Here is a 56,125-nt window from a genome sequence, read left to right as displayed (position 1 = left end):
GGAGAGGTAGGGCAGGACCGTGTAGGAGGTGACCCCGAAGGTCATCGCGCCGACGGTCAGCGCGCTCGCGCCCTGGCTGATGCCGATGATGTCGGGGCTGGCGAGGGGGTTGCGGGCGACGGTCTGGATGAGCCCGCCCGCCACGCCGAACGCGGCACCCACGAGCAGCCCGACGACCATGCGGGGTTCGCGCAGCGTGCCCACCACCAGCTCGTCGGCGGACGGCTGCCCGAAGACGACCTTCAGGGCCTCGACGGGGTGGACGTACGACTCACCGATACAGAGGTACGCCAGACAGCTCGCGGCGAGCAGGACGCCGAGGCCGAGCGCGACGACGGCGGCCCGCCGGTGCACGAGGAAGGCCGCCTTGCCCAGCCGTGCGACGCCGTATCCGGCGGGCCTGATCCGCGGGGACGCGATGCTCATGCCGCCACCGCCTTCCTGCGCACCAACGTCACAAGGAACGGCACCCCGATGAGCGCGGTCATCACCCCGGCGGGCACCTCACTCGGCGGGAACACGATCCGCCCCGCCGTGTCGGAGACGAGCAGCATCACGGGGCCGAGGACCGCCGCCGTCGGCAGCAGCCAGCGGTGATCGCTGCCCACGAGCGCGCGGGCGATGTGCGGGACGGCCAGGCCGATGAAGGCGATGGGACCGGCGGCGGCGACTCCCGCGCCGGTGAGGACCGTCGCGCCGAGCCCGCCGACGATCCGTACGGTCGCCACGTTCTGGCCGAGGCCCTTCGCCACGTCCTCGCCGAGCGCGAGCGCGTCGAGGCCCCGCGCGACCGCGAGGACGAGCACCACACCGACGAGGAGGAACGGCCAGATCTGGCCGACGATCTCGGCGTCGCGCCCGGAGAGCGACCCCACCTGCCAGAACCGGAACTCGTCGAGCGCCGAGGCCCTGGTGGTGAGGACCGCCGTGGTCAGCGAGACCAGCAGGGCGTTGATGGCGGCGCCGCCGAGCGCCAGCTTCACGGGCGTCGCCCCGCCCCGCCCGCCGGCCGCGATCGCGTAGACGGCGACCGACGCGAGGCCGGCGCCGCGAACGCGTACCAGACGTAGCCGGTCAGCGTGTGGACGCCGGCGAAGGCGATGGCGAGGACCACGCCCACCGAGGCGCCCTGGCTGATGCCGAGGATGCCGGGGTCGGCGATGGGGTTGCGGGTGATGCCCTGGAGCACCGTCCCGGCCAGCGCGAGCGCCGCCCCGACCAGCAGGCCGATGACGGTGCGCGGCACCCGCATCTCGCGGACCACTTCGGCGGAGTCGCTGTGTCCGCCGTGCAGCAGCGCGTCGAACACCGCGGTGGGTGCGATGGCGCGGGCGCCGACGGCGAGGCTGAGCAGGACGGCGAGCAGCAGGGCCACGACCGCCGCCGTCAGGACGGCGGCACGTCGGACGGGCACACGCATCGGCTGGGCTCGTTTCGGAGTGCGGAAACGGGATGTCGATCAGGCTGGGTAAGCCTTGGTAAGGCTTGGCTGAGTCTAAGGGTGGGGTGAGGGCCGCCCGGCAGAATGGGCCCATGACCTCACATGCGCCGACCGTCGGCTTCGACCTCGACATGACCCTGATCGACTCCCGGCCCGGCATCAAGGCCGCGTTCCAGGCGCTCTCCGCGGAGACGGGGACGTACATCGACGCGGACCTGGCCATCACGCGGCTCGGGCCGCCGCTGGAGCAGGAGCTGCGGCACTGGTTCCCCGAGGAAGGGATCCGGGAAGTGGCCGACCGCTACCGTGAGATCTATCCCACATACGCCATAGCGCCGACCCTCGCGATGCCCGGCGCCCGCGAGGCGGTGGCCGCGGTCCGCGCGCACGGCGGCCGGGCGATCGTGGTGACGGCCAAGTACGAGCCCAACGCGAAGCTGCACCTGGCGCACCTCGGCATCGAGGCCGACGCCGTCATCGGCTCGCTCTGGGCGGAGGCGAAGGCCGTGGCGCTGCGCGAGCACGAGGCGTCCGTGTACGTCGGCGACCACACCGGCGATGTACGCGGCGCGCGTACGGCGGGCGCGCTGTCCGTCGCGGTGGCGACCGGGCCGTGTGACGCAGCGGAACTGCGCGCGGCGGGCGCGGACGTGGTCCTCGGCGAGCTGACGGAGTTCGGGGCCTGGCTCGACGCGTACACCGCGCGGGAGCGCGGTTAGCCGGCCGCCGACCTGGCCTGGCGCCGCTGCACGGCGATGCCGCGCAGCACGCCCGCGGCCGCGATGAGGAAGCCGACGCCCATCAGCATGCACACCGCGTAGGCGAGGGGCGGGAAGGGGTCGGTGCCGAGGAACAGCGGGGCCACCGTGACCAGTGTGGCCACGGCGCCGACGAAGAAGACGATCGCTCCGATCCGGACCATCCCGTCGCCGGGCCCGGACGAATTCGCTTGGGTTTTGTCACGCACCCCACCAGGGTAGTTCCCAGCGCGAAGGAGGAACCCGAAGGAAGAGATCGGGGACGTCTTGTCACCGGCTCCCGGACCAATAGTCTTGGTCCCGGCGGGTCGGGCGACCCGCTGTAGTGCTATCCAGAGCCGTTTTCGCCCTGTCATCTCCGGTGGGGCGGACCGGCATAGACGAGTACGACGAGTACGAGGACGAGGACTTCACGTGCCTACCGGCAAGGTCAAGTGGTTCAACAGTGAGAAGGGCTTCGGCTTTCTCTCCCGCGACGACGGCGGCGACGTCTTCGTGCACTCCTCCGTACTGCCCGCCGGCGTCGACACACTCAAGCCCGGCCAGCGCGTGGAATTCGGTGTGGTCGCGGGGCAGCGAGGCGACCAGGCACTCTCCGTCACGATTCTCGACCCGACCCCGTCGGTCGCGGCCGCGCAGCGCCGCAAGCCGGACGAACTGGCGTCGATCGTCCAGGACTTGACGACGCTCCTGGAGAACATCACCCCGATGCTGGAGAAGGGCCGCTACCCCGACAAGGCCTCGGGCGCGAAGATCGCGGGTCTGCTGCGGGCGGTCGCCGACCAGTTGGACGTATAGCCGCACACCTGTGTGCCGGGTAGCCGCACCACTCCGCGCCGGGCGGGCTCTCGGCCCGCCCGGCGTTCGGCGTTCAGGGAAACGCCAGTGCGTCCCCGTTCAGGGAAACGCCAGCGCGTCCGGCCGCAGGGGCGGTACGAGTCCCTCGGCCGCCGCCCGCGTGAGCAGACCGCGCACGGCCGCGTAGCCGTCCTCGCCCAGGTCCGCGGTGAACTCGTTGACGTACAGCCCGATGTGCTGGTCCGCGACCGTCGGGTCCATCTCCTGGGCGTGCTCCAGGACGTAGGGGCGGGACGCCTCCGGGTCGTCCCACGCCATGCGGACCGACGCGCGAGCCGCCTCGGCGAGCCGCTCCAGCGTCGCCGCGCCGAGGCTCCGCCTGGCGATGATCGCGCCCAGCGGGATCGGCAGACCCGTCGTCGCCTCCCAGTGCTCACCCATGTCGGCGAGGCGGTGCAGGCCGTAGTTCCGGTAGGTGAAGCGGGCCTCGTGGATGACCAGGCCCGCGTCGACCTTGCCGTCCCGCACCGCGGGCATGATCTGGTCGAACGGCAGGACGACGATCTCGCCGACCCCGGCGCCGTCGAGGGTGTCCGCCGCCCACAGCCGGAAGAGCAGATACGCCGTCGACTTCTCGCTCGGCACGGCGACCGTCTTGCCCGTCAGGTCCACCCCGGGCTCACGGGTCAGGACGAGAGGCCCGCAGCCCCGGCCGAGCGCGCCGCCGCAGGGCAGCAGCGCGTACGTGTCGAGAACGTAGGGCAGGACGGCGTACGAGACCTTCAGGACGTCCAGGTCCGCGTCGGAGGCGGCCGGCGCCGAGGTCGCGGCGCGCTCGGCGATGCCGTTCGTGATGTCGATGTCCGCGAACGTCACGTCCAGCGCGGGGGCGCCCGGCACCCGGCCGTGCGCCCACGCGTCGAAGACGAACGTGTCGTTGGGGCAGGGCGAGTACGCGATGCGCAGCGGCGACTCAGTCGTGGGTGTCATGCCTGTCGTCATGCGTGTGGTCATGCGTGTTCCACCTCTCCAGTACCGGCGCGATCTTCCCGAACGCGTCGCTCAGCGCGGCCAGCGCGTCGCCGATCCGCCAGGCCGCGCGGTCCCGCGGGCCCACGGAGTTGGAGACCGCGCGGACCTCCAGGACGGGCAGGCCGTGCAGGACGGCCGCCTCGGCGACACCGAAACCCTCCATCGCCTCGGCGAGGGCACGCGGGTGGCGCAGCCGCAGCTCGGCGGCGCGCTCGGCGTTGCCGGTGACGGTGGAGACGGTCAGGACGGTGCCGGTCGCGGCACCGCAGGCGTCGGCGGTCTCTCGTACGAGGGAACGCGGCGGGAGATGGGTGACGGTGCCGAAGCCGAGTTCGGTGACGGGCGCGAAGCCGTCCGGGGTGTGCGCGCCCAGGTCGGCGACGGTGATCGCGTCGGCGACCACGAGGGAGCCCACGGGGGCCTCGGGCGGGAAGCCGCCACCGATGCCCGCCGAGACGACCAGGCGGTAGGGCCGCCCCTCGGCGGCGGCACGGGCGAGCGCGGTCGCCGTGCCCGCCGCGGCGGCCGCGGGGCCCACGCCCACGGCCAGCGTGTCGACGCCCGCGGGGGCGGACAGCGCGCGGGCCACCGCGTCCCGTTCGGCGGGGACGGCGGTGGCCACGAGGACGCGCGGGTGAGGCACCGGACCGGGGGTCAGGAGTCCTTCTCGAACTTGAACGTCCACAGGCCCGTGGCCTTCTGCGTGCCGCCGTTGCCGCCTTCGAGGATGCTGATGGTCGCCTTGTCGCCGCCGCCCAGCTGCTGGCTGAAGAAGATGTTGCCGGGGACGACCAGGTACGTCTTCTTGCTGGGCTCGCCCAGCGGCCGGCCGTTCGCCAGCAGCGTCCAGCCCTTGTCGGCGACCTCCGGGTCGACGCCGAAGCGGACCCTCTCGTCGGGGTCGACCTTGACGGTCTTCACGTCCTTGTCCTGGGCGCAGGACTTCAGCTGGGACTTCTTCAGCTCCTTGCCGTCGTTGTAGCAGGAGGCTTCCGTGTTCACCGAGTCGCTGCCGACCGTCACGGTGGCCAGCGGCGTCGGCTTGTCACAGGCCGAGAGGACGAGGAGTCCGGCGGAGACGGCGCCAAGGGCGGCGACGGAGCGGCGCCGACGCGCCGAGGAACGCTGGGAGGTCATGGCTGAAGGCTATCGGGCGCGTCGGGGGGTGCTGTTACGCGGGGGTCGTGGGCGCGGCGCACCCGTCCCCGCCCCGCCCGCCGGCTGCCGCGCTCACACCACCCGGGCGGCACGGGGAGCGCCGCGCCGGGCCGTCGCGAGCAGCCCCCGTACGGTCGAGAGCCAGCCGAGCGCGACGATCCCCGCGGCCACCGACAGGCCCAGCGTGCCGTTCAGCGGCAGGGCGATGCCGACGCCGCCGCCGATCACCCAGGCGACCTGGAGCAGCGTCTCGGAGCGGGCGAAGGCGGAGGTACGGACCTGCTCCGGGACGTCCCGCTGGATCAGCGCGTCCAGCGACAGTTTGGAGAGGGCCTGCGCGAAGCCCGCGCACGCGCCGAGGCAGGCGACCGCCACCGGGCTGAAGAACACCGCGGAGGTGATCGCCACGCCCAGCACCACCGCCACGACGGTGACGATGATCAGTTCCGGGGCCCGGGACTTCAGCCAGGCGCCGACGGCCGTGCCGAGCGCGTTGCCCGCGCCCGCCGCCACGCCCACTATCCCCAGCGAGACGGCGGCGCTCTGCCCGCCGAGCGGATGCTCGCGCAGCAGGAACGCCAGGAAGAAGATGAGGAAGCCCGACAGGCAGCGCAGCGCGGCGTTCACGGCCAGGGCGTGGGTGACGGCCGGGCCGACCGTACGCAGCCCGAGGAGCCCCTTGCGGGCGGTGTCGGCGGCGGCCTCGGCGCGGGCGTGCAGATGCAGGTGCTCCTCGTCGGCGGCCAGCAGCGCCTTGCTCTCGCCCTTCGCCGAGTCGACCTTGCGGGGCAGCGAGAACGACAGGAACATCCCCGATACGAAGATCACGAACGCGCCGAACAGCGGCCAGCGCGGGCCGACCGTCTGGAGCCCGGCCCCGATCGGCGCCGCCACGGCCGTGGCGAGGAGGCCGCCGAGCGTCACCCTCGAATTCGCCTTCACCAGCGAGAACCGGGGTGGCAGCAGGCGTGGCACGACCGCGCTTCTCACCACGCCGTACGCCTTGGAGGCCACCAGGACGCCGAGCGCCGCCGGATACAGCTCCACGCTGCCGGTGGCGACGGCGCCCGAGAGCACCAGCGCGAGCAGGGCGCGGGCCAGCATCGCGCCCGCCATCGCGGCGCGCCGGCCGTGCGGGAGGCGGTCCAGGAGCGGGCCGATGACGGGGGCGAGGAGCGTGAACGGCGCCATGGTGATGGCGAGGTAGAGCGCCACGCGGCCGCGCGCCTCGTCCGTCGGCACGGAGAAGAAGACGGTGGAGGCGAGCGCGACGGTGATCATGACGTCGCCCGCGCCGTTCACCGCGTGCAGCTCGATCAGCTTGCCGAGGCCCGACTCGCCCGCGCCGTCGGCATGGGTCGCTTTTCGGATACCGCGGGCCGTGCCGGTGAACGGGAGGTGAAGGGCGCGGCCCAGCGCACGCGCGGCCCGTCTCGCCGGTCCCGGCGAGACGGTTCCTACGGACGTCGACCTGGTGGGGGCCACCCCGTCATAGTGCCCCCTCAAGGGCCCCACTAGTACGGATGGCGGCTGTGAGCCGTGCCGCCGTGTCCGCGCGGGCGGTCTCGCCGGGGAGTGCCCGGCAGGGCGGCGCGTACGTCGGTGTAGGCCCAGGGGCCGGGAGAAGGTAGCGTGCGTAGCGCGCCTGCGGCGGTTGTTCTTGGCCGCGCGCCTCTCGGTCATCCCGCAGAATGGGTGACGTAGGTGCGCCCGAGGACGTCGGGCGCGGACGTTGACGCGGCCCCCAGGTCCGCTCCGTCCGCCCCCCGCGTAAAGGTGGCGCACTCGTGAGACGGCGTAGGAGAGAAGCGATACCTGTGAGCGCAGCGACAACGCGAAGCCGTACCCCGCGCACCCCCCGTACCCCGGACCGCCTGTGCGCCGAGGCGGTCGGCCTCGCGCGCGCCGCGGCCGAGGAGGCCGCCGCGCCCGGTGTGGTCGGTGAGCATGTCGAGGTCGTCGTCGAGGGCGACCGCGTCGTCACGCACCTCTTCGAGTGCAAGGAGTTCGGCTACCGCGGCTGGCGCTGGGCGGTGACGGTGGCCCGTGCCTCGCGGGCGAAGGTCGTCACGCTCGACGAGACGGTCCTGCTGCCGGGCCCCGACGCCCTGCTCGCCCCCGAGTGGGTGCCGTGGAGCGAGCGGCTGCGCCCCGGTGACATGGGTCCGGGCGACCTGCTGCCGACCGACGCCGAGGATCTCCGTCTGGAGCCCGGGTTCACGGGCGAGGAGGAGCCGCCGCCGAACTCGATCATCTCGCAGGAGATGGCGGCGCTCGCCGAGGCCGAGGACGCCGAGGTCACGGCCGGTTCGCCCGCCGAGCTGCCGGTGGCGCCCGCGCGGGGCTCCATCGCGGCGATCGCCGACGAGCTGGGCATGCGCCGCGCGCGGGTCCTCTCGCGGTACGGGCTGCATGTCGCCGCCGACCGCTGGGAGGAGACGCACGGCGCGAAGACCCCGATGGCCCAAGCGGCACCCGCGGCCTGCGTCAGCTGCGGGTTCCTGGTGGCCATCGGCGGCTCGCTGGGTCAGGCCTTCGGCATCTGCGCCAATGAGTTCGGCCCCGCGGACGGCCACGTCGTCTCCCTCTCGTACGGCTGCGGCGGCCACTCCGAGGCCGCCGTCATGCCGAAGCCACCGCGGCCGGCGCCGCCGGTCCTGGACGAGACGCGGGTGGACGTCCTGCCACTGCGGCCCTCGGCGGACTCCGGCTCGGTGTCCATGGAGGGCCCGAGCGAGGACCTGGGCCACAGCTAGCCCCGGCAGACCGGCGCGGGCAGCCATCCCTTGCGGGCACGGTAGACCGGCGCGGGCAGCCATCCTTTGCGGGCACGGTAGACCGGCGCGGGCAGCCATCCTTTGCGGCGGGGCAGGCTGGTGCGGGCGGCCGGTCTTGGCGGGCGCACAGCTTCCCTCCGCGGGCCGGCTTGTTCCTGCGGGCGCGCTGCTGGTCTCTGCGGGCGCGGCCAGTCCTGTGGGCGCTCCTGGTCCCCACGGGCGTCGCCAGTCCCTGCGGGCGTCGCATGGTCTCTGCGGGTGCAGCTGACCCCTGCGGGCACAGCTAGCCTCTGTGGGCGCTGCTAGTCCCCGTGGGAGTCGCTGGTCTCTGCGGGTGCAGCTGACCCCTGCGGGCACAGCTAGCCTCTGTGGGCGCTGCTAGTCCCCGTGGGAGTCGCTGGTCTCTGCGGGTGCAGCTCACCGCTGCGGGCACAGCTAGCCCCTGTGGGCGCTGTCGGTCTCTGCGGGCCGGTCAGTTTCTGCGGGCGCCGCTAGCCCTTGCGGGCGCCGCTAGCCCTTGCGGGCGCCGCTAGCCCCTGCGGGCCAGCTGGTCTCTGTGGGCGCCGCCATGCCCTGCCGGGCACAGTCTCGCCCCTGCGGGCCGGCTGGTCTCTGTGGGCGCCGCCATGCCCTGCCGGGCACAGTCTCGCCCCTGCGGGCCAGTCGGTCTCTGCGGGCGCCGCTGGGCCCTGCCGGGCACAGCTTTGCCTCTCTGCGGGCGCAGTCCAGCCTCCGCGGGCGCCCAGCCAGCCCCCCCGGGCGGCGCCCCCCGGCCGCAGCTCGGCTCGCCCCCGTGGGGTCGCTCGTTGGCGTCGGCGGGGGCGGCTACTGGTGGTGGGCGGGCGTGGCTCTCGTCCGGGGTGGTCGGGAGCTGGACAGAACCGCAGCCCACGCCACCCATGGCCCCCGCCGGGACGCGGTACCGTTCGCCCCCACGGCATGCCCGGCCGACAGTGGAAGGTGAGCCGTGGCACGCCCGGTTCCACCCGTCCAGCGCAGCGCGACCCGCAAGGAGAGACGACCGTGAGCAAGACCGTGCGGCCGGCGGCCGAAGGTACGGACCCCTTCGGCACCGCCCGCCTCCGCCGCGGAGTCCTCGACGCGTGGGCGGCGGCCCCCGCCCGCTTCCGTGAGGACGCCAACGCCGAGGAGGACCTCGCCCTCGGCGGCTACCGCGACCGCCTGGTCGTCGAACTCGCCCAGAACGCCTCCGACGCCGCCGCCCGCGCGGGCGTCCCCGGACGTCTCGCCCTGACCCTGCGCGACGGCGTCCTCGCCGCCGCGAACCGCGGCGCGCCGCTCGACGCCGCCGGGGTGGAGTCCCTGTCCACCCTGCGCGCCTCCGCCAAGCGGGAGGACAGCCGGGACCAGCGGGGCCACAGCGTCGGCCGGTTCGGCGTCGGCTTCGCCGCCGTGCTCGCCGTCAGCGACGAGCCCGCCGTCGTCGGGCGCACCGGCGGCGTCCGCTGGTCCCTGACCGAGGCGCGGGAACTGGCCGCCGAGACCGCCCGGTTCAGCCCCGGCCTCGGCGACGAGATCCGCCGCAGGGACGGCCATGTCCCGCTGCTGCGGCTCCCGCTGGCCGCGGAGGGCAGCGCCCCCGAGGGGTATGACACCGTCGTCATCCTGCCGCTGCGCGACGCCGCCGCCGAGGACCTCGTCGCCCGGCTGCTCGACGGGATCGACGACGCCCTGCTGCTCGCCCTGCCTGGCCTGGACGAGGTCTGTGTCGAGACCCCGGACGGTGGCGTGCGCACCCTGCGCCGCCGCACCGAGGACCCGTACACCGTCGTCGAGGACAGCCGTGACGGCACGACCCGCTGGCGCACCATCGGCCGCGAGGGCCCGCTCGACGCCGCGCTGCTGAAGGACCGGCCCGTCGAGGAGCGGCTGCGCCCGCACTGGTCGGTCACCTGGGCCGTGCCCGCCGACGCCGACGGCGCCCCGCGGCGGCCCCGCACCGCCCCCGTCGTGCACGCCCCGACGCCGAGCGACGAGCCGCTGGGTGTCCCCGCGCTGCTCATCGCCTCCTTCCCGCTGGACACCGCCCGGCGCCACACGGCGCCGGGGCCGCTGACCGACTTCCTCGTGGAGCGGGCGGCGGACGCGTACGTCGAACTGCTCGCCGCCTGGCGGCCGGTGACCGAGGAGATCATCGGGCTCGTGCCCGGTCCGCTGGGCCGCGGCGAACTCGACGGGGCCCTGCGCCACGCCGTCCTGGAGCGGCTGCCGCGCGCCGCTTTCCTGCCGCCCGCGCTGCCCCGCGACGAGGACGACGAGGACGGGCTGCCCGAAGCCCTGCGGCCCCGTGACGCGGAGGTCGTCGAGGGCGCCGGCGCGGACACCGTGCGCGTGCTCGCCGAGGTGCTGCCGAGCCTGCTGCCCGCGGGTCTGGAGCGCCGGGCCGAGCTGCGCACCCTCGGTGTCGCCCGCGTCCCGCTGACCGAGGCGATCGACCGCCTCGCCGGTCTGGAGCGCGCACCGGACTGGTGGCGGCGGCTGTACGACACCCTCGCCGGCATCGACCCCGACCGGCTCTCGGGCCTCCCGGTGCCGCTCGCTGGGGGCACCTCCCAGGCTTTCGGCTCTGGGGGAGGGCGTACGACGATCGGGCCCCGCCAGGTGCTGCTGCCCGCCTCCGGCGACGAGCGCGACCCCGCCTCGCTCGCCCGGCTCGGCCTGAAGGTCGCGCACCCCGACGCCGCCCACCCGCTGCTGGAGAAGCTGGGCGCGCTCCCCGCCACGCCCCGCGCCGTCCTGACCACGCCGCAGGTCCGCGCGGCGGTCGCCGCCTCCCTCGACGACGACACCTGGGACGAGGACGCCCTGGACGCCGACGAGCTGGCGGACGTCGTGCTTGCGCTGGCGCGGGACGCGAACCTCTCGCCGGGCGACGAGCCGTGGCTCGGCGCGCTCGCCCTGCCCGACGAGGACGGCGAACTGGCGCCGGCCGGTGAACTCGTGCTGCCCGGCAGCGACTTCGCCGAGGTCATGCGGGACGACGAACTGGCGCTCGTCGACCAGGAGTTGGCCGACCGGTGGGGCGAGCAGCCGCTGGCCGCCTGCGGGGTGCTCGCCACCTTCGCGCTGGTGCGGGCCACCGACGTCGTCCTCGACCCGGACGAGCTGGAGCCGCGCGAGGGCGACTTCGCCGAACCGGACGACGCCGGGCTCCTTGACGCCGTGGACGTGTGGTGCGAGGACCTCCTCGACCGGCTGCCGGACACGCCGGTGCCGCCGGTGGCGACCGAGATCGTCGCCGTGCGGGACCTGGACCTGGTCGACGACGACCACTGGCCGCGGGCGCTCGCGATGCTCTCGCGTCCGCCGCTGCGGGACGCGCTGACGCAGCCGCTGCGGGTGCTGCTGCCGGACGGCACGACACAGACCGTCCGCTCCTACACCGCCTGGTGGCTGCGCGGCCACCCCGTCCTCGACGGGCGCCGTCCCGCCGGGCTGCGCGCGGAGGGCGGCGATCCGCTCCTGGTGGGGCTGTACGACGCGGCGGACGCCTCCGGGTTCGGTGACGAGCAGGTGCTGCGGGCTCTTGGCGTACGCACGTCCGTGAGCGCGCTGCTCGCGGAGCCGGGCGGCGCCGCCGAACTGCTGGACCGGCTCGCGGACCCGGAGCGGCCGGTCTCCGCCGCGCAGCTGCACGCCCTGTACGGCGCGCTGGCCGACCTCGACCCGGAGCAGGTGACGCTGCCCGACGAGGTGCGCGCGGTGGTGGACGGCGAAGTCGTGGTGGTCGACGCGGCGGACGCGGTGGTCGCCGACGCCCCCGACCTGCTGCCGCTGGCCGGCGGCGTGGCGCTGCTGCCGGTCGACCCGCGCAAGGCCGGGGATCTCGCGGAGCTGTTCCAGGTGCGCAGGCTCAGCGAGACGGCGGCCGTGGAACCCGCGGGGCAGGGCGTCGAGCGGGCGGTGCCGGAACCGGTGCGGACGCTGCTGGGGGCGGCGACCCCGCGGACGTACGTCGAGCACGACGAGCTGATCGCGGGCGGCGCGGAGCTGGACTGGCGGCGCACCCCGAACGGCACCGTGCACGCGGCCACGCTGGAGGGCGTGGCGGCCGGGCTCGCCTGGGCGGCGGGGCAGTGGCCCCGGCGGTTCGAGGTGGCGGCGCTGCTCGAAGATCCCTCACGGACGGCCGAGTTGGCGCGGGACCGCTGGTTCGACTGACGTCCAGAGACCCCGGAGTGTCGTGTTCCGCCCGGCGAACAGGGCGGAACGTGACATTCCGGGGCTCGGTCAGGAATTCTTCACCCGTCGTACAACCGTTCACCCCAGTCGCGGGTCTGATCTCGCGAGTCAACAGACTCCTAGATCACTTGGGCCTCGCGTGACGGCAATGCACCGCGAGGTCCCCTTCTCCACCTGGGGAAACACATGCGCATTCGTGCCACCGTGGCCGCACTGACCGGCACCCTGGCCCTGTCCGCACTCGCCGTCCCGGCCGCCCAGGCCGACGACGCCCCGAAGGTCCCGAACCTGTCCTCCTTCTCCGCCAAGGCCCCGGCCGACGAGACGGTGGGCGACACCAGGATCACGAAGGTCACCGTCAACGCGGGCAAGGACATCGTGGTCGGCACCACCGCCAAGAAGACGGTCAAGATCGCCGTCACCGCCACGGACCCGACCGGCATCGAGGACGCCGCCGCGTTCCTGTGGCACGGCACGGACTTCGAGGCCGAGGACGGCATCGACGGTTCGATGGTCCCGGACGTCATGGAGGGCGACTGCAAGGTCGTCGACGCCACCACGTCCACCTGCACCACCACGGTCGTCGCCGACCCGCAGTACAACATCTACAGCAACGTCCTCGCCGGCAAGTGGAAGGTCTGGGCGATCGCCCAGGGCAAGGACGGCGACCACACCTCCACCGACTCCTACCCGACCGGCGTCTCGGTGAAGCGGGCCGCCAAGCTCACCACCAACGCCTCCCCGGAGCCGGTCAAGAAGGGCAGCACCATCACGGTCACCGGCGCCCTGACCCGCGCCAACTGGGAGACCTCGAAGTACGCGGGCTACACCGGCCAGTCCGTCAAGCTCCAGTTCAAGAAGAAGGGCGCCAGCGGCTACACCACCGTCAAGACGGTGAAGTCCGGCTCCAAGGGCGCGCTGAAGACCACCGTCAAGGCCTCCGCCGACGGCTACTTCCGCTACTCCTTCGCCGGTACGTCCACCACCCCGTCCGTGACGGCGACCAGCGACTTCATCGACGTCCGCTAGTCACGGCCGAGCCGCCGCTCACGCCGGCACGCGGCGGTCCACCCAGCGGTAGATGACCTCGATGGCCAGCGAGGCCACCGCCGCGATCGCGACCGCCGCCCACGGCATCGTCGTGCCCACCAGCTTCAGCTGGAAGAAGTCCTGGAGCCAGGGCACGGTCAGCACGAGCAGGAAGCCGAGACCCATCGCGCCGATGAGGCCGATCCGCCACCACGTGTAGGGGCGGGCGATGATGGCGAGCACCCACATGGCGATCAGGAACAGCGCCAGGGTCGCCGCGCTGGTCTCGGCTTCCCGCGCGCCCGCGCCCTCGTAGTGGTGCCGGGCCAGCAGATACGTCGCGAAGGTCGCGACGCCCGCGATGACGCCGCCCGGGATCGCGTACCGCATCACCCTGCGCACGAAGTGGGGCTGCGCGCGCTCCTTGTTGGGGGCGAGGGCCAGGAAGAAGGCCGGGACGCCGATGGTCAGGGTGGACAGCAGCGTCAGGTGCCGCGGCAGGAACAGGTACTCGACCTGCGAGCAGACCACGAGCAGCGCGAGGATCACCGAGTAGACGGTCTTCACCAGGAACAGCGTGGCGACGCGCGTGATGTTGCCGATGACGCGGCGGCCCTCAGCGACCACCGAGGGCAGCGTCGCGAAGCTGTTGTTGAGCAGCACGATCTGGGCGACCGCCCGTGTGGCCTCCGAGCCCGAGCCCATGGAGACCCCGATGTCGGCGTCCTTCAGGGCCAGTACGTCGTTCACGCCGTCGCCGGTCATCGCGACCGTGTGGCCGCGTGACTGGAGGGCGCCCACCATGTCGCGCTTCTGCTGCGGGGTGACGCGGCCGAAGACGGCGTTGTCGTCGAGCGCCTGCCCCATCTCCTCCCGCTCGGCGGGCAGCCGCCGCGCGTCGACGGTGTTCGCGGCGCCGGGCAGCCCGAGCTTGCCCGCGACCGCGCCCACCGAGACCGCGTTGTCGCCGGAGATGACCTTGGCGGCGACGTCCTGCTCCTCGAAGTAGCGCAGGGTGTCGGCGGCGTCGGGGCGCAGCCGTTGCTCCAGGACGACCAGGGCGGTCGCCCGCGCCCCGTCGGCCACGTCGGGGGCGTCCAGGTCGCCGCTCACCCGGGCCAGGAGCAGGACCCGTAGGCCCTGCTGGTTGAGCTCCTCGATCTCGGCGAGGGACGGGTCGCCGTCGGGCAGCAGCACGTCGGGGGCGCCGAGCAGCCAGGCGGACGTGGTGCCGTCGCCCTCGCTGAAGGAGGCGCCGCTGTACTTGCGGGCGGAGGAGAAGGGCAGCGACTGGGTGCAGCGCCACTCCTCGCTGTCCGGGTAGGTGTCGATGATCGCCTGGAGCGAGGCGTTCGGCCGCGGGTCGGACTCGCCGAGGGCGCCGAGGACCTTGCGTACGTACGCCTCGTCGCCGCCGTTGAGAGTGCGCAGCTCGGTGACGTCCATGCCGCCCTCGGTGAGCGTGCCGGTCTTGTCCAGGCAGACCGTGTCGACGCGCGCCAGGCCCTCGATCGCCGGGAGCTCCTGCACGAGGCAGTGCTGGCGGCCGAGGCGGATGACGCCGATGGCGAAGGCGACGGAGGTGAGGAGCACCAGCCCCTCCGGGATCATGGGGACGATCCCGCCCACGGTGTAGGCGATGGACTCCTTGAAGTTGTCGTCCTTGACGACGAGCTGGGAGATGACCAGGCCGATGGAGGTCGGGACCATCAGCCACGTCACGTACTTGAGGATCGTGGAGATGCCGGAGCGCAGCTCGGAGTGGACGAGCGTGAACCGGGAGGCCTCCTCGGCGAGCTGCGCGGCGTACGCCTCGCGGCCGACCTTGGTGGCGGTGAAGGAGCCGCCGCCCGCGACCACGAACGAGCCCGACATCATCCGGTCGCCGGGCTTCTTGACGACGGGGTCGGCCTCACCGGTCAGCAGCGACTCGTCGATCTCCAGGCTGTCGGTCTCGACGGCCTCGCCGTCGACCGGGATCTTGTCGCCGGGCCCCAGCTCCACCAGGTCCCCGAGGACGATCTCGGAGGTGGAGATCTCGGCGGCCCTGCCGTCGCGCCGCACGGTCGGCTTGGCCTCGCCGATGACGGCCAGGGAGTCCAGGGTCTTCTTGGCGCGCCACTCCTGGATGATGCCGATGCCGGTGTTGGCGACGATCACGAAGCCGAAGAGGCTGTCCTGGATCGGCGCCACGAAGAGCATGATCACCCAGAGCACGCCGATGATGGCGTTGAAGCGGGTGAAGACATTGCCCCGGATGATCTCGCCGAGGGAGCGGGAGCTGCGGACCGGTACGTCGTTGACCTCGCCGCGGGCCACCCGCTCGGCGACCTCGGCGGAGCTCAGGCCCCTGGGCCGCCCCACCGGGGGCGGCACCGGGTGGGCCGGGTCGAGTTCGGCGCCCGCGTCGATATGCGTCATGCATTCGACGGTAAGGGCGGTGATGGGGCTTCACCCCTTGAATGCCGGAAAGATCCGACCACGGTATGAGGCGTCCGGTCCTGTCCGGTCCCGTGGTCGTACAGGTCACTCGGAGTGTGTGACTTTCGCCCTCTTGATCGCGGCGTCGCGCACCCGTACGTACCAGATGCCGATGAGGCCGAGGCCGCCGCCGGCCAGGCAGGTCCACACCCACCAGGTCGCGTCGCGGTCGTCGAACCAGCCGTAGAAGGGGAGCTGGACGAGGAAGAGGACGAACCAGAGGATCGTGCCTCCGGTGATGGTGGCGACCACGGGGCCCTCCAGGGGCTCCGGCGCCTCGTGCTTGGGGGTCCACTTCTCCATGGGGACAGCTTACGAGGCGGGTCCAGTACGTCGTACACCCCTTGTGCGGCCCGGGTCTACGCGCGGAGATAGCGATTTCCCCCTCATGTATTCATACTGAAACGGCTTATGAATGGCCGGTTGTTTTCGTATGAATATACAAGTCACGAGGTTTTCCATGTCCCCCTCGGCCAGTGCCCCGGTCGACGCCGGTAAAGAGCCCCCGAAGCCCCCGCAGGGCGGTCTCGACGGCTACTTCAAGATCACTGAGCGCGGTTCCACCCTGGCCAGGGAAGTCCGCGGCGGCTTCGCCACCTTCTTCGCGATGGCCTACATCATCGTGCTGAACCCGATCATCCTGGGCAGCGCGAAGGACATGTACGGGCATCAGCTCGACAACAAGCAGCTGGTCACCGCGACCGTGCTCACCGCCGCCTTCACCACGCTCCTGATGGGCGTCATCGGCAACGTCCCGATCGCGCTCGCCGCCGGACTCGGCGTGAACACCGTCGTCGCCCTCCAGCTCGCGCCGCGCATGTCCTGGCCCGACGCCATGGGCATGGTCGTCCTCGCGGGCTTCGTCGTGATGCTGCTCGTCGCGACCGGACTGCGGGAGCGGGTGATGAGCGCCGTGCCGCTCGGCCTGCGCAAGGGCATCGCGATCGGCATCGGCCTGTTCATCATGCTGATCGGCCTCGTCGACTCCGGCTTCGTCTCGCGCATGCCGGACGCCGCCCACACCACCGTGCCGCTCCAGCTCGGCGGCGACGGCCACCTCAACGGCTGGCCGGTCCTGGTCTTCGTGCTCGGCGTGCTGCTCACCCTGGCGCTGATCGTGCGCAAGGTACCGGGCGCCATCCTCATCAGCATCGTCGTCATGACCGTCGTCGCGATGATCATCCACGCGGTCGCCGAGGTGCCGAGCTGGGGCCTGACCACCCCGAAGTGGCCGGGCAACCCCGTCTCGACGCCGGACTTCGGGCTCGTCGGCGAGATCAGCCTGTTCGGCGGCTTCGAGAAGGTCGGCGTCCTGACCGGTGTCCTGTTCGTCTTCACCGTGCTGCTCTCGACCTTCTTCGACGCCATGGGCACGATCATGGGCATCAGCGACGAGGCCGGGCTGACCGACGAGAACGGCAACATGCCCGGCATCAACAAGGTGCTCTTCGTCGACGGCATCGCCGTCGCCGCGGGCGGCGCCTCCTCCGCCTCCGCCACCACCTGCTTCGTGGAGTCCACGGCGGGCGTCGGCGAGGGCGCGCGGACCGGCCTCGCGAACGTCGTCACCGGTGGCCTCTTCGCCGTCGCGCTCTTCCTCACGCCGGTCGCCACGATGGTCCCGTCCCAGGCGGCCACGCCCGCGCTGCTGGCCGTGGGCTTCCTGATCCTGTCCGGCTCGATCCGGCAGATCAACTGGAGCGACCCGACGATCGCCATCCCCGCGTTCGTGACGATGCTGATGATGCCGTTCACGTACTCGATCACGAACGGCATCGGCATGGGCTTCATCACGTTCAGCGTGCTGCGGCTCGCCGCCGGGCGGGGGCGTGAGGTGCCGGCCGCGATGTACGCGGTGTCGGCGGTCTTCGCCTTCTACTACCTGATGCCGGCGCTGAACCTGACGTAGGCCCTCCTGGGCGACCTGACGCAGGCCCTCCGGGGTGCGGCGCAGGCCCCCGGAACGCGGAGAGAGGCGCCCCCCGGACACGACCGGGGGGCGCCTCTCTCCTTGTGGTCGGCTCACTCGTACGGGTGGTGAAACGGTTTGGCGGGAGTGGATCAGGGAAACCGAGTGGTCCTTAGCTTGGGTAATGAGTTACTCTAACGAACATGCCGGACCTCTCCCATGGTGACGACGCCGTCGCCGTGAACGCCCTGCGCTCCGCTGTGATGCGCCTGTCCCGTCGACTCAAGCACCAGCGTGTCGACGAGTCGCTGAGTCCCACCGAGATGTCGGTGCTCGGCACCCTTGCCCGCTGCGGCAGCGCCACTCCGGGCGAGCTCGCCCGCAAGGAGCATGTGCAGCCGCCGTCGATGACCCGCATCGTCGCCCTGCTGGAGGCCAAGGGGCTGGTCCGGCTGGAGCCGCACCCCGAGGACCGCCGCCAGAAGGTGGTCACCCCGACGGAGACCGCCGAGGCGATGCTCGAAGAGAGCCGCCGGAAGCGGAACGCCTGGCTGGCCGGTCTGGTGGAGCACCTCGACGAGGACGAGTGGGAGCGCCTGCGGGCCGCCGCGCCCGTCCTGGAGAAGCTCGCGCACCTGTGAGCGTGGGCTGGCGGCCGCCGACCGGGTGACCGCTGATCCGCATCCGACACCATCCGACACCCCCGACACCCCCGACACCCCCGACACATTCGACACACCCCCCCACCCTTCGTACGACAAAGGAGGCGAACGCACTTTGAGTACGGGACCCGGAGCAGACTCCGCCCCCGCACCAACCACCCTCGACAAAACGGCCCCCCGCAAGTCCTCGATGTTCAGCTCGCTGAAGATCCGCAACTACCGGCTCTTCGCGACCGGAGCGGTCGTCTCCAACACCGGTACGTGGATGGCCCGCATCACCCAGGACTGGCTGGTGCTCAGCCTCACCGGGTCCTCGGCGGCCGTCGGCATCACCACGGCCATGCAGTTCCTGCCGATGCTGCTCTTCGGCCTCTACGGCGGCGTGATCGCCGACCGCTTCGCCAAGCGGAGCCTGCTCTTCTGCACCCAGGGCGCGATGAGCATCAGCGGGCTCTTCCTCGCCGCGCTCACGCTCAGCGGGCACGTCCAGGTCTGGCACGTCTATCTCGCGGCGTTCTTCACCGGCCTCGTCACCGTCGTCGACAACCCGACGCGGCAGTCCTTCGTCTCCGAGATGGTGGGGCCGGACCAGGTCCGCAACGCCGTCTCGCTGAACTCGGCGAACTTCCAGTCCGCCCGCCTCGTCGGCCCCGCCGTGGCGAGCGCCCTGACCGCGGCCGTCGGGCCGGGCTGGGCGTTCCTCGCCAACGGCCTGTCCTTCCTCGCGCCGCTCACCGGGCTGCTGCTGATGCGCCCCGCCGAGCTGCACCCGACGCCGCGCAAGCCGCGCGGCAAGGGCCAGCTGCGGGAGGGCCTGAACTACGTCTCCCAGCACCCGGAGCTGATCTGGCCGATCGTCCTCGTCGGCTTCATCGGCACCTTCGGTTTCAACTTCCCGATCTGGATGAGCGCCTTCGCGGACGACGTCTTCCACGGCGGCGTGGGGATGTACGGGCTCTTCAACACCCTGATGGCGGTCGGTTCGCTGGCCGGGGCGCTCCTCGCGGCCCGCCGCGGCACCTCGCGGCTGCGGCTGCTGGCCGGGGCGGCGATCGCCTTCGGCGTGCTCCAGATCGTGGCCGCGTTCGCGCCCGAGTTGTGGATGTTCGTCGCGCTGATCGTGCCCATCGGCATCCTCGGCCTGACGGTGAACGTCACCGCCAACTCGTCCGTCCAGATGGCCACGGACCCCGAGATGCGGGGCCGCGTCATGTCCCTGTTCATGATGGTCTTCACCGGCGGCACACCACTCGGCGGCCCGCTCTTCGGCTGGCTCGCCGATGCCTATGGCGTCCGGATCAGCATGGCGGTCGGCGGCCTGGTCTGCGCGCTCGCCGCGGCGGGCGTCGGCCTGATGCTGGCCCGCGCGGCCAACCTCCGCCTGAAGGTGGACCTGCGCCGGGGCCGACAGCACGTGCGGTTCGTGCCGAGGGAAGGCGAACTGGCCACAGCGGCGTGACGCCTCCGGCGGGGTGCGGTTCGGCCCCGTGGGTGGCGGGGGTGCGGCCCGTCGTGGCCTCGGCGTGGCTGTCCGGGGGAGGTGATGCCTGCCGGGTGCGCGGGGTTCTGTGTAGGGGGCGTGGGGGTGCGGCCCGTCGTGCCTCGGCGTGGCCCTCCGGGCGGTGTACGCCTGGACCCCGCCGCTCCTGATCCGCGGGGGCTCCCCGCTGGTGTCGTTCATGATCGGAGGCTGGGCGAGCCGGGCGGGCGCGGGCCAGGGAGAATGCGCCGCATGAGACTCTTCGCCGCCGTGCGGCCGCCGGACGCCGTGACCGAGGAACTGGCGGCGGCCGCCGCGGAGTTGAAGCGGCTGCCCGGCTCCGGCACGCTGCGCTGGGCCGCCCGCGACAGCTGGCACTTCACGCTCGCGTTCATGGCCGAGGTGCCGCGCGAGGCCCTGCCGGACCTCACCGCCCGCCTGACGCGGGCCGCGCACCGCACCCCGCCCTTCACCCTCGCCCTGCGCGGCGGCGGCCATTTCGGCGACCGGGTGCTGTGGGCGGGCGTCACGGGAGAGGTGGCCGCGCTGCGGCTCCTCGCCGGGCGGGCGGACGCGGCGGCGCGCAAGGCGGGCCTCGCGATGGAGGAGCCCCGGCACTACCGCCCGCACCTGACGCTGGCCCGCGGCCACGGGGCGACGGACCTGCGGCCGTACGCCGACGCCCTCGCCGCCTTCGCGGGCGCGCCCTGGACGGTCGACGAGCTGATCCTCGTACGCAGCAGCCTGCCGAAGAGCGGTGTGCCGGGGGAGCGGCCTCGCCACGAGACGGTCGGGCGGTGGCCGCTGGGAGGCGGCGCACGGGTTCCGGACGCGGCCGGTTAACCTCGACGGTGTGGACCCGAAGACCAGAAACCGGATCATGGCCGGTGTGCTCGTGATGATGTTCGTCGTGGTGGCGGTGGCGGCCGCGTTCGGCGGTTAGCCGACCGCGGGCCGCCCCGCGTCCCCCGCCCTCCAGGGGCTGCTACCAGGCGAAGGACTCCGGCGACGGGCCCGGCCCGGGGAAGATCTCGTCCAGGGAGTCGAGCAGCTCCCGCGGCAGCTCCAGCTCGACGGCGCGCAGCGCGGAGTCGAGCTGCTCGGCGGTGCGCGGGCCGACGATCGGCGCGGTGACCCCGGGCCGCGTCAGCAGCCAGGCGAGCGCGACCTCGCCGGGCTCCAGGCCATGCTTGTCGACCAGGTCCTCGTACGCCTGGACCTGCGCGCGGACCTCCGGCTTGGCCAGCTCGGCGGCGGCCCGTCCGCCGCTGCGGCGGGCACCCTCCTGCTTCTTCAGCGCGCCGCCGAGCAGGCCGCCGTGCAGCGGCGACCAGGGGATGACGCCGACGCCGTACTCCTGGGAGGCCGGGAGCACCTCCATCTCGGCGTCGCGCACGGCGAGGTTGTACAGGCACTGCTCGCTGACGAGACCGAAGGTGCCGCGCCGCGCGGCGGTCTCGTTCGCCTGGGCGATCTTGTAGCCGGGGAAGTTGGAGGACCCGGCGTAGAGGATCTTGCCCTGCTGGACCAGCACGTCGACGGCCTGCCAGATCTCCTCGAACGGCGTGTGCCGGTCGATGTGGTGGAACTGGTAGATGTCGATGTAGTCGGTCTGGAGCCGCCGCAGCGACCCCTCGACGGCGCGCCGGATGTTGAGGGCGGAGAGCCGGTCGTGATTGGGCCAGACGGCCTCGCCGCCGGCGGTCATGTTCCCGTACACCTTGGTGGCGAGGACGACCTTGTCGCGCCGCTCGCCGCCCTGCGTGAACCAGGTGCCGATGATCTCTTCCGTGCGGCCCTTGCCCGCGCCCTGGCCGTACACGTTGGCGGTGTCGAAGTAGTTGACGCCCGCGTCGAGCGCGGTGTCCATGAGCGAGTGGCTGTCGGGTTCGTTGGTGAACGGCCCGAAGTTCATGGTGCCGAGCGTGAGCCGGCTGACCTTGAGCCCTGTGCGTCCCAGCTGCGTGTACCTCATGGGGTCCTAGCCAAGGGGGTGGAGTGCGCTCTAGGCAAGGGGGTCCGGGTCAGTCGCGGCAGAAGTCGGAGGTGTCGAGGGTGAGGCCGAGGAAGGTGTGGGTCAGGTCGACCTTCTCGCCGAAGTCGACGGTCGTGTGGACGCGGTAGTCGCCGTCACTGGGCCGGGTGTAGACGTGGCACTTGCCCTGGTAGGGGTCGACGATGAGGTAGACGGCGACTCCGGCGGTGGCGTAACCGGTCTTCTTGGGGCCGTAGTCGTTCGAGCCCGTGCCCTGGGAGATCACTTCGGCGACGAACTCGACGTCGTCGCAGAGGAATCCGCCCTGCTTCGTGCGTTCGGCTCCCTCGGCGACCAGGGCCACGTCGCTGCAGAAGGCATTCAGCTCACCGGGGTAGTCGATGCGGACGTCGGACAGCGTGCGCCGACGCGGATACTTGGTCCTCAACTGCTCGATGATGCCCAGGGTGATGTCCCAGTGGTTGACCCGCTGCGGCGTCATGTGGACGGCCCCCTCGATGATGTCGATCTTGTATCCCTCGAGGAAGGGCCCCCGCTCAAGCGCCTCGAACATCTCGTCCAGACGCGCGGTGTTGTTGTCGGCCATCTTGATCCTGTCGTCCACAAGAGTCATCGTGGCGCTCCTCCCCGGCTGCCTCTTGGGACGGGCAGCCGCGCAGTACAACGATACGCACGGAGGCAAGGTCACGTCCGGTCACGAACCGCCGAGCCACCCCGCCGCGTCGAGGCGGAACGCCTCCGGGGGGACGACCGTGCGGAGGCCGGATTCCAGGTCGTCGAGCCGGTCGGTGCCGAGGGACGCGGCCCACTCCGCCCGCAGCTCCTCGAAGATCACCGCCGAGCGGCGCAGCGCGTCGACGCCGTGCGGGGTGAGGCGGATGAGCTTGCGGCGGGCGTCGGCGGGGTCGTCGGTGCGGGCCGCGTAGCCGAGGGCGACGAGCCGGTCGACGGTCTTGCCCGCGGCCTGCTTGGAGACGCCGAGGCGGCGGCCGACCTCGCTGGCGGTGGCGCCCGCCGCCCCGACGGCCTGCATCGCGAAGCCGTGGGCGGGGCGGAGGTCGGGGTGGCCCTGGCGGGCGAGTTCGGCGTGGAGGCGGTCGATGAGGGTGCGGAAGCCGGCGAAGAGAAGGAGGGGCAGCTCGTAGCCCCGGCCGTTTCCCTTGCGCACTTCGTCAACCTGGTTTACCTTCGCATCGTCAACCATGTTGTCGATAGTAGGGGGTACGCCGTGTCCGTCATGTTCACCGAGCACACCGTGGAGAGCGCGCCGGCCGCGTCCCGCCCCGCCATGGAGCGGGTGTCGCGGGCCTTCGGGCGCCTCCCGGATGCCGTGGCGCGGCTGGCCGAGTCGCCGGAACTCCTCAACGGCTTCCTGGAGTTGAGCGCCGCCTTCGACCGTACGACGCTGGAGCCCGTGGCCCGCGAGGTCGTCATCATGACGGTCGCCGTCCGCAACGACTGTCACATCTGCGTGGACCTGCACACGGGCAAGCTGCGCAAGCTGGGCGCGGGCCCGGAGCTGGTGGCGGCCCTGCGCGAGCAGCGGCCGCTCGACGACGAACGCCTCGAAGCGGTACGGCGGTTCACGCTGGCCGTGCTGGCGACGGCGGGCGGTGTCGGCGACGAGGAACTGGCGGCGTTCCTGGCCCACGGTCACACCGAGCGGAACGCCCTCGAAGTCGTCCTCGGCATCGGTACGTACACGATGTCGACGCTGGCGAACCGGCTGACGCGGGCGGCGGCCTGACCCCGGGCCCGGTCAACGGCGGCGGTACATCAGCCGCCGCAGTACGCCCGCTACCGTCACCAGTCGGCTAGCGGTGCGTGACCAAAGCCGTCGCGTGGGGGAGGAAGGCGGTCCAGGCGGCGGGGGAGAGGTGGAGGGTGGGGCCGGTTCCGGTTCCGGTTCCGGTTCCCGTGCCGTGCTTCGAGTCGCGGATGTGGATGGCGGTGGGGGTAGCGGCCAGCTCCAGGCATTCGCCCTCGCCGCCGCTGTAGCTGCTCTTGAACCAAGCGAGGCTCTTGCTCATAGTGAAGCTGCCACCTCTTTGATCAGTTTCGCGGACTCCTCTGGGTCGAGAGCCTGTGCCCGCAGAATGCCATATTTGCCGAACAGGTCTCCCACGTCAGGCTGTTCGCCTACGAAGTAGCCGCCACTCGGGCCTTCTACGTAGGCGAGCTGTCGGCGTTCGGCTGTCTCCAAGAGGATCATGGAGCCGTTCAGCCCGGCGTGGACTTGCCGGTGGTGTGGCATGACTTGGATCTCGACATGGCGCAGGCGCCCGATGCCGAGGATGTGATGCAGCTGCTCCTTGAGGACCTGTGGGCCGCCGGTGGGCCGGGTGAGCGTGCTCTCCTCAAGCACGTAGCTGACGTTCGGAGGGGGTTTGCGCCGGAAGAGCTGCTGGCGGGCAATCCGGTCCGTAACCCGCTTCTCGATCTCGTCGTCGTCCAGCGTTGGGTAGCAGTTGCAGCTGTAGACCGCCCGCGCATACGCCTCGGTCTGGAGCGATCCGGGGATGACATGGCTCTGGTAGACGTGAAGGGCGGACGCCTTCTTCTCCTCCGCCAGGTAATCCTCCGTCCACGGCCGGAGGCCACCCGCCCCGAACTCCTTCTCCGCCAGCAGCACCAGTGCACCTTGTGCACCCAAGACCTCATCCGCGATCTCGACGAACTTCCCCTTGGGCGCCCGCTCCCCCCGCTCCACCATCGCCACCTGCGACTTCGAGTACTGGACATGCGTGCCCAGCACCTCCTGAGTGATTGCGGCCCGCTCACGGAAGAACCGCAGCAGCGCGCCGAACGACTCCGAACCACGTTCACCGGAGCGCACAGCCACCTCCCCAAGTGCACGGCCCCGCACGTCCCTCGCGCAGCCCTGGTCACAGTATGTGAGCGGCCGAGAGCATTTGGTTCATGAACTCGGAAACCTCACCGGTCAGGGTCCACGACTGGATCCCGGCCACGGGCCACGCCCTGCGGCACGCGGGCATCCACTTCGACGCGGTACGGATCGGCGGCGCGTCGGGCGAGCAGGTCGCCTACGAGCTGATGCGGTTCACCGATTTCCGCGCGGGCCCCATCGTCCGCGAGGCGACAGGTGGGCACCACCTGTACTTCCTGCTGGCTCCGGGCACGGCGCACACGTACGCCTGGCCGGTCGGCACGCGGGCGCTGGGCCGGGGCGCGGGAAGCCTCGCGTACGTCGGGGTGCCCGCGCTGGACGGCTACACGTGGCCGCTGGACTGGCGGTCGCGGCCGACACCGGACGTGCCGTTCGTGGAAGCGGAGCTGCTGCGGGAGGCGGTGGTGGCGGCCGGGTAGGCGGCGGCGCTCAACCCGAGCCGTACCGCGCCCGGTAGCGCCCCGGCGTGACCCCGAACGTCCGGGTGAACGCGTGGGAGAGGGCGTACGGCGAGCCGTAGCCCACCCGGCGGGCCACCGCCTCCAGCGGGTCCGTCGTGTCGCGCAGGAGTGCGGCCGCCCGGGACATGCGCCACCAGGTGAGGTACGTCATCGGGGCGCGGCCCACCAGGTCCGTGAAGCGGCGGGCGAGGGTGGCGCGGGAGACGCCGGTGCGGGATGCCAGGGTGTCGTTGGTCCAGGGGGCCTCGGGGGAGGAGTGCAGGAGGCGCAGGGCCTCGGCCACCACCGGGTCGGCGAGGGCGGCGGGCCACCCCGGGCCCGCCGCGTGGTCCGTCGTCCAGGCCCGCACCATGTAGACGAGGAGCAGGTCGAGGAGGCCGGGGACGGCGACGTCCGCGCCGGGGCGGCGCGTCTCGCCCGTCTCACGGCCGAGCAGGTCGATCGCCGCCCGCAGCTCCGGGTGGCGCCCGGCCCGCCGGGGCAGGTGCACGACCTCCGGGAGCTCGGCGAACAGCGGATGCGCGTGGCGGCGGTCGAAGCGGTACTTGCCGCAGAGCAACTCGGAGGCCGGGCCAGGCTGTTCACCGCCCGCGTCCGTCGGCTGCCGCCACCGCTCGAAGGGCACCGCCCGTGCCACGGTGCGCTCGTCGGCCGATGAGTCCGCGAGGACGTGGCCCGTGCCGCGCGGCAGCAGCACGGCGTCACCCGTGGCGAGCGTGAGCGGCGTCCCGCCGTCGTCCGGCAGCAGTCGGCAGCCGCCGTCCAGGACCACGTGGAAGCCCACCCCGTCGTAGGCGGGCAGCCGGGTGCACCAGGGGCCGGCGGCCCTCACCCGGTGGGCGTCGGGCCGCCCGACCCGCGCGGCCGCGATCGCGTCGCTGACTACGTCCATGGGAGCAGCGTAGAAGGGGAGTGGCCAGGGGAGCGGGAGGGGGAAGGCGGACGGGTGTGAGGCGTACGCGTATTCGTGCGAGGCTTACGGGCATTGAGGCGCTCATCACGCCTCCCTACCGTCGAACGCATGGACATGAAGATGACGTGGGGCGAGGTCGAGGTCCGCAGGGTCGTGGAGCTGGAGGCGCCCTTCCTGCCCGCCGCCGCGCTCGTCCCCGGGGTGCCCGCAGAGCGGTGGCGCGAGAACGAGGACTGGCTCGCGCCCGACTTCTGGGACCCCGGCAGCGGCCGGGTCATGGCCGCCGTACAGACCTGGGTGCTCAGGAGCGAGGGGAGGACCGTCCTCGTCGACACCGGGGTCGGCAACGGACGCGTACGGCCGGGCGCGCCGCACTTCGAGAACCTCGACACCGACTTCCTCGACCGGCTCGCCGCCGCCGGAGTGCGCCCCGAGGACGTCGACGTCGTCGTCAACACCCATCTGCACGCCGACCACGTCGGCTGGAACACCCGGGAGCGGGACGGCGAGTGGGTGCCGTCCTTCCCCAACGCCACCTACCTCATGCCGTCCGCCGACCACGCCCACTTCGGCCCCCGGGGCGCGGACGAGGAGAGCCGTGACCCGGTCCTCGCGGACAGTGTCGCGCCGGTGGACCGGGCCGGGCGGACGCTGCTGTGGAGCGGCACGCACCGCATCGACGCCCACCTCACCCTGGAGGCCGCGCCCGGCCACACCCCCGGCTCGTCCGTCCTGCGCCTCGCCTCGGGCGGTGACCGGGCCGTCTTCGTCGGCGACCTGCTGCACACCCCGGTGCAGATCCTCGAACCCGCGCACAGCAGCTGTCTCTGTGAGGACCCGAGGCAGGCCGCCGAAACCCGGGTGCGGATTCTCGGCCGGGCCGCGGACGAGCGGGAGCTGGTCGTCCCGGCGCACTTCCGGGGAGCGGGCGCGGCCGAAGTGCGGCGCGCGGGCGGGCGGTTCGCGATCAGCCGGTGGGCCGCATGAGCGCCCCGGTCGGCACGGGCGGGTGCGCGTAGGGGCCGCCGATGCCCCAGGCCTGCGCCATCGCCTCCGCGAAGGCCCCGGCCAGCTTGTGCTCGCCGCTCGCGTTGGGGTGCGTACCGTCGTAGGTGTCCAGAGCGATGTCGTACGCGGGCGGGGGCGAGGCCAGGAGCAGCGGGGAGCGGCCCGTGTCCAGGTCGGCGGCCGTCTTCGCGAGGAGGTCGTTGAAGCGGGCGACCTCGGCGGCGAACGGCGCGTCCGACGCGGCCCGGATGTTCGGTATCACCGGCAGGAGCACCAGGCGGATTCCCGGATTCGCCGAGCGGGCCCGCGCGACGAACGCGCGGACGTTCTCCGCCGTCTGCTCCGCGTTCGTGTAGAAGCCGAGGTCGATCAGGCCGAGGGAGACCAGCAGGACGTCGGCGGGGTCGCGGGTCAGCGCGCCGGCGATGCGCGGGGCCATGTGGAGCCAGCCCTCGCCCCAGCCCGCGAGGTGGTGGCGGGGGAAGTCCGGGGACGCGTCGGCGTAGTCGTGGGAGAGGGGCTCTCCCGCCGCCTTGTCGTAGAGGGCGCTGCGCGGGCCCACCACGGCGAACTCCCCGGCGCCCAGGGTGTCGCACAGGTGCCGCCACATCCGGTGGCGCCAGGTGTGTTCCCCGGCGCTTCCGATGGTCATCGAGTCGCCGACGAACATGAACCTGAGCATCCGCACATCATGGCCGATCAGCCCCGGCACCTGCGATGTGAGGCTGAGCACGCCGGGCGGCGGCGCCGGATGGCACGCTTGGGCGCATGCGTTCGCTTCGGGCTGTTCCGTCTGTCCTCGCCGGTGCCGTGCTGCTCCTCGCCGTGGCTGCGTCTTCTGTGTCTTCTGCGTCTGCCGCGCCCGCCGCGGCCGACGGCCACGAGGGGTTCACCGTCAAGGACCCGCGGATCGTCGAGTCCAGCGGCCTGGCCGCCTCCCGCGCCCACCCGGGCGTCTACTGGACGCACAACGACCAGGACAAGGGCGCCTACCTGTACGCGGTCGACTCACGGACCGGCGAGACCGTCGCCACGGTCACCATGAGCGGGATCGGCGCGCCCCGCGACGTGGAGGCGATCTCGGTCGGCGCCGACGGCAACCTCTACGTCGGGGACATCGGCGACAACCTCGGCGGCACGTGGCCGAATGTGTGGATCTACCAGCTGCCCGAGCCGAAGACGCTGAAGGACCAGACGGTGCGCGCCACGCAGTACGTCGTGAAGTACGAGGACGGGGCGCGGGACGCGGAGGCGCTGATGGTGCATCCGAAGACCGGGCGGATCTACATCGCCGACAAGAAGGAGGAGGGCGGCAGCCTCTACGAAGGGCCCGCCGAGATGTCCTCCTCCGGGACGAACGTCTTCAAGAAGATCGCCGCCACCGACCTGTGGGTGACGGACGGCACCTTCTCGCCCGACGGTCAACAGCTGGCCCTGCGCGGGTACTTCGGCGGGACCTCCTTCGCCTGGCAGGGCGCGGGGAAGAAGCCCGAGCGGGAAGGGCGGCTGAGCGTGCCCTTCCAGCGGCAGGGCGAGTCGGTCACGTACACCCCGGACGGTACGACCCTGATGTACGGCACCGAGGGCGCGCAGAGCCAGGTCACACCCGTGGAAGTGCGGGGCAGGGGCGGGGGCGGCGGCTCCGGTCCGGGGTCGGGCGGGGCGAGTGCGGACCGCGGCGGGTCGGGCGCCGGGGGCATCGGCGGGAACCTCAAGACGGGCGCGATCACCGCCGCCGCCGTGCTGCTCGCCTTCTTCGGGTTGAAGCGGCTGCTGCGTCGCAGGCGCTGAGGGCCCGGAGGGCCGGAGCCTTCCAGGCGACGCCTCGTAGGTCAGGCCTCGCAGGTCACGCCTCGCAGGTCACGCCTTCGAAGGTCACGTCTCGTGCCGGGCGACCATGACGTCCAGGCCGTCCAGGAGGCGCTGGAGCCCGAACTCGAAGTGGTCGAAGTCCGTGCCGAACGCGTCGTGGGACAGCGTCGCGAGCGTGGGGTAGCGGCCGCTGCGCATGGCGCGGTCGAGGGTCGGCGTCTGCGCCTCCCAGAACGCCTGGTCCGACAGGCCGGTCGTCTGCGCCGCCTCCATCTCGTGCACCTGGGTGCGGGCGGCCCCGGTGACGTACCCCTCCACCATCACGATGACGCCGATCAGTTCGGGATCGGTCAGGCCCATCGTCCTGACCCGTGACAGGGTCCGGTCCAGGCCGCCGACCGCGCCGGGGCCGAGCACCGGACGGGCCTGGTTGACGTGGAGCAGCCAGGGGTGGCGGCGGTAGCGGACGAGGGTCTCGCGGGCGTACGTCTCGACGCCCTCGCGCCAGCCGCCCGTCCACGGAGCGTCCTCCTCCGGCGGCGCGTAGACGCGGTCCAGCATCAGGTCGAGCAGGACGCCCTTGCCGGGGACGTAGCGGTACAGGGACATCGTGCCCGTCCCCAGCTCCGTGGCGAGCCTGCGCATCGAGACCGCCGCGATCCCCTCGGCGTCCGCGAGGCGCACCGCCTCGGTGACGATCCGATCCAGGGTGAGGGCCGGCTTGGGCCCGCGCGTGGGGCGCGCGCCCTCGTCCCAGAGCAGCTCCAGGCTCCGGGAGATGTCACTGCCGGTGCGCCGGTCGTCGCCGCCGTTCGTGCTCGTCATGTCCTCACCCTAATCGCCGCGAAAGAAACTGGGTACGGTGTACCCGAGCGAACTGGGTACGGTGTACTCTCAACTGAGTACGGCGTACCCAGAACGGGTGCCGCAGAACCGGAGGGCGGGCGATGAACGGGAACGGCTTCGCGGTACGAGCCGAAGGGCTCCAGAAGCGCTACGGGGACAAGTACGCCCTGGACGGCTTCGATCTCCACGTCGAGCAGGGCACCGTGCACGGCCTGCTCGGCCCCAACGGCGCGGGCAAGACGACCGCCGTGCGGATCCTCTCCACACTCGTACGGCTGGACGGCGGCCGCGCCGAGGTCGCCGGGGCCGACGTGGTCCGCGATGCGGCCACGGTCCGCGGCCGCATCGGCCTCACCGGGCAGTACGCGGCGGTGGACGAGATCCTCACCGGCCGGCAGAACCTGGAGATGTTCGGCCGCCTCTTCCACCTCGGCGGCAAGCGCGCGGCCCTGCGCGCCGAGGAGCTCCTGGAGCAGTTCCACCTCCAGGACGCGGCGGAGAAGGGCGCCGGCCAGTACAGCGGCGGCATGCGGCGCAGGCTCGACCTCGCCGCCTCGATGATCCTCGCGCCCGCCGTGCTCTTCCTGGACGAGCCGACCACCGGGCTCGACCCGCGCAGCCGCCTCGAAGTGTGGGACACCGTGCGGGAGTTGGTGGCGGGCGGCACCACCGTGCTGCTCACCACCCAGTACCTGGAGGAGGCCGACCGGCTCGCCTCCCGCGTCACCGTTATCGACCGGGGCCGGGCCATCGCCGACGACACCCCGGACGGCCTGAAGAACACCGTGGGCGGCAGCCACCTCGACGTCGTGGTGCGCGAGGCCGCCGACCTGCCCGCCGCCGTGCGGGCCGTCACCCGGGTCTGCGCCGGCGAACCGCTCGTCGTGGACGTCGAACGCCGCGTGCAGGCCGCCGTGACCGACCGCGTCGCCGCCCTCACCGACGTGGCGCGCACCCTCCAGGACGAGGGCGTCGCCGTCGAGGACATCGGCCTGCGCAGGCCCAGCCTGGACGACGTGTTCCTGCGCCTGACCGGTCAGCCCTCCGAGGCCGCCGAACCCACCGCCCCCCTGGAGAGGAAGGAGGTCGCGGCATGAGCGTCGCCCTCACCGTCGACACCTCGCACGGACGGCTCTACTGGGCCTTCGCCGACTGTGTGAACGTCACCCGGCGCTACCTCACGCATTTCCTGCGCCAGCCCGTCACCATCGCCTGGCAACTGGGCTTCCCCATCATCTCCGTACTCCTGTACGGCTTCGTCTTCGGCGAGGCCATGAAGGTGCCCGGCGGCGGGGACGACGGCGACTACAAGCAGTTCCTGATGCCCGGCATGTTCGTGATGACCATGGCCTTCGGCTTCATGAACACCGCCATGGCCGTCGTCACCGACGCCTCGAAGGGCGTCATCGACCGCTTCCGCTCGATGCCGATGGCCCCCTCGGCGGTCGCGGCCGGGCGGGGCGTCGCCGACCTCGTCGTGGCCTGCGCGGAGCTGACCATCCTCGCGCTGACCGCGCTGGCCATCGGCTGGCGCTCCAGCGCCGGGTTCCTCGACACCGTGCTCGCCTTCGGGCTGCTGCTGTTCCTGCGGTTCAGCCTGATCTGGGTGGGCGTCTTCCTCGGCCTCGTCGTGCCGACGCCCGAGGCCGCGGGCGGCCTGTACGCGGTGGCCTTCCCGCTGACGATGATCTCCAGCGTCTTCGTGGCGCCGTCCCTGATGCCGGCCTGGCTGGCCCCGGTCGCCGCGTGGAACCCGGTCTCGTCGACGGGCACCGCCACGCGGGAGCTGTTCGGCAACCCGGGAGCGGGGGGCGGGAGCTGGGTCGAACAGCACGCGGTGCTGATGGCCGTGGTGTGGCCGGTGGTGATCTCGCTGGTCTTCCTGCCGCTGGCGGTACGGAAGTTCAAGCAGCTGAGCCGATAAGAGCGCGGGGGGCGCCCCGTAAGGGGCGCGGGGAACTGCGCGACCAGCCCCCCACGCGCCCGCACTTCACGAACCGACGAGCTACAGCTTCTCGATCACGTAATCAACGCACTGGGTCAGCGCAGCGACATCCGCAGGATCGATCGCCGGGAACATCGCCACCCGCAGCTGGTTGCGCCCCAGCTTCCGGTACGGCTCCGTGTCCACGATGCCGTTGGCCCGCAGCGCCTTCGCCACCGCCGCCGCGTCGACCTCGTCGGAGAAGTCGATCGTGCCGATGACCTGCGACCGCTTGGCCGGGTCCGTGACGAACGGCGTCGCGTACTTGGAGTCGTCGGCCCAGCCGTACAGCGTCCGCGAGGACGCGGCCGTGCGGCCGGTCGTGAACTCCAGGCCGCCCTGGGAGTTCATCCACTCCAGCTGCTCGCCGAGCAGGAAGAGCGTGGCGAGCGCCGGGGTGTTGTACGTCTGGTTCTTGCGGGAGTTGTCGATCGCGGTCGGCAGGCTGAAGAACTCCGGGACGTGCCGGCCGGACGCGTGGACGCGCTCGGCGCGCTCGATCGCCGCCGGGGAGAACACGCCGATCCACAGGCCGCCGTCCGAGGCGAACGACTTCTGCGGCGCGAAGTAGTAGACGTCCGTCTCGGCGATGTCGACCGGCAGGCCGCCCGCGCCGGACGTGGCGTCCACCAGGACGAGGGCACCCTCGTCGGCGCCCGCGACGCGCTTGACGGGGGCCGCGACACCGGTCGAGGTCTCGTTGTGCGTGAAGGCGTAGACGTCGACGCCCGCCTCCGCGGCGGGGTCCGGGTGCGTGCCCGGGTCGCTCGTGATCACGGTCGGCTCGGCCAGCCACGGGGCGAGCTTCGCCGCCTTCGCGAACTTGGAGGAGAACTCCCCGAAGCTCAGGTGCTGCGACTTGTTCTCGATCAGTCCGTGCGTCGCCACGTCCCAGAAGGCGGTCGAGCCGCCATTGCCCAGGATGACCTCGTACCCCTCGGGGAGGGAGAAGAGGTCCTTGACGCCCTCGCGCACCCGGCCCACGAGGTTCTTGACCGGGGCCTGGCGGTGGGAGGTGCCGAGCAGGGAGGTGCCGGTGGCGGCCAGGGCGTCCAGCGCCTCCGTCCGCACCTTGGAGGGGCCCGCGCCGAAACGTCCGTCGGCGGGCTTCATGTCAGCGGGAATCCGGATCTCAGCCACGGGTCGAGCCTAGCGGCTCAGGGCACGGGGGTCCCCTGGTGTCCGCCGGGTGAGATTCGCTTGCCGTGGCTGTGGTGACGACTCGGGGCTCTGCCCCGGACCCCGCTCCTCAATCGCCGGAGGGGCTGGTTTTCGCGGAACCACCGTGCAGCCGTACCGGCAGCTCGTACAAGTCGTTCTGCGTCACCACCGGCTTGTTGCGGAGCTCCGAGCGCGGGACCGCCAGGCTGAGGTCGGGGAAGCGCTCGTACAGCGCGGGCAGGGCCACGCCGGCCTCCAGGCGCGAGAGCGCCGCGCCGGGGCACGCATGCGGGCCGTGGCCGAAGGAGATGTGGCGGGTGGGAGACGTGCGGGTGATGTCGAACTCGGCCGCCGTCGGGCCGTGGGCCTGCTCGTCCCGGCCGATCGCGCCGTACGAGACGATCAACGCGTCCCCGGCGGGGATCACCTTGTCGCCGACGGGTACGTCCTCGGCGGCGAAGCGGATCAGGACGTGCGAGGTCGGCGTCGAGTGGCGCAGGGTCTCCTCCACCACCGCGTCCCAGCCGACCTGCCCCGCGCGGACGAGGGCGAGCTGCTCGGGGTGCGTGGAGAGGTTCACGACAGCGTTGACGATGAGGGAGATCGTCGTCTCGTGCCCCGCCGCGACCATCAGCTGGAGCGTGGAGACGATCTCCTCGTCGGTGAGGCGGTCGCCGCCCTCGGAGGCCGCGATCAGCGCGCTGGTCAGGTCGTCGCCCGGCTCCGCGCGGCGGGCCGCCACGACCTTGCCCATCATCGCGGCCAGCTCGCCGAGCGTCGCCACGACCTCCTCCGGCGGCGTCTGCGTGGAGAAGAACTTGTCGAACAGGACCTTCAGCCGCGGGTGGTCGGCCTCGTCGATGCCCATCAGGTCGCTGATGACGTACATGGGCAGGGGGTAGGCGAACGCGGCCTTCAGGTCGACCACTTCGGCGTCCAGGGGCAGCTTGTCGAGCAGGCCGTCCGTCAGCTCCGTGATGCGCTTCCGCATGCGCTCCACCCGGCGCGGCGTCAGCGCCTGCGCGACCAGCGACCGCAGGCGGCGGTGCTCCTCGCCGTCGACCGTCAGCATGGAACGACCCGGGTTGGCGAGGCCGATCAGCGGCCAGTCGGCGGGTATCTCGCCGCGCCGCCAGGCGCCCCAGACCTCGATGTCCTTCACCAGCCGCTTGTCGGTGAGGAGTTGCCGGGCCTCCGTGTGACGCGTGACCGCCCACACCGGCACACCCCCCGGCAGCTCCGCCTCGACGAGGGGACCCGCCGCGAGCAGCCGGGCGCTCTCGCCGTCCAGGTCGGTGACGAAGGGGTCCAGGGCGATTCTGGCGGGGTTGTCGGTCACTTGAGGTCTCCAAACGCTGAGGTCGGGGTCGGGTTGAAGCTCACCGGCAGATCGGTCAGGCCGCGCAGCCACGGCGACGGGCGGCGGGTCAGGTCGTGCGCGGGCACCGTCAGGTCAAGGTCGGGCAGCCGGTCCAGAAGCACCTCGATGCCGGTCCGCGCGACGACCTCGGCGACCTCCTGGGCGGGGAAGGGGCAGCGGTGCTCGCCGTGGCCGAAGGCGAAGTGGGCGCTGTTGCCGCCGGTCAGGGCCGAGCCGTCGGTGCGCACCTGCGGGTCGGCGTTGGCGGCGCCGAGGCCGAGGAGCAGCAGGTCACCGGCGTGGACGCGGCGACCGCCGAGCTGCGTGTCGCGCGAGGCCCAGCGGCCCGCGACGTTCTGGGTGGGGGTGTCCTCCCACAGGACCTCGTTCATGGCCTCGGCGACGCTGTGCCGGCCGCCGAAGAGGGACGCGGCGAAGCGGTCGTCGGTGAGCATCAGCCGCAGCGAGTTGCCGATCCAGTCGGCGGTCGGCTGGTGACCGGCGGCCATCATCACCATCAGGTCCTGCGCGATCTCCTCGTCGCTGAACCCGTCCGCTCCGTCCGTGAGCTGTGCCCGCAGCATGTACGAGGCCACGTCCTCGCCCGGCGCCTCGTGCTTGTCGGCGATGAGCCGCGCCATCGACGACGCGAGGTGCTGCTGGCCCGCGAGCGCCCGCTCACGGCCGTCGATCATGTCGTTCATGGCGGTGACGAGCGCGGGGCCCTGCTCGTCGGGGAAGCCGTAGACGCGGGCCAGGACGCGCACCGGCAACAGCATCGCGTACTCGGCGATCAGGTCGGCGGCGCCCTTGCCGCAGAACCGGTCGATCAGCTCGTCCGCGAACGTCTCCGCGTGCGCCTTCAGCTCGAACGGGTCGACGGCCTCCAGCGCCTGCGCGATCATCGCGGCCCGCCGGGTGTGCCGCTCGCCGACGGTGTAGAGGATCGACGGCTGCTTGTGGCCGATCATCGGCAGCAGCGGCCAGTCCTCGGGGATGTTCGGCCACTGGTTCCACAGCTCCGAGTCGCGGCTGAACAGCACCGGGTCGGTGGTGACCTGGTGCAGCTCGCGGTAGCCGAGCACCAGCCAGGCCGGTATGCCGCCGTCGAGCAGCACGGGCGCCACGGGCCCGTGGTCGCGGCGCATCTCCCGGTACAGCTGGGCGGGTTCGGTGGCGAAGCGGGGGCCGGAGAGCGGGACGGGACCGGGTACGGCGCCGGTCACGGGGCAGGTCACTGGGCGTACTCCTGGGGGGCGTTCAGCTGAGCGACGTACAACGTCTTGAGGTGTTCCACGAGAGCGATCAGTACGTCCTTGCTGGACTGCCGGGAGCGCGCGTCGCAGTCGACGAGCGGCACCCCGGGGTCGAGGTCGAGCGCCTCGCGCACCTGCTCGGGGGTGTACGCGGGCCCGCCGAAGTCGTTGCGGGCCACGATGAACGGCGTGCCGTGGTGCTCCAGGCGGTCGATCGCGTACCAGGAGTCCGACAGGCGCCGGGTGTCGACGAGGACGACCGCGCCGAGGGTCCCGGCGAAGAGGCGGTCCCACAGGAACCAGAAGCGTTCCTGGCCGGGGGCGCCGAAGAGGTACAGGACGTTGCGGGCGTCGAGCGTGATGCGCCCGAAGTCGAAGGCGACCGTCGTGGCCGTCTTGGCGCCGAGCCCCGCCAGTCCGCCGGTCTCGTCGATGCCCCGGCCGGCCTGCGTCATCGTCTCCTCGGTGTTGAGGGGACGGATCTCGCTGACGGAGCGGACCAGCGTCGTCTTGCCGACGCCGAAGCCGCCGACCACGACGATCTTCAGGCCGTTGTCGGCGGTCGCGGTCAGCTCTCTTCGGCCGGCTCCGCCGGTCGCGCTGCGTTCAGAGATTGCGGAGTCCAACGAGCACCTGCTCCAGGAGTTCGGAATCGGGAAGGCTGTGGGTGGGGCCCGAGCGGGGGTGGCGGGCGCTGATCCGGCCCGCGTCCAGCAGGTCGGAGAGCAGGATGCGCGTGATGCTCACCGGCAGGCCGAGTTCGGCGGCGATCTCCACGACCGCCGTCGGCAGGCGGCACATCCGCAGGATCACGGCGTGCTCGGACTGCATGCCGGGCATCGGGCCGGACTCGGCGACGACGAGGGTCACCAGGTCGAAGGGGGCGTCGGGCGCCGACCGGCTGCGTCCCCCGGTGAGGGTGTACAGCCGGTCGGGGGAGTCGTCCCGGCCGGGGCGGCCCACGCTCATGCGGTGCGCCGGCCGCCGGGGAGGCCGTCCCCGCGGGGCGCCGCGCGCAGATGCTCGCCGAGCTGTTCGACCAGCTCGCTCATCGTGTGCCCGACCAGACCCGCGTCGGCGTCCTCGGCGGCGATGAGCGCGAGGTGCGCGCCCTCACCGGCCTCGACGATGAAGAGGATGCCGCCGTAGAACTCGGCCATCGCCGAGCGCACCCCGCCGGTGCCGTCGCCGAACTCGGCGGACGCGCCGTGCGAGAGCGACTGGATGCCGGCGGCTATCGCGGCGAGCTGGTCGGCCTGGTCGACGGAGAGCTCCGGGGTGCGGCACAGCTTCAGGCCGTCCCGGGAGAGCACGAGGGCGTGCCGGGCGCCGGGGGTGCGCTCCAGGAGGCCTTCGAGCAGCCAGGTCAGCTTGGCGTCGGTGGTCGTGCCGGGGGTGGCGGTGGGCGCAGTGGTCATGGGGAAGTGTCGCCTTCCGGGTGCTCGGGGGTTGCGGGGGCGTCGTCCGTGCCGTTCGGTGGACCGGCGGGCCCGGTGCCGGTCGGAGGGGCGGCGGGCTCCGTCGGAGCGGTACGGACGGCCTGGCGGAAGCTGCTGAAGCGGGCCGCCGTGGTGGCGGCGTCCGCGGGGCGCGGCCGCGGGTTCTCCCCGGTGTCACTGCCGGCACGGGCCCGCTCGGCGGCGGCGAGGGTACGGCCGCGGGGGCGCTTGGGGAGGGGGATGGTTTCGGTGGGGGTGTCGGGGGTGGGGGTTGCTGTGGTGGGGGTGCCAGTTGTGGCGGTTCCTGCGGTGGGGGTGTCCGCGGTGGGGGTTCCCTCGGCCGGGGTGTGCGGGGCCGGGGTGTGCGGGGTCTGAGTGTGCGGGGCCGCCGACTCGTGGGTGGGCAGGGGATCGCGGTCCAGGCGGTCGAGGCCGGGGTCGGGGGTGCGGGGGTGGGAGTACGTGGGCCGGGGCGCGGCCTCGGCCCGGGCGTGCGGGTGCGGTTGTTGCTGCTGCGTGGGCTCCGGCTGGGCCGCGGCTGCCGGCCGGCCCGGGGTCAGGGCCGCGGGTCGGGCCGTGGAACGGGCCGTGGAACCGGCCGTGGAATCGGCCGTGGGCGTCGGCCCGTCATCGGTGGGGGCCGGGGGCTGACCCGAGGGCGTCGGCCGGGCCGCGTGCCGGGCCGGGGCCAGAGCCGCGGGGCCGGTGGGATCCGCGGGGCCGGTGAGGTCCGCGGGGGCGTCCGGCGTCAGGGCCGCGGAGCCGGCCGGGGCGCCGCCCGGTCCGGGGCCGGGGCGGCGGGCTGGGCCTCGGGATCCGCCGGGGGCGTCGCCTGGTGCGAGGTCGGAGCCGTGGGCTGGGCCGTGGAGCCGGATGCGGAGCCGGCCGTGGAACCGGACGTAGAACCGGCCGTGGAGTCGGCCGTGGGCGTCGGACCGTCAGGGATGTGGGCCGAGGGCCGACCCGAGGCGGACGGCTGGGCCGCGTGCCGGGCCGCGTGCCGGGCCGGGGCCAGAGCCGCGGGGCCGGTGAGATCCGCGAGACCGGTCAGGGACGCGGGATCCGCCGGGGGCGGGGCGGCGGGCAGGGCCGCGGGGCGGGCCGGAGGCGCCGGCAGGGATGAGGCCGGGGCCGGGGTCGGGTCCGAGGGGCGGGAGAGCAGTTCCTGCGGGATGAGCAGGAGGACGCCCGTGCCGCCGCGCGCCGAGGGGCGGAACGACACCGTGAGACCGTACTTGCGGGCCAGCCTGCCGACCACCGCGAGGCCGAGCCGGGTGCCGGTCAGGCCGCCGAGGCCCGTCGTCTCGCCGGACACGGCCCGTTCCGCGCGGCGCTGCTGCACCGGACCCATCACCAGGCCGCTGTCCTCGACGGAGACGATGACACCGGCCGCCACCTCCTCGATGTACACGTGCACTTCGGAGGTCGGCGGCGAGAAGTTCGCGGCGTTGTCGAGCAGTTCGGCCAGGGCGTGCATGACGCCCTCGGCGGCGTGGCCCGCCACCGCGACCTCGCTGGCCGAGTGGACGCGTACGCGCTGGTAGCCGCCGATGCGGCCCATCGCGCCGCGCAGGATCGACTCCATGACGATGGGCTTGGCCCAGCGGCGGCCGGAGCGGGCGCCGGTGAGCACCGCCACCGAGTCGGCGATGCGGCCGGCCTGCGCGGTCCTGTGGTCCAGGTGGAGGAGGTCGGTGAGGACGTCCTCGTCCGCGTGCCTGCCCTCCATCTCCCGCAGGTCGGCGAGGGTGCCGGTGGCCAGGGCCTGCATGCGCCCGGCCGCGTTGGCGCACGCGGCGAGCGCGGCGGCCCGCTCGGACTCGGCGGTGCGCAGCCGCTCGGCCAGTTCGGTCCGTACGCGCGTGTGCTCGGCGGTGAGCTCCGCCTGGGTACGGCCGTTCTCGGCGGTCAGCTCGGCCCGCACGCGCGCGTGCTCGGCGGTGAGCTCGGCCACCTCGCGGGCGTGCGCGGCGGTGAGGCGGGCGTGCTCCTGCGCGAACTCGGCGGCCCGGCGCGCCTGTTCCCGCTGGAGGAGGCCGGTCTCCTGGCGGGCGGCGGCCAGGTGTCGCCGTGCCAGGGAGAGTGACCGCAGGGCGTGGAAGGCGACGGCCACCGCGACGCTGAGCGCGAGTGCCGCGGCACCGGCCCCCCAGGCCAGGGGGGCCCGCGCGGACGCGGGCGCGAGGGCGGCGGCCGTTCCGGCGAGCGCCGCCGTGACGAGGGCGCAGGCCAGCAGGACGAACGCGGCGGGACGCAGCGGAGGGCGCTCCGTCCCGGGGCGCGCTAGGGGGGTTGGCGCGGTCATCAATCGGGGTCCTCGATCGGAAGCGACACACTCTGCTCGAACGTGCTCGGGCTTGTCTCAAGCTCTGCTCAAGTTCTGGTCACTATAGGAGAGTTGATGCGCATGGTGGGAATGTTCCCTTCCGGATCCTGATATATCGGGTGCTGAGGGGTGTGCGCGGGGGTGTGCGCGAGGGCATTCTGAACCGCATGAACGATCTTGACCGCGACCCCGGCCGCGACCCCGGCGGACTGGAGCGGGACCTGCGCGCGGCCGTGCGCGGCCCGGTGGACCTCTCCGTGACCGCGCGGGCCCTGCACACCATGGACGCCTCCAACTACCGCCGGGTGCCCCTCGCGGTGGTGGCCCCGCACGACGCCGACGACGTGGCGGCGGCGCTCGACGTCTGCCGGAGGCGGGGCGTTCCGGTGGTGGCGCGCGGCGCGGGCACGTCGATCGCCGGGCAGGCGACGGGCACCGGCGTCGTCCTCGACTTCACCCGGCGGATGAACCGGATCGTCTCCCTCGACCCCGAGGCACGGACCGCCGTGGTCCAGCCGGGCGTCATCCTGGACGACCTGCGCGCGGCGGCGGCCCCGTACGGCCTGACGTTCGGCCCCGACCCCTCGACGCACAGCCGGTGCACGCTGGGCGGGATGATCGGCAACAACTCGTGCGGGTCGCACTCGGTGGCCTGGGGGACGACGGCCGACAACGTCCGCTCCCTGTCGGTCGTCACCGGCCGGGGCGATCCCGTCCGCCTCGGGCAGAGCTGGGCCGGCGCCCCCGAAGGCCTGCGCCCCCTCGTCGACGGCCACCTGGCCCTGCTGCGCACCGGCTACCCCGACCTGCCGCGCCGCATCTCCGGCTACGCCCTCGACGCCCTCCTCCCCGAACGCGGCCCCGACCTCGCCCGCGCCTTCTGCGGCTCGGAGGGCACCCTCGGCCTCCTCACCGAAGCCGTCGTACGGCTCGTCGAGGCGCCCCGCGCGCGAGCGCTCGCCGTCCTCGGGTACGCCGACGAGAGCGCCGCCGCGGAAGCCGCCGCCGGCCTGCTGCCCTACGGCCCGCTGACCGTCGAGGGCATGGCGGCCGACCTCGTGCGCGCGAGCCCTCAGGAGACCCTCCTGCCGCGGGGCGGCGCCTGGCTGTTCGTGGAGGCGGGCGGCGAGAGTCCGGCCGAGGCACGCGCGCGGGCCGAGGCGATCGTGCGCGCCGCCGACGTCCTGGACGCCGTGGTCGTCGACGACCCGGCCGGGCAGCGCGCGCTGTGGCGCGTACGGGAGGACGCCGCGGGCACCGCCACGCGCATCCCGGACCCCGGCGCCCCGGCCGGGACGGGCCCCGGACACGGCGCGGAGGCCTGGCCCGGCTGGGAGGACTGCGCCGTGCCCCCGGCCCGCCTCGGCGCCTACCTGCGCGACTTCCGCGCGCTGCTCGCCGAGCACGGCCTGCGCGGCACCCCGTACGGGCACTTCGGGGACGGCTGCATTCACGTACGCATCGACTTCGACCTGATCACCCCCGAAGGCGTGGCCCGCTTCCGCCGTTTCTCCGAGGAGCTGGCCGACGTCGTCGTCGCGCACGGCGGCTCGCTCTCCGGTGAGCACGGCGACGGGCAGGCCCGCGCCGAACTGCTGCCGAAGATGTACGGGCCCGAACTCGTCGCTCTCTTCGCGCGTGTGAAGGACGTCTGGGACCCGGCGGGCCTGCTCAACCCGGGCATGCTGGTGCGGCCCGCGCCCCTCGACTCGAACCTGCGGTTCACGCCCCTGCCGCGCGAGCCCGTCGACGTCGCCTTCGGCTATCCCAGTGACGGCGCCGACGGCGGCGACTTCTCGGCGGCGGTCAGGCGGTGCGTCGGGGTCGCCAAATGCCGTACGACGACGGCGGCCTCGCCCACCGACGTCATGTGCCCGTCCTTCCGCGCCACCGGCGAGGAAGAGCACTCCACGCGCGGCCGGGCGCGGCTGCTGCACGAGATGCTCGCCGGCGAGGTCGTGACGGACGGCTGGCGCTCGACGGAGGTCAGGGACGCGCTCGACCTCTGCCTGTCCTGCAAGGGATGCCGATCGGACTGTCCGGTGGGCGTCGACATGGCCACGTACAAGGCGGAGTTCCTGCACCACCACTACGAAGGGCGCCGCAGGCCCGCCGCGCACTACGCCATGGGGTGGTTGCCGCGCTGGCTGCGGGCCGTCGCCGTCACGCGCACGGCCCCGGTCCTCAACGCCCTCGCCCGGGTGGGCCCGTTGGCGGCGCTCGCCAAGCGGCTCGGCGGGATCGCGCCGGAGCGGTCGATCCCGCCCGTGGCGCCGCGCACGCTGCGGCAGTGGTGGCGCGGCAGGCCGAAGGACAGGAGCCGCCCCGCGTCGGTCGTCCTGTGGCCCGACACCTTCACCGACCACCTCTCGCCCTCCGTGGGGCGCGCCGCGGTACGAGTTCTGGAGAACGCGGGGCTGACCGTCGCGCTGCCGCCGCGAGGCGTGTGCTGCGGGCTGACGTACGTCTCGACGGGGCAGCTCGACCGGGCGCGGGCGGTGCTGCGCGCCACCTTGGACCGTGTGGCGCCGCTCCTGGCGGCCGGTACGCCGGTCGTCGTCCTTGAGCCGAGCTGTGCGGCGGCCCTCAAGACGGACCTTGTCGAGCTGCTGGGCGACGACCCGCGCGCGCACCGCCTCGCCGCGTCGGTACGGACCTTCGCACAGGCCCTCGAAGAACTCGCCCCGCGGTGGCGGCCGCCGCACGTCGGCCGCGAGGCGGTCGGCCAGACGCACTGCCACCAGCACGCGGTCCTCGGCGACGCGGCGGAACGGCGGCTGCGGGCGAAGGCGGGCATCAAGGGCGAGCTGAGCGGCGGCTGCTGCGGGCTCGCCGGGAACTTCGGGTTCGAGAAGGGGCACCACGAGGTCTCCGTGTCCTGCGCGGAGGAGCACCTGCTGCCTTCGGTGCGCGAGGCACCCGGTGACGCCGTGGTCCTGGCCGACGGCTTCTCCTGCCGGACCCAGCTGGGGCAGCTCGCGGGGGTGCGGGGGTGGCACCTGGCGGAGATCCTCGCGGGGGCGCTGGAGCGGGAGGCCGGGGCGGGGTGAGAGCCGCCGCGGCACACCGTCGACAGTCGTACGGTCGATAGTGAGGGCGCGGAACGCGGACAGGGGTAAAAGCGTTCCACATTCCTGACTCGGTCCATTACCTTGTACGGTGTAGTCCAGAACACTGGACCCTCACCGGCGGGCGACAGCGGCCCCCCACCAGCGGCAGGAAAGGCTCAGGCGTGAACGTCTCGCGCAGCGATCAGGCGGCACCGGCGGTGGCCCCGACGGCGGCGCCGACGGTGGCCTCCGAGGCGGCCCCCGTGGTGGCCCAGCAGCCGGAGATCGCGGGCGCCGAGGCCGCCGCCGCGCCCCGGGGCGGCCTCCGCGCCCGGCTCGGACCGGTCGGGCTCGTCCTCGCGGGCGGGATCTCCGTACAGTTCGGCGGCGCGGTCGCGGTGAGCGTCATGCCGCGCGCCGGGGCGCTCGGCATCGTGACGCTGCGGCTCGCCTTCGCCGCGCTCGTCCTGCTCGCCGTATGCCGGCCGAAGCTGCGCGGGCACTCGCGCGCCGACTGGGGCACCGTGGTCGCTTTCGGCGTGGCCATGGCCGGGATGAACGGCCTCTTCTACCAGTCCGTCGCCCGCATCCCGATGGGCCCCGCCGTGACCCTCGAAGTCCTCGGGCCGCTCGCGCTCTCCGTCATCGCCTCCCGCCGCGCCATGAACCTGATCTGGGCCGGGCTCGCGCTCTGCGGTGTGTTCCTGCTCGGCGGCGGGGGCGGCTTCAGCGGCCTCGATCCGGCGGGTGTCGCCTACGCGCTCGGCGCGGGCGCGATGTGGGCCACGTACATCGTCTTCAGCGCGCGCACCGGGCGGCGCTTCCCGCAGGCCGACGGGCTGGCCCTCGCGATGGTGGTCGCGGCGGTGCTGTTCCTGCCGCTCGGGATCGTGGAGTCCGGGGCGAAGCTCGTCGAGCCGGGCACGCTGGCGCTGGGGGCGGTGGTCGCCGTCATGTCGTCCGTGCTGCCGTACACCCTCGAACTCCTCGCGCTGCGGCGCCTTCCCTCGCACACCTTCGCGATCCTGATGAGCCTGGAGCCGGCCATCGCCTCCGTCGCCGGTTTCCTCATCCTCAGCCAGGCCCTGACGGTCGCCGAGGCGCTGGCGATCTCCCTGGTCATCGCGGCGAGCATGGGCGCGGTGCGGACACAGGTGGGCCGGGGCCGGGCGCGGGCGGACGCCAAGGCCGTGCGGAAGGCGGAAGACGGAGGCTGAGATGACCGCCGGCGTGCCCGGGGAGGAACCCGGCGCGTTCAGGGAGACGCGCGACGCACTCGCGCTGATGGCGGCCGCGCACAGGAACAGGCCCTTCCCGCCCGGCGCCCGCGGCCTGGACGTCGCGGGCCAGGACTTGGTGCTGCTCGACGCGGACGCCTAGGCCTACTCGGCCAACGTCCGCAAGTGCCCCCTGCCCGACAGGCGGCACGCGGACTTCACGCGATTGGTGGCGGTGTTCGACGCGGTCCTCCCGACGCTCGACGACCCGTACGCCGCCGGGTACTACGCCCGGCTGCGCGACATGGCGGTACTGGCCCTGGAGGTCGAAGCCCTGCGGCGAAAGCGGGACCCTTCAGAATCCCGTGCGTGCTCCGGAGGGAGGACAGGCGCGCCGACAAAACAATGCAAGCACGCTTGCTTGTTTCCGTCGACGCTGCCATGCTCCCAGGCACTTCCCCAAGCTCTCGACGTCGTTCGGGCAGGGGAGGCCACACTCGTGCCCCGAGGGGAGCGTTCCGTGTCCGATGCCCTGTCCGTGCTCGACGACCTGCGCGGCGAGAGCGGGGAACTCGACCGGCTCGTCGCGGAGTTGACCGAGGACCGCTGGGCCCTCGCGACGCCCGCGCCGCGCTGGACGATCGCCCACCAGATCGCGCACCTCGCCTGGACCGACCGGGCCGCCCTGCTCGCCGCCACCGACCCGGAGGCCTTCGCCGCCGAGGCCGAGAAGGCCGCGGCGAACCCCGGCTCGTTCGTGGACGAGGGCGCCGAGGAAGGGGCCGCGCTGCCGCCCGCCGAGCTGCTCGCCCGCTGGCGGGCCGGGCGCGACGCGCTGTGGCGGGCCCTCACCGACGCCCCCGCCGGGACCCGGCTGCCCTGGTACGGGCCGCCCATGGCCGTGCCGTCCATGGCGACAGCGCGGCTCATGGAGACCTGGGCGCACGGCCAGGACGTGGCGGACGCCCTCGGCGTGACGCGGGCCCCGACGGACCGGCTGCGGCACGTCGCCCGCATCGGCGTACGGGCGCGGGACTTCGCCTTCGCCGTGCGTGGGGCCGCCGCGCCGCCCGAGGAGTTCCGCGTCGAACTGTCCTCACCGGTGACGGGTGAGGTGTGGGCGTACGGTCCCGAGGGTGCCGCCCAGCGCGTGACCGGGCCCGCGTACGACTTCTGCCTCCTCGTGACGCGCCGCGCGCACCGTGCCGACTTGGCGTTGCGTGCCGAGGGTGCCGACGCGGACCGCTGGCTGGACATCGCCCAGGCGTTCGCGGGGCCGCCGGGTGAGGGCCGCGCGCCGCGTCATGGGCGGGGAGGTGGGGAGTGACCGGGCGGCCGTTGCGGGTCGGCAACGCGTCCGGGTTCTACGGCGACCGGTGCGACGCCCTGCGCGAGATGCTGGTCGGCGGCCCTCTCGACGTCCTGACCGGTGACTATCTCGCCGAGCTGACCATGCTGATCCTCGGCCGTGACCGGCTCAAGGACCCCTCACGCGGGTACGCCAAGACCTTCCTGCGGCAGCTGGAGGAGTGCCTCACCCTCGCCCACGAACGCGGCGTGAAGATCGTCGCCAACGCGGGCGGGCTCAACCCGGCGGGGCTCGCCGACGCCGTGCGGGGACTGGCCGCCCGGCTCGGCGTGCCGGTACGCGTCGCGCACGTCGAGGGCGACGACCTCGGCGGGCCCCAAGGACGCTTCCCGGGCGCCCTGACCGCCCACGCCTACCTCGGCGGCGCCGGCATCGCGGCCTGCCTGAGCGCGGGGGCCGACCTCGTCGTCACCGGGCGCGTGAGCGACGCCGCGCTGGTCAGCGGGCCCGCCGCCGCGCACTTCGGGTGGGCGCCGGACGCGTACGACCGGCTCGCGGGCGCGGTCGTCGCCGGGCACGTCCTGGAGTGCGGGACGCAGGCCACCGGCGGCAACTACGCCTTCTTCGCCGAGCACGACCCCGCTGACCTGCGCCGCCCCGGCTTCCCACTCGCCGAGGTGTACGAGGACGGCTCGGCGGTCATCACCAAGCACGACGACACCGGCGGCTTCGTCGACATCGGCACCGTCACCGCGCAGCTCCTCTACGAGACGCAGGGCGCCCGGTACGCGGGCCCGGACGTCACCGCCCGCCTCGACTCGGTCACCCTCACCCAGGAGGGCCCGGACCGCGTACGCATCGACGGCGTGCGCGGCGAGGCACCGCCGCCGACCCTGAAGGCGGGCCTGACCCGGCTCGGCGGTCACCGCAACGAAGTCGTCTTCGTCCTCACCGGCCTCGACGTCGAGGCCAAGGCCGCCCTGGTCCGCGCCCAGCTGGAGGACGCCTTCGACCGCGCCGAGGCCCGCCCGGCCGAGGTCGGCTGGGAGCTGGCCCGCACCGACCACGCCGACGCGGCCACCGAGGAAACCGCCTCCGCCCTGCTGCGGCTCGTCGTGCGGGACCCCGACGCGGACACGGTGGGCCGCGCGATCGGCGGCGCGGCGGTCGAACTCGCCCTCGGCAGCTACCCCGGCTTCCACGTGACGGCGCCGCCCGGCAAGGGCGCCCCCTACGGCGTCTTCGAGGCGGCGTACGTCGAGCGGTCCGGCGTCGAGCACGTGGCGGTCCTGCCTGACGGGGAGCGGCGCCCGGTGCCGTTCGGCGCCGACGACACCCTCGTACTGGACGACGTACCGCAGCCACCCCCGCCCGCGCCCCTCCCGCCGGGCCCCACCCGCCGCGTGCCCCTCGGCCTCGTCGCCGGAGCCCGCAGCGGCGACAAGGGCGGCGACGCCAACGTCGGCGTGTGGGTGCGCACCGACGACGCGTGGCGGTGGCTCGCCCACGAGCTGACGGTGGCCCGCTTCCGGGAACTGCTCCCGGAGGCCGCCGACTTGACCGTCGTACGCCACGACCTGCCCAACCTGCGCGCCCTGAACTTCGTCGTCCAGGACCTGCTCGGCGAGGGCGTGGCCGCCCGGGCCCGCTTCGACCCGCAGGCCAAGGGCCTCGCCGAGTGGCTGCGCGCCCGCCACGTGGACATCCCACAGCTGCTGCTGTGAACCCGCAGGACCGCCCGTCGCCGGAGGTACCGCTGTGACCGTCCTCGCCTCCGCGCTCGACCCCGCGAGCGCCGAGTACGCCGAGCACCGCGCCGCCATGCTGGAGAAGCTGGCCGCGCTCGACGCCGAGCAGGCCAAGGCCCTGGAGGGCGGCGGCGAGAAGTACGTCCGACGCCACCGCGACCGCGGCAAGTTGCCGGCCCGCGAACGGATCGAGCTGCTGCTCGATCCCGACACGCCCTTCCTGGAGCTGTCGCCGCTGGCCGCCTGGGGCAGCGACTATCCCGTCGGCGCCTCCCTGGTCACCGGCATCGGCGTCGTCGAGGGCGTCGAGTGCCTGATCACCGCCAACGACCCGACGGTCAGGGGCGGCGCCTCCAACCCCTGGACGCTGAAGAAGGCCTTCCGGGCGCACGAGATCGGGCACGCCAACCGACTGCCGTCGATCCACCTCGTGGAGTCCGGCGGCGCCGACCTGCCGTCCCAGAAGGAGATCTTCATCCCGGGCGGCGCCCTCTTCAAACACCTCACGCGGTCCTCGGCGGCCGGCATCCCCACCATCGCTGTCGTCTTCGGGAACTCCACGGCGGGCGGCGCGTACGTCCCCGGCATGTGCGATCACGTGATCATGGTCAAGGAGCGCGCGAAGGTCTTCCTCGGCGGGCCGCCGCTGGTGAGGATGGCGACCGGCGAGGAGAGCGACGACGAGTCGCTCGGCGGCGCCGAGATGCACGCCCGCACCTCCGGCCTCGCCGACCACCTCGCCGAGGACGAGCGCGACGCCCTGCGCCAGGCCCGCCGCGTCGTCGCCCGCCTCAACTGGCGCAAGGCGTACGCCGACCCGGACCCGCTCACCGTCGAGCCGCCCAAGTACGACGAGGACGAACTCCTCGGCATCGTCCCCGGCGACCTGAAGAAGCCCTTCGACCCGCGCGAGGTCGTCGCCCGCGTCGTCGACGGCTCCGACTTCGACGAGTTCAAGCCGCTGTACGGCACCAGCCTCACCACCGGCTGGGCCACCCTGCACGGCTATCCGGTCGGCATCCTCGCCAACGCGCAGGGCGTGCTGTTCAGCGAGGAGTCGCAGAAGGCCGCCCAGTTCATCCAGCTCGCCAACCAGCGTGACATCCCGCTGCTCTTCCTGCACAACACCACCGGCTACATGGTCGGCAAGGAGTACGAGCAGGGCGGCATCATCAAGCACGGCGCGATGATGATCAACGCGGTCAGCAACTCGCGCGTGCCGCATCTGTCCGTCCTCATGGGGGCGAGTTACGGCGCCGGGCACTACGGCATGTGCGGCCGCGCCTACGACCCCCGCTTCCTCTTCGCCTGGCCGAGCGCGAAGTCCGCCGTCATGGGCCCGCAGCAGCTCGCCGGGGTCCTGTCGATCGTCGCGCGGCAATCCGCCGCCGCCAGGGGGCAGCCCTACGACGACGAGGCGGACGCCTCGCTGCGCGCTGTGGTGGAGCAGCAGATCGAGGCCGAGTCGCTGCCGATGTTCCTCTCCGGGCGGCTCTACGACGACGGGGTCATCGACCCGCGCGACACCCGCACCGTCCTCGGTATCTGTCTGTCCGCGATCCACACCGCCCCCTTCGAGGGCGCGCGCGGCGGCTTCGGCGTCTTCCGGATGTGAGGAACTCCCCATGATCACTTCCCTGTTGGTGGCCAACCGCGGCGAGATCGCCTGCCGGGTTTTCCGCACCTGCCGCGAGCTGGGCATCGCCACCGTCGCCGTGTACTCCGACGCCGACGCGGACGCCCTGCACGTGCGCGAGGCCGACACGGCGGTACGGCTGCCCGGCTCGGCGCCCGGTGAGACGTATCTGCGCGGCGACCTCGTCGTCAAGGCCGCCCAGGCCGCGGGCGCCGACGCCGTCCACCCCGGCTACGGCTTCCTCTCCGAGAACGCCGGTTTCGCGCGCGCCGTCCAGGACGCGGGCCTCACCTGGATCGGCCCGCCGCCCGAGGCGATCGAGGCCATGGCGTCCAAGACCCGGGCCAAGGAGCTGATGGGCCTCGCACCGCTCGGCGAGGTCACCGAGGCCGACCTGCCGGTCCTGGTGAAGGCGGCCGCGGGCGGTGGCGGGCGCGGGATGCGCGTCGTACGGGACATGGCCGACCTGGCGGGGGCGCTGGCGGCGGCGCGGGCCGAGGCCGCGAGCGCCTTCGGGGACGGCGAGGTGTTCGTCGAGCCGTACATCGAGGGCGGCCGGCACGTCGAGGTGCAGGTCATGGCCGACGCGTACGGCACCGTGTGGACGCTCGGCACCCGCGACTGCACCCTCCAGCGCCGCCACCAGAAGGTCATCGAGGAGTCCCCGGCGCCCGGCCTCCCACCGGAACTCCTCGCCGAGCTGCACGACCGGGCGGTGCGGGCGGCCCGCGTGACCGAGTACCGCGGCGCGGGCACCGTCGAGTTCCTGGTGGCCGACGGCCGGGCGCACTTCCTGGAGATGAACACCCGCCTCCAGGTCGAACACCCCGTCACCGAAGCCGTGTTCGGCGTCGACCTGGTCGCACTCCAGATCCAGGTCGCCGAGGGCCACGCCCTGGCGAAGGAGCCGCCTCCCGCGCGCGGGCATGCCGTCGAGGCCCGCCTGTACGCCGAGGACCCGGCGGCCGGGTGGGCCCCGCAGACCGGCACCCTGCACCGCCTCAACGTGCCCGGCGTACCGGACCTGCCGGACCTGCCGGATGTGCCGGGCGTACCGGGCGTGCCGGGCGTGCGCCTCGACACCGGCTACACCGACGGCGACACGATCGGCGTCCACTACGACGCGATGCTCGCCAAGGTCATCGCGTACGCGCCCACCCGCACCGAGGCCGTGCGCAAACTGGCGGGCGCCCTGGAGCGGGCCACCGTCCACGGCCCGGTCACCAACCGCGATCTGCTCGTACGCTCCTTGCGGCACCCGGAGTTCACGGGCGCCCGCATGGACACCGGCTTCTACGACCGGTACGCCGCCGCGCTCGCGGCCGCCGCGCCCGACCCGCACGCCCCGCTCGCCGCCGCCCTCGCCGACGCGCACGGCCGCTCCCGGTTCGGCGGCTGGCGCAACCTCCGCTCGCGGCCCCACCTCAAGCGCTACCGCACCGAGGCCGACGCCGCCGAGCACGAGGTCCGCTACGACCACACCCGGGACGGCCTGACCGCCGAGGGAGTGCGGGTCCTCGCCGTGACGCCGACGCACGTCGAGCTCGAAGTGGACGGCGTACGAAGGCGGTTCACCGTCACGCGGTACGGCGACCGGGTGCACGTCACCACCGCCCGCGGCGACACCGCCCTCGCCGCGCTGCCGCTGCTCCCCGAACCCGCCGCCCGCCGTGCCCCCGGCTCCCTGCTCGCCCCCATGCCGGGCACCGTCGTCCGCGTCGCCGAAGGGCTCGCCGAGGGCGTGTCCGTCACGGCCGGGCAGCCCCTCGTCTGGCTGGAGGCCATGAAGATGGAGCACCGCGTCTGCGCTCCCGCCTCCGGCACGCTCACCGCGCTGCACGCCGCTCCCGGCCGCCAGGTCGAGGTCGGCGCCCTGCTCGCCGTCGTACAGGCGACGTCATCCGAACCGGCCGCCGTCCCGGAGGAGTCCGTATGAGCCCCGCCCGCAGCACCGCAAGCAGTACTTCTCGCAGCACCTCTCGCGACACCGTCCTCGAAACCGAGGAGCACCAGGCCCTGCGCGCCGCCGTCGCCGCCCTCGGCAAGCGCTACGGCCGCGACTACATGACCCGCGTCGTGGCGAACGACGGCCACCCCACCGAGCTGTGGGCGGACGCGGCGAAGCTCGGCTACCTCGGCGTGAACCTGCCCGAGGAGTACGGTGGCGGAGGCGGCGGAATCGCCGAACTCGCCATCGTCCTGGAGGAGTTGGGTGCCGCCGGGTCCCCGCTGCTGATGATGGTCGTCTCGCCCGCCATCTGCGGCACCGTCATCGCCCGCTTCGGCACCGAGGAGCAGAAGCGGGCCTGGCTGCCCGGCCTCGCCGACGGCTCCCGCACCATGGCCTTCGGCATCACCGAGCCGGACGCGGGCTCCAACTCCCACCGCATCACCACCACGGCCCGCCGCGACCCGGACTCCGGCGACTGGCTCCTGACCGGCCGCAAAGTCTTCATCTCCGGCGTCGACATCGCCGACGCCACCCTCGTCGTCGGCCGTACGTCGGACGCCCGCACCGGCAGTCTCAAGCCGTGCCTGTTCATCGTCCCGCGCGACACCCCGGGCTTTGCACGGCGGCAGATCGCCATGGAGCTCCAGGCGGCCGAGAAGCAGTTCGAGCTGGTCCTCGACGACGTACGGCTGCCCGCCGACGCGCTCGTCGGCGACGAGGACGCGGGCCTGCTCCAGCTCTTCGCCGGCCTGAACCCCGAGCGGATCATGACGGCCGCCTTCGCGCTCGGCATGGGGCGGTACGCGCTGAACCGCGCCACCGCGTACGCGCGGGAACGCAGCGTCTGGAAGGCCCCCATCGGCGCCCACCAGGCCATCGCCCACCCCCTCGCGCAGTCCCACATCGACATCGAGCTGGCCCGCCTGATGACGCAGAAGGCCGCCCGGCTCTACGACGAGGGCGAGGACGCGGCCGCCGGCGAGGCCGCCAACATGGCCAAGCTGGCCGCCGCCGACGCCTGCGTGAAGGCCGTCGACCAGGCCGTGCACACCCTCGGCGGCAACGGCCTCACCAAGGAGTTCGGCCTCGCGTCGCTCATCGTCGCCTCCCGTGTTGCCCGCATCGCCCCCGTCAGCAGGGAGATGATCCTCAACTACGTCTCCCACCAGACGCTCGGCCTGCCCAAGTCGTACTGAGAGCCGTACTGAGGAGCCCGCCCATGAGCCTTGTCGTCTCCTCGCCGCTGCGCGGCATCGTCACCGTCACCCTGGACTTCCCCGAGCGCCGCAACGCGCTCTCGGCGGATCTGGTGGCCGCCCTCGCCGAGGTGCTCCACGGCCTCGGCGAGGACCCCGGCGTACGAGCGGTCGTCCTCACCCACACCGGGACGACGTTCTGCGCCGGGGCCGACCTGCGCGAGCCACCGGACCCCCGGGACTTCGTACGGCTGCTGCGGCAGATCGTGGAGCTGCCGAAACCGGTCCTCGCCCGGGTGGACGGGCATGTGCGGGCGGGCGGGCTCGGGCTGCTCGGCGCGTGCGACCTCGCGGTGGCCGGGCCGGGCGCCTCCTTCGCGCTGACGGAGGTCCGTATCGGGGTCGCGCCCGCCGTCATCTCCCTGACGCTGCTGCCCCGCCTCGACCCGAGCGCCGCCGCCCGCCATCACCTCACCGGGGAGCGCTTCGACGCGGCGGAGGCGGCGCGGACCGGCCTCGTCACGACGTACGCCGACGACGTGGACGCGGGCCTCGCGCCGCTGCTCGACGGGCTGCGCAAGGCGGCGCCGGGCGCCCTGGCCGCGACGAAGCGGCTGCTCACGGCTAAGGTGCTCGACGCATTCGACGCACACTCGGACGCCCTGGTCGCCCTGTCCGCGCGGCTCTTCGGTTCCCCGGAGGCACGGGACGGGACGGAGGCGTTCCTCGAACGACGGGAGCCCCCATGGGTGCTGTGACCACCGCCGACCGGGCGCCCAAGCAGGACCGCAGCCGCGCGACGCGGCTGAAGCTCCTGGAGGCCGCCGTGTCGTGCCTCGCCGAGCACGGCTGGGCGGGCTCGACGGTCTCGGTGGTCGCCGAGCGGGCCGGGGTCTCGCGGGGCGCCGCCCAGCACCACTTCCCGACCCGCGAGGACCTCTTCACGGCCGCCGTGGAGTACGTCGCCGAACAGCGCTCCACGGCCCTGCGCGCCCTGCCCGCCCAGGACCCGGCCTCGGTGGTCGCCGCCCTGGTCGACCTCTACACCGGCCCGCTCTTCCGCGCGGCACTCCACCTGTGGGTGGCCGCGTCGAACGAGCCCCAGCTGGGCTCGCGCGTCACGGAACTCGAAGCCCGCGTAGGCCGCGAGACGCACCGCATAGCGGTGGAACTCCTCGACGCCGACGAGTCCCGCCCCGGCGTCCGCGAGACCATCCAGGGCCTGCTGGACATGGCCCGTGGCCTTGGCCTCGCGAACCTGCTGACGGACGACGGGGCGCGCAGGCAGCGGGTGGTGGCGCAGTGGACGGTGCTGGTGACCGGGGCGCTGGACGGAGAGCATTAGCCCCTCCGGCGATCGAGGAGCGGGGTTCGGGGCGGAGCCCCGTGGCACCCGCTCCCGCGGGCCTCAGCGCGCGATGTCCCCGAACCCCTCGATCTCCCGGGGGCCGCGCGACCCCGGGCCCACATACCGCGCCGAGGGGCGGACCAGCCGGCCCGTCCGCTTCTGCTCCAGGATGTGCGCCGACCACCCGGCGGTCCTCGCGCACGTGAACATCGACGTGAACATGTGTGCCGGGACCTCCGCGAAGTCCAGGACGATCGCCGCCCAGAACTCCACGTTCGTGGCGAGGACCCGGTCGGGGCGGCGCGCGTGCAGCTCGTCCAGGGCCGCCTTCTCCAGCGCCTCGGCGACCTCGAAGCGCGGCGCCCCCAGCTCGCGGGCGGTGCGCCGCAGCACCCGCGCGCGCGGGTCCTCGGCCCGGTACACCCGGTGGCCGAAGCCCATCAGCCGCTCGCCCTTGTCCAGCGCCTGCTTCACGTACGCCACCGCGTCACCCGTGCGCTCGATCTCCTCGATCATGCCGAGGACCCGGGACGGCGCCCCGCCGTGCAGCGGCCCCGACATGGCGCCGACGGCGCCGGAGAGCGCCGCCGCCACGTCCGCGCCGGTGGAGGCGATGACGCGGGCGGTGAACGTGGAGGCGTTCATGCCGTGCTCGGCGGCCGACGTCCAGTACGCGTCGACGGCCTGCACGTGCTTGGGGTCGGGTTCGCCGCGCCACCGCTTCATGAACCGCTCGACGACGGTGTCGGCCTTGTCGATCTCCCGCTGCGGCACCATCGGCAGGCCCTGGCCGCGCGCCGACTGGGCGACGTAGGACAGGGCCATGACGGCGGCGCGCGCCAGGTCGTCGCGGGCCTGCCGCTCGTCGATGTCCAGGAGGGGGCGCAGGCCCCACACGGGGGCGAGCATGGCGAGCGCGGACTGCACGTCGACGCGGATGTCCCCGGAGTGCACCGGGATGGGGAACGGCTCGGCGGGCGGCAGGCCGGGGTTGAAGGCGCCGTCGACGAGCAGGCCCCACACGTTCCCGAAGGAGACGTGGCCGACCAGGTCCTCGATGTCGACGCCGCGGTAACGAAGCGCGCCGCCTTCCTTGTCCGGTTCGGCGATCTCCGTCTCGAACGCGACGACTCCTTCAAGTCCGGGTACGAAGTCGGACATCAGGCGGCTCCTCGTGATGGGTTCGACAGGATGGTGGGTGAGAGATGGGTTGCGATCAGCTCATGACCATGCGTCAAAAATGGGCGGTTACGATCCGGTTCCGCGGTCGAGTACGCCAGTATCCGGCGCGTTCGTCGACTCGCGGTCCGAAACGGTCATCCCGGTGATGCCCCGCGCGGCGGGTGGTCACCCCACCGGTTGCGGCAGCAGGACGATATCCGTTGGTGCCACCTTTGGCGATGGAATGCGGCACTCAGTGCCAGACGTCACCTCCTCGCGGCACCGTACGCCCCCTGCCCGGGGGGGCCCGCGAGCCGCACCTTGTATACGGCAAGATGACCGTGTGACCGACTCCAGTGCCTCACTCCCCGAACCGATTCCCGAACCGATTCCCGGACCGGCCGGCATGCGTGAGCAGTACGTCACCGAGGGGCTCGCGGAGGCCGACGTGGCCGCCGGGCCCATGGAACAGTTCGCGGCCTGGTTCAAGGAGGCGGTACGCGACACGGACGCCGTCCACGAGCCGAACGCGATGGTCGTCTCCACGGCCGACGCCGAGGGCAGGCCCAGCTCCCGCACGGTGCTCCTGAAGGGCTTCGACGAGCGCGGCTTCGTCTTCTTCACCAACTACGACTCCCGCAAGGCCCGCGAGCTCGCCGCCAACCCGCACGTCTCGCTGCTCTTCCCCTGGCACCCCATGGCCCGCCAGGTCATCGTCTCCGGCAGCGCGGCGCGCGTCGCGCGCGAGGAGACGGTCGCCTACTTCCGCACCCGCCCGCACGGCTCCCAGCTCGGCGCCTGGGCCAGCGCCCAGTCGTCCGTCCTGGCCTCACGGGACGAACTGGACCGCGCGTACGCGGACTTGGCGGCGCGCTATCCCGAGGGCGAGCAGGTCCCCGTGCCGCCGAACTGGGGCGGTTTCCGGGTGACCCCACGGGAGGTGGAGTTCTGGCAGGGCCGCAGGGACCGCCTGCACGACCGCCTGCGGTACGTACGCGGCGCGGGCGGCCAGGGGTGGCGGGTGGAGCGCCTCAGCCCGTGAGGACGCCGTCCAGGAATGGTTCGACGGCCGCGCGCCAGGCCTCCGGCCGGTCGTAGTGCACGAGGTGACCGGCGTCGGCCACCTCGGCGTACTGCCCGCGGGGCAGCACGCGGACCATCTCCTGGGACTCGGCCCGGCCCAGCTCGCCGTCGAGGCCGCGGACGACGAGCGCGGGGCAGCGGACCTGGATCAGCTCCTCCCAGTGCGCGTCGTGCACCCACGTCTCGCGGGACCTCAGCATCTGCGCGGGGTCGAACACCGGCCGCCAGCCGTCCGGGCCCTCCGCCATCACCTCGGCGAAGAACGCGCCCCGCGAGGGGTTGGGGCGCTCCACCCAGGGGTCGTCCTCGCCGAACCACTTCCGCACGTCGGCGAGGGTCGCGAACGGCATCGGCCAGGACTTGAACCAGTCCTCCCACTCGCGCTGCGAGGCCGCGCCCAGCGCGGACGCCCGCATGTCGCAGATGACCAGGCCCCGGACGAGGTCGGGCCGGCGGGCGGCCAGCTGCCAGGCGGTGAGCGCGCCCATGGAGTGGCCGATGAGCACGGCGGGCGCGAGGCCGAGCTGCACCAGGGCGGCCTCGGCGTCGGCCACGTAGGCCTCGCGGGTGTAGGGGCCCTCGGGCAGCTTCTCGCTCTGGCCGTGGCCGCGCTGGTCGAGGGCGATCGCGCGGTGCCGCTCGGAGAGCCAGCGGGCGGTGCCCGCCCAGTGGGAGGCCCGGCCCATCAGGCCGTGCAGCAACAGCACCCCGCCCGGTGCGCCCTCGGCCTCCCTCGGCTTGGGCGGGTCGGCGAACTCCCAGGCGGCGAGGCGTACGCCACCCGCGCCCGTCACGTCGATGCGCCGCACCATGATTCCTGGCACCCCCCTTGATTCCACTCGGGATCCACGACTGGTCCTGCCTCACACCCCCGCACGCCATCGAACTCCCTTTCGAAAGCGGGCGGTTCGCGGGTAACACCCCTCGTTCGGGTGACCACGCTCAAGGATTGACAGGCGTGGCCTAGGGGAGATCTTCATCGGGAGGCGGGCCGCTCGGGGACACGGGCCCGCGGGGGACGACCCTGAGAGCTCGGGGCTCCGGGTCGACACAGGGGAGGGCAGGCCCCGGCGCCTCAGGGCGCCGGGGCCCTCACGTACCAGCTCACCAGACGGGCACATCCTCCCGCCCCCTCTCCGGCCGCACCGCGAGACCGCCGGCGGTGCGGCGCCGACACGGTCAAGAGCCCTCAGGTCATATGCCTCTCGCGACAGCCTCGCACGCGAAA

51 protein-coding genes and 1 pseudogene (1 of these 52 only partly in view) are annotated in these 56,125 nt (G+C 73.0%); 26 read left to right on the top strand and 26 right to left on the bottom strand.

The features are described 5' to 3' along the window. A protein-coding gene (locus ACOBQB_RS26505) for a FecCD family ABC transporter permease (RefSeq protein WP_423594935.1) crosses the window boundary here: on the bottom strand, positions 1–426 show its beginning. Its footprint begins 642 nt before the window's first position; 426 of the gene's 1,068 nt are visible here — the first part of the coding sequence; its start codon is at positions 424–426; its stop codon lies beyond the left edge, outside the window. Next, positions 423–1,420: pseudogene (locus ACOBQB_RS26500) on the bottom strand (FecCD family ABC transporter permease). The gene ACOBQB_RS26505 and the pseudogene ACOBQB_RS26500 overlap by 4 nt, the downstream one beginning before the upstream one ends. A gap of 113 nt (positions 1,421–1,533) precedes the next feature. Between ACOBQB_RS26500 and ACOBQB_RS26495 the strand changes: the two are divergent. Then, positions 1,534–2,160, top strand: coding sequence for an HAD family hydrolase (locus tag ACOBQB_RS26495; protein ID WP_423594933.1), 627 nt, complete (start codon positions 1,534–1,536; stop codon positions 2,158–2,160). Here the strand turns inward: ACOBQB_RS26495 and ACOBQB_RS26490 are convergent. Next, positions 2,157–2,408: a hypothetical protein gene (locus tag ACOBQB_RS26490; protein WP_423594931.1), complete on the bottom strand. Its 252-nt coding sequence runs from the start codon at positions 2,406–2,408 to the stop codon at positions 2,157–2,159. The two genes, ACOBQB_RS26495 and ACOBQB_RS26490, sit on opposite strands and share 4 nt — an antisense overlap. A 205-nt stretch (positions 2,409–2,613) precedes the next feature. On the opposite strand from ACOBQB_RS26490, the gene ACOBQB_RS26485 reads away from it, so the two are divergent. After that, positions 2,614–2,997, top strand: coding sequence for a cold-shock protein (locus tag ACOBQB_RS26485; protein ID WP_055701393.1), 384 nt, complete (start codon positions 2,614–2,616; stop codon positions 2,995–2,997). Positions 2,998–3,096: 99 nt separating this feature from the next. Here the strand turns inward: ACOBQB_RS26485 and ACOBQB_RS26480 are convergent, their stop codons facing one another. The 4 genes from ACOBQB_RS26480 to ACOBQB_RS26465 form a co-directional block, all read right to left on the bottom strand. Next, positions 3,097–3,987 carry a 1,4-dihydroxy-6-naphthoate synthase gene (locus ACOBQB_RS26480; RefSeq protein WP_423594929.1) on the bottom strand — a complete coding sequence of 297 codons (891 nt, stop codon included), beginning with the start codon at positions 3,985–3,987 and terminating at the stop codon, positions 3,097–3,099. Then, the gene (locus ACOBQB_RS26475; protein ID WP_423594927.1) at positions 3,971–4,672 is read right to left on the bottom strand and encodes a futalosine hydrolase; all 702 of its coding nucleotides are present in this window, start codon (positions 4,670–4,672) and stop codon (positions 3,971–3,973) included. The genes ACOBQB_RS26480 and ACOBQB_RS26475 overlap by 17 nt, the downstream gene beginning before the upstream one ends. Before the next feature lie 11 nt (positions 4,673–4,683). Continuing rightward, on the bottom strand, positions 4,684–5,166 hold the full coding sequence (locus tag ACOBQB_RS26470) for a DUF2771 domain-containing protein (protein ID WP_423594925.1): 483 nt from the start codon (positions 5,164–5,166) through the stop codon (positions 4,684–4,686). Positions 5,167–5,259: 93 nt separating this feature from the next. Then, positions 5,260–6,672 (bottom strand): MFS transporter, encoded by a 1,413-nt coding sequence (locus ACOBQB_RS26465; RefSeq protein ID WP_423594923.1) that lies wholly within the window; start codon positions 6,670–6,672, stop codon positions 5,260–5,262. Between the two features lie 332 nt (positions 6,673–7,004). Here ACOBQB_RS26465 and ACOBQB_RS26460 point away from each other — a divergent pair, with 332 nt between their 5' ends. The 3 genes from ACOBQB_RS26460 (at position 7,005) to ACOBQB_RS26450 (ending at position 13,196) form a co-directional block, all read left to right on the top strand. Next, positions 7,005–7,943 (top strand): DUF3027 domain-containing protein, encoded by a 939-nt coding sequence (locus ACOBQB_RS26460; RefSeq protein ID WP_423594921.1) that lies wholly within the window; start codon positions 7,005–7,007, stop codon positions 7,941–7,943. A 1,044-nt stretch (positions 7,944–8,987) separates the two neighbouring features. Beyond that, the gene (locus tag ACOBQB_RS26455) at positions 8,988–12,146 is read left to right on the top strand and encodes a sacsin N-terminal ATP-binding-like domain-containing protein (RefSeq protein WP_423594919.1); all 3,159 of its coding nucleotides are present in this window, start codon (positions 8,988–8,990) and stop codon (positions 12,144–12,146) included. 207 nt (positions 12,147–12,353) lie between these two features. Next, a complete protein-coding gene (locus ACOBQB_RS26450; RefSeq protein WP_423594917.1) occupies positions 12,354–13,196 on the top strand; it encodes a calcium-binding protein in 843 nt (280 codons plus the stop codon). An 18-nt stretch (positions 13,197–13,214) separates the two neighbouring features. Here ACOBQB_RS26450 and ACOBQB_RS26445 read toward each other — a convergent pair whose 3' ends face one another. Next, positions 13,215–15,617, bottom strand: coding sequence for an HAD-IC family P-type ATPase (locus tag ACOBQB_RS26445; RefSeq protein WP_423594915.1), 2,403 nt, complete (start codon positions 15,615–15,617; stop codon positions 13,215–13,217). Between the two features lie 105 nt (positions 15,618–15,722). Further along, positions 15,723–15,980: a DUF2530 domain-containing protein gene (locus tag ACOBQB_RS26440; protein WP_423594913.1), complete on the bottom strand. Its 258-nt coding sequence runs from the start codon at positions 15,978–15,980 to the stop codon at positions 15,723–15,725. A 157-nt stretch (positions 15,981–16,137) separates the two neighbouring features. On the opposite strand from ACOBQB_RS26440, the gene ACOBQB_RS26435 reads away from it, so the two are divergent. From ACOBQB_RS26435 to thpR, 4 genes are all read left to right on the top strand, one after another. Then, positions 16,138–17,586, top strand: a complete 1,449-nt coding sequence (locus tag ACOBQB_RS26435) for an NCS2 family permease (protein WP_423594911.1) — start codon at positions 16,138–16,140, stop codon at positions 17,584–17,586. A gap of 203 nt (positions 17,587–17,789) precedes the next feature. Further along, entirely contained in the window at positions 17,790–18,227 is a 438-nt protein-coding gene (locus tag ACOBQB_RS26430; RefSeq protein WP_423594909.1) for a MarR family winged helix-turn-helix transcriptional regulator, read from the top strand. 136 nt (positions 18,228–18,363) lie between these two features. Then, a complete protein-coding gene (locus tag ACOBQB_RS26425; RefSeq protein ID WP_423594907.1) occupies positions 18,364–19,707 on the top strand; it encodes an MFS transporter in 1,344 nt (447 codons plus the stop codon). Between the two features lie 273 nt (positions 19,708–19,980). Continuing rightward, positions 19,981–20,571, top strand: a complete 591-nt coding sequence (thpR, locus tag ACOBQB_RS26420) for an RNA 2',3'-cyclic phosphodiesterase (RefSeq protein ID WP_423594905.1) — start codon at positions 19,981–19,983, stop codon at positions 20,569–20,571. Positions 20,572–20,713: 142 nt separating this feature from the next. Here thpR and ACOBQB_RS26415 read toward each other — a convergent pair whose 3' ends face one another. The 3 genes from ACOBQB_RS26415 to ACOBQB_RS26405 all read right to left on the bottom strand — a co-directional run bounded on the left by ACOBQB_RS26415 (position 20,714) and on the right by ACOBQB_RS26405 (position 22,928). Next, positions 20,714–21,703, bottom strand: coding sequence for an aldo/keto reductase (locus ACOBQB_RS26415; protein WP_423594903.1), 990 nt, complete (start codon positions 21,701–21,703; stop codon positions 20,714–20,716). A gap of 49 nt (positions 21,704–21,752) precedes the next feature. Continuing rightward, positions 21,753–22,337: a Uma2 family endonuclease gene (locus ACOBQB_RS26410; protein ID WP_423594901.1), complete on the bottom strand. Its 585-nt coding sequence runs from the start codon at positions 22,335–22,337 to the stop codon at positions 21,753–21,755. 81 nt (positions 22,338–22,418) lie between these two features. Further along, positions 22,419–22,928 carry a MarR family winged helix-turn-helix transcriptional regulator gene (locus ACOBQB_RS26405; protein ID WP_423594899.1) on the bottom strand — a complete coding sequence of 170 codons (510 nt, stop codon included), beginning with the start codon at positions 22,926–22,928 and terminating at the stop codon, positions 22,419–22,421. Between the two features lie 33 nt (positions 22,929–22,961). Between ACOBQB_RS26405 and ACOBQB_RS26400 the strand changes: the two genes are divergently transcribed. Beyond that, positions 22,962–23,471 (top strand): carboxymuconolactone decarboxylase family protein, encoded by a 510-nt coding sequence (locus ACOBQB_RS26400; protein WP_423598774.1) that lies wholly within the window; start codon positions 22,962–22,964, stop codon positions 23,469–23,471. A 67-nt stretch (positions 23,472–23,538) separates the two neighbouring features. Here ACOBQB_RS26400 and ACOBQB_RS26395 read toward each other — a convergent pair whose 3' ends face one another. Both ACOBQB_RS26395 and ACOBQB_RS26390 read right to left on the bottom strand, forming a co-directional pair. After that, positions 23,539–23,754: a DUF397 domain-containing protein gene (locus ACOBQB_RS26395; RefSeq protein WP_423594897.1), complete on the bottom strand. Its 216-nt coding sequence runs from the start codon at positions 23,752–23,754 to the stop codon at positions 23,539–23,541. Then, on the bottom strand, positions 23,751–24,566 hold the full coding sequence (locus ACOBQB_RS26390) for a helix-turn-helix domain-containing protein (protein ID WP_423594895.1): 816 nt from the start codon (positions 24,564–24,566) through the stop codon (positions 23,751–23,753). The genes ACOBQB_RS26395 and ACOBQB_RS26390 overlap by 4 nt, the downstream gene beginning before the upstream one ends. Positions 24,567–24,643: 77 nt before the next feature. Here ACOBQB_RS26390 and ACOBQB_RS26385 point away from each other — a divergent pair, with 77 nt between their 5' ends. Beyond that, complete coding sequence (locus tag ACOBQB_RS26385) at positions 24,644–25,051, top strand: hypothetical protein (RefSeq protein ID WP_423594893.1); 408 nt, start codon at positions 24,644–24,646, stop codon at positions 25,049–25,051. 10 nt (positions 25,052–25,061) lie between these two features. Here ACOBQB_RS26385 and ACOBQB_RS26380 read toward each other — a convergent pair whose 3' ends face one another. Next, positions 25,062–25,985, bottom strand: a complete 924-nt coding sequence (locus ACOBQB_RS26380; protein ID WP_423594891.1) for an AraC family transcriptional regulator — start codon at positions 25,983–25,985, stop codon at positions 25,062–25,064. Positions 25,986–26,114: 129 nt separating this feature from the next. Between ACOBQB_RS26380 and ACOBQB_RS26375 the strand changes: the two genes are divergently transcribed. Continuing rightward, positions 26,115–26,993, top strand: coding sequence for an MBL fold metallo-hydrolase (locus ACOBQB_RS26375; RefSeq protein WP_423594889.1), 879 nt, complete (start codon positions 26,115–26,117; stop codon positions 26,991–26,993). Here ACOBQB_RS26375 and ACOBQB_RS26370 read toward each other — a convergent pair. After that, entirely contained in the window at positions 26,974–27,696 is a 723-nt protein-coding gene (locus tag ACOBQB_RS26370) for a GDSL-type esterase/lipase family protein (protein ID WP_423594887.1), read from the bottom strand. The genes ACOBQB_RS26375 and ACOBQB_RS26370 overlap by 20 nt on opposite strands. Positions 27,697–27,782: 86 nt before the next feature. On the opposite strand from ACOBQB_RS26370, the gene ACOBQB_RS26365 reads away from it, so the two are divergent. Beyond that, the gene (locus ACOBQB_RS26365; RefSeq protein ID WP_423594885.1) at positions 27,783–28,805 is read left to right on the top strand and encodes a WD40 repeat domain-containing protein; all 1,023 of its coding nucleotides are present in this window, start codon (positions 27,783–27,785) and stop codon (positions 28,803–28,805) included. Between the two features lie 84 nt (positions 28,806–28,889). On the opposite strand, the gene ACOBQB_RS26360 is transcribed toward ACOBQB_RS26365, so the two are convergent. Next, complete coding sequence (locus tag ACOBQB_RS26360; protein ID WP_423594883.1) at positions 28,890–29,651, bottom strand: TetR/AcrR family transcriptional regulator; 762 nt, start codon at positions 29,649–29,651, stop codon at positions 28,890–28,892. 122 nt (positions 29,652–29,773) lie between these two features. Between ACOBQB_RS26360 and ACOBQB_RS26355 the strand changes: the two genes are divergently transcribed. Together ACOBQB_RS26355 and ACOBQB_RS26350 are read left to right on the top strand one after the other, a co-directional pair. Next, positions 29,774–30,769 (top strand): ATP-binding cassette domain-containing protein, encoded by a 996-nt coding sequence (locus ACOBQB_RS26355; protein ID WP_423594881.1) that lies wholly within the window; start codon positions 29,774–29,776, stop codon positions 30,767–30,769. After that, entirely contained in the window at positions 30,766–31,596 is an 831-nt protein-coding gene (locus ACOBQB_RS26350; protein ID WP_423594879.1) for an ABC transporter permease, read from the top strand. The genes ACOBQB_RS26355 and ACOBQB_RS26350 overlap by 4 nt, the downstream gene beginning before the upstream one ends. 81 nt (positions 31,597–31,677) lie before the next feature. On the opposite strand, the gene serC is transcribed toward ACOBQB_RS26350, so the two are convergent. The 7 genes from serC to ACOBQB_RS26315 all read right to left on the bottom strand — a co-directional run bounded on the left by serC (position 31,678) and on the right by ACOBQB_RS26315 (position 39,177). Beyond that, positions 31,678–32,796, bottom strand: coding sequence for a phosphoserine transaminase (gene serC, locus ACOBQB_RS26345; protein WP_423594877.1), 1,119 nt, complete (start codon positions 32,794–32,796; stop codon positions 31,678–31,680). Positions 32,797–32,905: 109 nt separating this feature from the next. Continuing rightward, the gene (locus ACOBQB_RS26340) at positions 32,906–34,156 is read right to left on the bottom strand and encodes a cytochrome P450 family protein (protein ID WP_423594875.1); all 1,251 of its coding nucleotides are present in this window, start codon (positions 34,154–34,156) and stop codon (positions 32,906–32,908) included. Further along, positions 34,153–35,415 (bottom strand): cytochrome P450, encoded by a 1,263-nt coding sequence (locus ACOBQB_RS26335; protein ID WP_423594873.1) that lies wholly within the window; start codon positions 35,413–35,415, stop codon positions 34,153–34,155. The genes ACOBQB_RS26340 and ACOBQB_RS26335 overlap by 4 nt, the downstream gene beginning before the upstream one ends. Beyond that, positions 35,412–36,059: a GTP-binding protein gene (locus tag ACOBQB_RS26330; RefSeq protein WP_423594871.1), complete on the bottom strand. Its 648-nt coding sequence runs from the start codon at positions 36,057–36,059 to the stop codon at positions 35,412–35,414. Before ACOBQB_RS26330 ends, ACOBQB_RS26335 begins: the two co-directional genes overlap by 4 nt. Further along, positions 36,040–36,396 (bottom strand): DUF742 domain-containing protein, encoded by a 357-nt coding sequence (locus ACOBQB_RS26325; RefSeq protein ID WP_423598772.1) that lies wholly within the window; start codon positions 36,394–36,396, stop codon positions 36,040–36,042. Before ACOBQB_RS26325 ends, ACOBQB_RS26330 begins: the two co-directional genes overlap by 20 nt. Positions 36,397–36,398: 2 nt before the next feature. Then, complete coding sequence (locus tag ACOBQB_RS26320) at positions 36,399–36,851, bottom strand: roadblock/LC7 domain-containing protein (RefSeq protein WP_423594869.1); 453 nt, start codon at positions 36,849–36,851, stop codon at positions 36,399–36,401. 769 nt (positions 36,852–37,620) lie between these two features. Next, on the bottom strand, positions 37,621–39,177 hold the full coding sequence (locus tag ACOBQB_RS26315; protein ID WP_423594867.1) for an ATP-binding protein: 1,557 nt from the start codon (positions 39,175–39,177) through the stop codon (positions 37,621–37,623). Between the two features lie 188 nt (positions 39,178–39,365). On the opposite strand from ACOBQB_RS26315, the gene ACOBQB_RS26310 reads away from it, so the two are divergent. The 10 genes from ACOBQB_RS26310 (at position 39,366) to ACOBQB_RS26265 (ending at position 52,650) form a co-directional block, all read left to right on the top strand. Next, positions 39,366–42,248, top strand: coding sequence for an FAD-binding and (Fe-S)-binding domain-containing protein (locus ACOBQB_RS26310; RefSeq protein ID WP_423594865.1), 2,883 nt, complete (start codon positions 39,366–39,368; stop codon positions 42,246–42,248). Between the two features lie 284 nt (positions 42,249–42,532). Then, complete coding sequence (locus tag ACOBQB_RS26305) at positions 42,533–43,465, top strand: EamA family transporter (RefSeq protein ID WP_423598770.1); 933 nt, start codon at positions 42,533–42,535, stop codon at positions 43,463–43,465. 1 nt (position 43,466) lies between these two features. Beyond that, positions 43,467–43,628: a hypothetical protein gene (locus ACOBQB_RS26300; protein WP_423594863.1), complete on the top strand. Its 162-nt coding sequence runs from the start codon at positions 43,467–43,469 to the stop codon at positions 43,626–43,628. Positions 43,629–43,985: 357 nt separating this feature from the next. Beyond that, a complete protein-coding gene (locus ACOBQB_RS26295) occupies positions 43,986–44,792 on the top strand; it encodes a TIGR03084 family metal-binding protein (protein ID WP_423594861.1) in 807 nt (268 codons plus the stop codon). Next, on the top strand, positions 44,789–46,498 hold the full coding sequence (locus tag ACOBQB_RS26290) for an acyclic terpene utilization AtuA family protein (protein WP_423594859.1): 1,710 nt from the start codon (positions 44,789–44,791) through the stop codon (positions 46,496–46,498). The genes ACOBQB_RS26295 and ACOBQB_RS26290 overlap by 4 nt, the downstream gene beginning before the upstream one ends. A 34-nt stretch (positions 46,499–46,532) precedes the next feature. After that, positions 46,533–48,137: an acyl-CoA carboxylase subunit beta gene (locus tag ACOBQB_RS26285; protein WP_423594857.1), complete on the top strand. Its 1,605-nt coding sequence runs from the start codon at positions 46,533–46,535 to the stop codon at positions 48,135–48,137. Between the two features lie 10 nt (positions 48,138–48,147). Beyond that, on the top strand, positions 48,148–50,094 hold the full coding sequence (locus ACOBQB_RS26280) for an acetyl/propionyl/methylcrotonyl-CoA carboxylase subunit alpha (RefSeq protein ID WP_423594855.1): 1,947 nt from the start codon (positions 48,148–48,150) through the stop codon (positions 50,092–50,094). Next, positions 50,091–51,305, top strand: coding sequence for an acyl-CoA dehydrogenase family protein (locus ACOBQB_RS26275; RefSeq protein WP_423594853.1), 1,215 nt, complete (start codon positions 50,091–50,093; stop codon positions 51,303–51,305). Before ACOBQB_RS26280 ends, ACOBQB_RS26275 begins: the two co-directional genes overlap by 4 nt. A 23-nt stretch (positions 51,306–51,328) precedes the next feature. After that, positions 51,329–52,063 (top strand): enoyl-CoA hydratase family protein, encoded by a 735-nt coding sequence (locus ACOBQB_RS26270; protein ID WP_423594851.1) that lies wholly within the window; start codon positions 51,329–51,331, stop codon positions 52,061–52,063. Beyond that, on the top strand, positions 52,051–52,650 hold the full coding sequence (locus tag ACOBQB_RS26265; RefSeq protein WP_423594849.1) for a TetR/AcrR family transcriptional regulator: 600 nt from the start codon (positions 52,051–52,053) through the stop codon (positions 52,648–52,650). The genes ACOBQB_RS26270 and ACOBQB_RS26265 overlap by 13 nt, the downstream gene beginning before the upstream one ends. 63 nt (positions 52,651–52,713) lie before the next feature. Here ACOBQB_RS26265 and ACOBQB_RS26260 read toward each other — a convergent pair whose 3' ends face one another. After that, positions 52,714–53,814 (bottom strand): citrate synthase 2, encoded by a 1,101-nt coding sequence (locus ACOBQB_RS26260; protein ID WP_423594847.1) that lies wholly within the window; start codon positions 53,812–53,814, stop codon positions 52,714–52,716. Between the two features lie 325 nt (positions 53,815–54,139). On the opposite strand from ACOBQB_RS26260, the gene pdxH reads away from it, so the two are divergent. Further along, on the top strand, positions 54,140–54,856 hold the full coding sequence (gene pdxH / locus ACOBQB_RS26255; protein ID WP_423598768.1) for a pyridoxamine 5'-phosphate oxidase: 717 nt from the start codon (positions 54,140–54,142) through the stop codon (positions 54,854–54,856). Here pdxH and ACOBQB_RS26250 read toward each other — a convergent pair. Further along, on the bottom strand, positions 54,846–55,709 hold the full coding sequence (locus ACOBQB_RS26250) for an alpha/beta fold hydrolase (RefSeq protein WP_423594845.1): 864 nt from the start codon (positions 55,707–55,709) through the stop codon (positions 54,846–54,848). The two genes, pdxH and ACOBQB_RS26250, sit on opposite strands and share 11 nt — an antisense overlap. Positions 55,710–56,125 lie beyond the last annotated feature (416 nt).

It is taken from the genome of Streptomyces sp. G5(2025) (genome assembly GCF_049542075.1).
Lineage (GTDB): Bacteria > Actinomycetota > Actinomycetes > Streptomycetales > Streptomycetaceae > Streptomyces.
Note: the sequence above shows the minus strand (reverse complement) of the source record. Positions and strands in the feature narration are given on the sequence as shown.

What these genes read in the sequence shown, in the direction of transcription:
- ACOBQB_RS26495 (WP_423594933.1), top strand. Translation starts at nt 1,534, where the DNA reads ATGACCTCACATGCGCCGACCGTCGGCTTCGACCTCGACATGACCCTG.
- ACOBQB_RS26480 (WP_423594929.1), bottom strand. Translation starts at nt 3,987, where the DNA reads ATGACACCCACGACTGAGTCGCCGCTGCGCATCGCGTACTCGCCCTGC.
- ACOBQB_RS26470 (WP_423594925.1), bottom strand. Translation starts at nt 5,166, where the DNA reads ATGACCTCCCAGCGTTCCTCGGCGCGTCGGCGCCGCTCCGTCGCCGCC.
- ACOBQB_RS26450 (WP_423594917.1), top strand. Translation starts at nt 12,354, where the DNA reads ATGCGCATTCGTGCCACCGTGGCCGCACTGACCGGCACCCTGGCCCTG.
- ACOBQB_RS26445 (WP_423594915.1), bottom strand. Translation starts at nt 15,617, where the DNA reads ATGACGCATATCGACGCGGGCGCCGAACTCGACCCGGCCCACCCGGTG.
- ACOBQB_RS26440 (WP_423594913.1), bottom strand. Translation starts at nt 15,980, where the DNA reads ATGGAGAAGTGGACCCCCAAGCACGAGGCGCCGGAGCCCCTGGAGGGC.
- ACOBQB_RS26435 (WP_423594911.1), top strand. Translation starts at nt 16,138, where the DNA reads ATGTCCCCCTCGGCCAGTGCCCCGGTCGACGCCGGTAAAGAGCCCCCG.
- ACOBQB_RS26430 (WP_423594909.1), top strand. Translation starts at nt 17,790, where the DNA reads ATGCCGGACCTCTCCCATGGTGACGACGCCGTCGCCGTGAACGCCCTG.
- thpR (WP_423594905.1), top strand. Translation starts at nt 19,981, where the DNA reads ATGAGACTCTTCGCCGCCGTGCGGCCGCCGGACGCCGTGACCGAGGAA.
- ACOBQB_RS26415 (WP_423594903.1), bottom strand. Translation starts at nt 21,703, where the DNA reads ATGAGGTACACGCAGCTGGGACGCACAGGGCTCAAGGTCAGCCGGCTC.
- ACOBQB_RS26410 (WP_423594901.1), bottom strand. Translation starts at nt 22,337, where the DNA reads ATGACTCTTGTGGACGACAGGATCAAGATGGCCGACAACAACACCGCG.
- ACOBQB_RS26405 (WP_423594899.1), bottom strand. Translation starts at nt 22,928, where the DNA reads ATGGTTGACGATGCGAAGGTAAACCAGGTTGACGAAGTGCGCAAGGGA.
- ACOBQB_RS26400 (WP_423598774.1), top strand. Translation starts at nt 22,962, where the DNA reads ATGTTCACCGAGCACACCGTGGAGAGCGCGCCGGCCGCGTCCCGCCCC.
- ACOBQB_RS26395 (WP_423594897.1), bottom strand. Translation starts at nt 23,754, where the DNA reads ATGAGCAAGAGCCTCGCTTGGTTCAAGAGCAGCTACAGCGGCGGCGAG.
- ACOBQB_RS26385 (WP_423594893.1), top strand. Translation starts at nt 24,644, where the DNA reads ATGAACTCGGAAACCTCACCGGTCAGGGTCCACGACTGGATCCCGGCC.
- ACOBQB_RS26380 (WP_423594891.1), bottom strand. Translation starts at nt 25,985, where the DNA reads ATGGACGTAGTCAGCGACGCGATCGCGGCCGCGCGGGTCGGGCGGCCC.
- ACOBQB_RS26375 (WP_423594889.1), top strand. Translation starts at nt 26,115, where the DNA reads ATGGACATGAAGATGACGTGGGGCGAGGTCGAGGTCCGCAGGGTCGTG.
- ACOBQB_RS26370 (WP_423594887.1), bottom strand. Translation starts at nt 27,696, where the DNA reads ATGCTCAGGTTCATGTTCGTCGGCGACTCGATGACCATCGGAAGCGCC.
- ACOBQB_RS26365 (WP_423594885.1), top strand. Translation starts at nt 27,783, where the DNA reads ATGCGTTCGCTTCGGGCTGTTCCGTCTGTCCTCGCCGGTGCCGTGCTG.
- ACOBQB_RS26360 (WP_423594883.1), bottom strand. Translation starts at nt 29,651, where the DNA reads ATGACGAGCACGAACGGCGGCGACGACCGGCGCACCGGCAGTGACATC.
- ACOBQB_RS26355 (WP_423594881.1), top strand. Translation starts at nt 29,774, where the DNA reads ATGAACGGGAACGGCTTCGCGGTACGAGCCGAAGGGCTCCAGAAGCGC.
- ACOBQB_RS26350 (WP_423594879.1), top strand. Translation starts at nt 30,766, where the DNA reads ATGAGCGTCGCCCTCACCGTCGACACCTCGCACGGACGGCTCTACTGG.
- ACOBQB_RS26320 (WP_423594869.1), bottom strand. Translation starts at nt 36,851, where the DNA reads ATGACCACTGCGCCCACCGCCACCCCCGGCACGACCACCGACGCCAAG.
- ACOBQB_RS26315 (WP_423594867.1), bottom strand. Translation starts at nt 39,177, where the DNA reads ATGACCGCGCCAACCCCCCTAGCGCGCCCCGGGACGGAGCGCCCTCCG.
- ACOBQB_RS26310 (WP_423594865.1), top strand. Translation starts at nt 39,366, where the DNA reads ATGAACGATCTTGACCGCGACCCCGGCCGCGACCCCGGCGGACTGGAG.
- ACOBQB_RS26300 (WP_423594863.1), top strand. Translation starts at nt 43,467, where the DNA reads ATGACCGCCGGCGTGCCCGGGGAGGAACCCGGCGCGTTCAGGGAGACG.
- ACOBQB_RS26280 (WP_423594855.1), top strand. Translation starts at nt 48,148, where the DNA reads ATGATCACTTCCCTGTTGGTGGCCAACCGCGGCGAGATCGCCTGCCGG.
- ACOBQB_RS26275 (WP_423594853.1), top strand. Translation starts at nt 50,091, where the DNA reads ATGAGCCCCGCCCGCAGCACCGCAAGCAGTACTTCTCGCAGCACCTCT.
- ACOBQB_RS26270 (WP_423594851.1), top strand. Translation starts at nt 51,329, where the DNA reads ATGAGCCTTGTCGTCTCCTCGCCGCTGCGCGGCATCGTCACCGTCACC.
- ACOBQB_RS26265 (WP_423594849.1), top strand. Translation starts at nt 52,051, where the DNA reads ATGGGTGCTGTGACCACCGCCGACCGGGCGCCCAAGCAGGACCGCAGC.
- ACOBQB_RS26260 (WP_423594847.1), bottom strand. Translation starts at nt 53,814, where the DNA reads ATGTCCGACTTCGTACCCGGACTTGAAGGAGTCGTCGCGTTCGAGACG.
- ACOBQB_RS26250 (WP_423594845.1), bottom strand. Translation starts at nt 55,709, where the DNA reads ATGGTGCGGCGCATCGACGTGACGGGCGCGGGTGGCGTACGCCTCGCC.